Annotated in this window: 47 protein-coding genes, 2 tRNA genes and 5 pseudogenes (1 of these 54 running past the window's edge); 14 read left to right on the forward strand and 40 right to left on the reverse strand. The window is 54.8% G+C overall.

Annotation, left to right across the window (positions count from 1 at the left end):
* Nucleotides 1–128: 128 nt before the first annotated feature.
* The 18 genes and pseudogenes from GSD1FS_RS10430 to GSD1FS_RS10160 form a co-directional block, all read right to left on the reverse strand.
* On the reverse strand, nt 129–317 hold the full coding sequence (locus GSD1FS_RS10430) for a DUF4012 domain-containing protein (RefSeq protein WP_155588926.1): 189 nt from the start codon (nt 315–317) through the stop codon (nt 129–131).
* A gap of 21 nt (nt 318–338) precedes the next feature.
* A complete protein-coding gene (locus tag GSD1FS_RS06620; protein ID WP_155588927.1) occupies nt 339–935 on the reverse strand; it encodes a hypothetical protein in 597 nt (198 codons plus the stop codon).
* Nucleotides 936–1,000: 65 nt separating this feature from the next.
* Nucleotides 1,001–1,564, reverse strand: coding sequence for a CpsD/CapB family tyrosine-protein kinase (locus GSD1FS_RS09880; protein ID WP_343030240.1), 564 nt, complete (start codon nt 1,562–1,564; stop codon nt 1,001–1,003).
* A complete protein-coding gene (locus GSD1FS_RS09885; protein ID WP_246165995.1) occupies nt 1,537–2,202 on the reverse strand; it encodes a YveK family protein in 666 nt (221 codons plus the stop codon). The genes GSD1FS_RS09880 and GSD1FS_RS09885 overlap by 28 nt, the downstream gene beginning before the upstream one ends.
* Nucleotides 2,203–2,721: 519 nt before the next feature.
* Complete coding sequence (locus tag GSD1FS_RS09890) at nt 2,722–3,537, reverse strand: hypothetical protein (protein WP_246165998.1); 816 nt, start codon at nt 3,535–3,537, stop codon at nt 2,722–2,724.
* Nucleotides 3,491–5,008: a hypothetical protein gene (locus GSD1FS_RS09895; RefSeq protein WP_246166000.1), complete on the reverse strand. Its 1,518-nt coding sequence runs from the start codon at nt 5,006–5,008 to the stop codon at nt 3,491–3,493. The genes GSD1FS_RS09890 and GSD1FS_RS09895 overlap by 47 nt, the downstream gene beginning before the upstream one ends.
* Nucleotides 5,009–5,095: 87 nt before the next feature.
* Nucleotides 5,096–6,096: pseudogene (locus GSD1FS_RS06635) on the reverse strand (glycosyltransferase).
* Between the two features lie 684 nt (nt 6,097–6,780).
* Nucleotides 6,781–7,170, reverse strand: a complete 390-nt coding sequence (locus GSD1FS_RS06640; RefSeq protein WP_155588928.1) for a hypothetical protein — start codon at nt 7,168–7,170, stop codon at nt 6,781–6,783.
* A 26-nt stretch (nt 7,171–7,196) separates the two neighbouring features.
* Nucleotides 7,197–7,880, reverse strand: a complete 684-nt coding sequence (locus tag GSD1FS_RS06645; RefSeq protein WP_196425049.1) for an Abi family protein — start codon at nt 7,878–7,880, stop codon at nt 7,197–7,199.
* A gap of 133 nt (nt 7,881–8,013) precedes the next feature.
* Nucleotides 8,014–8,997, reverse strand: coding sequence for a homoserine kinase (thrB, locus tag GSD1FS_RS06650; RefSeq protein ID WP_155588930.1), 984 nt, complete (start codon nt 8,995–8,997; stop codon nt 8,014–8,016).
* A gap of 214 nt (nt 8,998–9,211) precedes the next feature.
* A complete protein-coding gene (locus GSD1FS_RS06655) occupies nt 9,212–10,519 on the reverse strand; it encodes a homoserine dehydrogenase (protein WP_343030241.1) in 1,308 nt (435 codons plus the stop codon).
* A gap of 364 nt (nt 10,520–10,883) precedes the next feature.
* Complete coding sequence (locus tag GSD1FS_RS06660) at nt 10,884–12,473, reverse strand: diaminopimelate decarboxylase family protein (protein ID WP_155588931.1); 1,590 nt, start codon at nt 12,471–12,473, stop codon at nt 10,884–10,886.
* Between the two features lie 33 nt (nt 12,474–12,506).
* The gene (gene argS, locus GSD1FS_RS06665; RefSeq protein WP_155588932.1) at nt 12,507–14,303 is read right to left on the reverse strand and encodes an arginine--tRNA ligase; all 1,797 of its coding nucleotides are present in this window, start codon (nt 14,301–14,303) and stop codon (nt 12,507–12,509) included.
* 726 nt (nt 14,304–15,029) lie between these two features.
* Complete coding sequence (locus tag GSD1FS_RS06670; RefSeq protein WP_196425050.1) at nt 15,030–15,425, reverse strand: Rid family detoxifying hydrolase; 396 nt, start codon at nt 15,423–15,425, stop codon at nt 15,030–15,032.
* Nucleotides 15,426–15,800: 375 nt separating this feature from the next.
* Complete coding sequence (locus GSD1FS_RS06675) at nt 15,801–16,748, reverse strand: carbohydrate ABC transporter permease (RefSeq protein ID WP_155588934.1); 948 nt, start codon at nt 16,746–16,748, stop codon at nt 15,801–15,803.
* Nucleotides 16,748–17,890 (reverse strand): carbohydrate ABC transporter permease, encoded by a 1,143-nt coding sequence (locus GSD1FS_RS06680; protein WP_155588935.1) that lies wholly within the window; start codon nt 17,888–17,890, stop codon nt 16,748–16,750. The genes GSD1FS_RS06675 and GSD1FS_RS06680 overlap by 1 nt, the downstream gene beginning before the upstream one ends.
* Nucleotides 17,891–18,121: 231 nt before the next feature.
* Nucleotides 18,122–18,919: an extracellular solute-binding protein gene (locus GSD1FS_RS10155; RefSeq protein WP_281349845.1), complete on the reverse strand. Its 798-nt coding sequence runs from the start codon at nt 18,917–18,919 to the stop codon at nt 18,122–18,124.
* Between the two features lie 152 nt (nt 18,920–19,071).
* Nucleotides 19,072–19,428: pseudogene (locus tag GSD1FS_RS10160) on the reverse strand (extracellular solute-binding protein); the annotation flags it as partial.
* A 439-nt stretch (nt 19,429–19,867) separates the two neighbouring features.
* Here GSD1FS_RS10160 and GSD1FS_RS06690 point away from each other — a divergent pair.
* Nucleotides 19,868–20,155 carry a hypothetical protein gene (locus GSD1FS_RS06690; RefSeq protein WP_155588936.1) on the forward strand — a complete coding sequence of 96 codons (288 nt, stop codon included), beginning with the start codon at nt 19,868–19,870 and terminating at the stop codon, nt 20,153–20,155.
* A gap of 24 nt (nt 20,156–20,179) precedes the next feature.
* Here GSD1FS_RS06690 and GSD1FS_RS06695 read toward each other — a convergent pair whose 3' ends face one another.
* Nucleotides 20,180–21,214: a LacI family DNA-binding transcriptional regulator gene (locus tag GSD1FS_RS06695; RefSeq protein WP_155588937.1), complete on the reverse strand. Its 1,035-nt coding sequence runs from the start codon at nt 21,212–21,214 to the stop codon at nt 20,180–20,182.
* 407 nt (nt 21,215–21,621) lie between these two features.
* On the opposite strand from GSD1FS_RS06695, the gene GSD1FS_RS09900 reads away from it, so the two are divergent.
* The gene (locus GSD1FS_RS09900) at nt 21,622–24,126 is read left to right on the forward strand and encodes a glycoside hydrolase family 94 protein (protein WP_343030242.1); all 2,505 of its coding nucleotides are present in this window, start codon (nt 21,622–21,624) and stop codon (nt 24,124–24,126) included.
* A 106-nt stretch (nt 24,127–24,232) separates the two neighbouring features.
* On the opposite strand, the gene GSD1FS_RS06705 is transcribed toward GSD1FS_RS09900, so the two are convergent.
* A tRNA-Arg gene (locus tag GSD1FS_RS06705) sits at nt 24,233–24,305 on the reverse strand.
* Nucleotides 24,306–24,477: 172 nt separating this feature from the next.
* Here GSD1FS_RS06705 and GSD1FS_RS06710 point away from each other — a divergent pair.
* Nucleotides 24,478–25,113: a CYTH domain-containing protein gene (locus GSD1FS_RS06710; protein WP_155588938.1), complete on the forward strand. Its 636-nt coding sequence runs from the start codon at nt 24,478–24,480 to the stop codon at nt 25,111–25,113.
* A 361-nt stretch (nt 25,114–25,474) separates the two neighbouring features.
* On the opposite strand, the gene GSD1FS_RS06715 is transcribed toward GSD1FS_RS06710, so the two are convergent.
* The 3 genes from GSD1FS_RS06715 to GSD1FS_RS06725 form a co-directional block, all read right to left on the reverse strand.
* Nucleotides 25,475–26,431 carry a tetratricopeptide repeat protein gene (locus tag GSD1FS_RS06715; RefSeq protein ID WP_155588939.1) on the reverse strand — a complete coding sequence of 319 codons (957 nt, stop codon included), beginning with the start codon at nt 26,429–26,431 and terminating at the stop codon, nt 25,475–25,477.
* 108 nt (nt 26,432–26,539) lie between these two features.
* Nucleotides 26,540–27,550 carry a DUF8094 domain-containing protein gene (locus GSD1FS_RS06720; protein WP_155588940.1) on the reverse strand — a complete coding sequence of 337 codons (1,011 nt, stop codon included), beginning with the start codon at nt 27,548–27,550 and terminating at the stop codon, nt 26,540–26,542.
* Nucleotides 27,551–28,801, reverse strand: a complete 1,251-nt coding sequence (locus GSD1FS_RS06725; protein WP_196425051.1) for a GTPase — start codon at nt 28,799–28,801, stop codon at nt 27,551–27,553.
* A 133-nt stretch (nt 28,802–28,934) separates the two neighbouring features.
* Between GSD1FS_RS06725 and GSD1FS_RS06730 the strand changes: the two genes are divergently transcribed.
* Entirely contained in the window at nt 28,935–29,867 is a 933-nt protein-coding gene (locus GSD1FS_RS06730) for an FKBP-type peptidyl-prolyl cis-trans isomerase (RefSeq protein WP_155589006.1), read from the forward strand.
* Nucleotides 29,868–30,286: 419 nt separating this feature from the next.
* Here GSD1FS_RS06730 and nucS read toward each other — a convergent pair.
* The 10 genes and pseudogenes from nucS to GSD1FS_RS06780 form a co-directional block, all read right to left on the reverse strand.
* A pseudogene (gene nucS, locus GSD1FS_RS06735) lies at nt 30,287–30,990 on the reverse strand (endonuclease NucS).
* 177 nt (nt 30,991–31,167) lie between these two features.
* A complete protein-coding gene (locus GSD1FS_RS06740) occupies nt 31,168–31,476 on the reverse strand; it encodes a F0F1 ATP synthase subunit epsilon (RefSeq protein WP_155588941.1) in 309 nt (102 codons plus the stop codon).
* Nucleotides 31,476–32,963, reverse strand: coding sequence for a F0F1 ATP synthase subunit beta (gene atpD / locus GSD1FS_RS06745; protein ID WP_155588942.1), 1,488 nt, complete (start codon nt 32,961–32,963; stop codon nt 31,476–31,478). The genes GSD1FS_RS06740 and atpD overlap by 1 nt, the downstream gene beginning before the upstream one ends.
* Nucleotides 32,900–33,891 (reverse strand): annotated as a pseudogene (locus GSD1FS_RS06750) (F0F1 ATP synthase subunit gamma). The gene atpD and the pseudogene GSD1FS_RS06750 overlap by 64 nt, the downstream one beginning before the upstream one ends.
* 3 nt (nt 33,892–33,894) lie before the next feature.
* Nucleotides 33,895–35,538 (reverse strand): F0F1 ATP synthase subunit alpha, encoded by a 1,644-nt coding sequence (atpA, locus tag GSD1FS_RS06755; RefSeq protein WP_155588943.1) that lies wholly within the window; start codon nt 35,536–35,538, stop codon nt 33,895–33,897.
* A gap of 55 nt (nt 35,539–35,593) precedes the next feature.
* Nucleotides 35,594–36,427, reverse strand: a complete 834-nt coding sequence (locus GSD1FS_RS06760; RefSeq protein ID WP_155588944.1) for a F0F1 ATP synthase subunit delta — start codon at nt 36,425–36,427, stop codon at nt 35,594–35,596.
* Between the two features lie 29 nt (nt 36,428–36,456).
* On the reverse strand, nt 36,457–36,984 hold the full coding sequence (locus GSD1FS_RS06765; protein WP_155588945.1) for a F0F1 ATP synthase subunit B: 528 nt from the start codon (nt 36,982–36,984) through the stop codon (nt 36,457–36,459).
* Nucleotides 36,985–37,037: 53 nt separating this feature from the next.
* Nucleotides 37,038–37,268, reverse strand: a complete 231-nt coding sequence (gene atpE, locus GSD1FS_RS06770) for an ATP synthase F0 subunit C (protein WP_004219171.1) — start codon at nt 37,266–37,268, stop codon at nt 37,038–37,040.
* 54 nt (nt 37,269–37,322) lie between these two features.
* On the reverse strand, nt 37,323–38,135 hold the full coding sequence (gene atpB / locus GSD1FS_RS06775) for a F0F1 ATP synthase subunit A (protein ID WP_155588946.1): 813 nt from the start codon (nt 38,133–38,135) through the stop codon (nt 37,323–37,325).
* A 420-nt stretch (nt 38,136–38,555) separates the two neighbouring features.
* The gene (locus tag GSD1FS_RS06780) at nt 38,556–39,596 is read right to left on the reverse strand and encodes a homoserine O-succinyltransferase (RefSeq protein WP_155588947.1); all 1,041 of its coding nucleotides are present in this window, start codon (nt 39,594–39,596) and stop codon (nt 38,556–38,558) included.
* A gap of 210 nt (nt 39,597–39,806) precedes the next feature.
* On the opposite strand from GSD1FS_RS06780, the gene GSD1FS_RS06785 reads away from it, so the two are divergent.
* Nucleotides 39,807–39,883: transfer RNA gene (locus tag GSD1FS_RS06785), tRNA-Met, on the forward strand.
* Nucleotides 39,884–40,445: 562 nt separating this feature from the next.
* On the opposite strand, the gene GSD1FS_RS06790 is transcribed toward GSD1FS_RS06785, so the two are convergent.
* Nucleotides 40,446–41,078 carry a helix-turn-helix domain-containing protein gene (locus GSD1FS_RS06790; RefSeq protein ID WP_155588948.1) on the reverse strand — a complete coding sequence of 211 codons (633 nt, stop codon included), beginning with the start codon at nt 41,076–41,078 and terminating at the stop codon, nt 40,446–40,448.
* A gap of 145 nt (nt 41,079–41,223) precedes the next feature.
* Here GSD1FS_RS06790 and GSD1FS_RS09530 point away from each other — a divergent pair, with 145 nt between their 5' ends.
* The 7 genes from GSD1FS_RS09530 (at nt 41,224) to GSD1FS_RS06820 (ending at nt 45,959) form a co-directional block, all read left to right on the forward strand.
* Nucleotides 41,224–41,391 (forward strand): hypothetical protein, encoded by a 168-nt coding sequence (locus GSD1FS_RS09530; RefSeq protein WP_012576732.1) that lies wholly within the window; start codon nt 41,224–41,226, stop codon nt 41,389–41,391.
* Nucleotides 41,392–41,472: 81 nt separating this feature from the next.
* Complete coding sequence (locus GSD1FS_RS06795) at nt 41,473–41,859, forward strand: hypothetical protein (RefSeq protein ID WP_155588949.1); 387 nt, start codon at nt 41,473–41,475, stop codon at nt 41,857–41,859.
* The gene (locus GSD1FS_RS06800; protein ID WP_155588950.1) at nt 41,859–42,707 is read left to right on the forward strand and encodes a type IV secretory system conjugative DNA transfer family protein; all 849 of its coding nucleotides are present in this window, start codon (nt 41,859–41,861) and stop codon (nt 42,705–42,707) included. The genes GSD1FS_RS06795 and GSD1FS_RS06800 overlap by 1 nt, the downstream gene beginning before the upstream one ends.
* A 15-nt stretch (nt 42,708–42,722) precedes the next feature.
* On the forward strand, nt 42,723–43,337 hold the full coding sequence (locus GSD1FS_RS06805) for a Rep family protein (protein ID WP_246166004.1): 615 nt from the start codon (nt 42,723–42,725) through the stop codon (nt 43,335–43,337).
* The gene (locus GSD1FS_RS06810) at nt 43,324–43,539 is read left to right on the forward strand and encodes a hypothetical protein (protein ID WP_155588952.1); all 216 of its coding nucleotides are present in this window, start codon (nt 43,324–43,326) and stop codon (nt 43,537–43,539) included. Before GSD1FS_RS06805 ends, GSD1FS_RS06810 begins: the two co-directional genes overlap by 14 nt.
* A gap of 87 nt (nt 43,540–43,626) precedes the next feature.
* A complete protein-coding gene (locus tag GSD1FS_RS06815) occupies nt 43,627–45,030 on the forward strand; it encodes an Eco57I restriction-modification methylase domain-containing protein (RefSeq protein WP_155588953.1) in 1,404 nt (467 codons plus the stop codon).
* Nucleotides 45,012–45,959, forward strand: a complete 948-nt coding sequence (locus GSD1FS_RS06820; protein ID WP_155588954.1) for a BsuBI/PstI family type II restriction endonuclease — start codon at nt 45,012–45,014, stop codon at nt 45,957–45,959. Before GSD1FS_RS06815 ends, GSD1FS_RS06820 begins: the two co-directional genes overlap by 19 nt.
* A 4-nt stretch (nt 45,960–45,963) precedes the next feature.
* Here the strand turns inward: GSD1FS_RS06820 and GSD1FS_RS06825 are convergent, their stop codons facing one another.
* A complete protein-coding gene (locus GSD1FS_RS06825; RefSeq protein ID WP_246166005.1) occupies nt 45,964–46,815 on the reverse strand; it encodes a tyrosine-type recombinase/integrase in 852 nt (283 codons plus the stop codon).
* A 47-nt stretch (nt 46,816–46,862) separates the two neighbouring features.
* A complete protein-coding gene (locus tag GSD1FS_RS09905; RefSeq protein WP_246166008.1) occupies nt 46,863–47,192 on the reverse strand; it encodes a hypothetical protein in 330 nt (109 codons plus the stop codon).
* 603 nt (nt 47,193–47,795) lie between these two features.
* Here GSD1FS_RS09905 and frc point away from each other — a divergent pair.
* Both frc and GSD1FS_RS06835 read left to right on the forward strand, forming a co-directional pair.
* Nucleotides 47,796–49,130: a formyl-CoA transferase gene (frc, locus tag GSD1FS_RS06830; protein ID WP_155588955.1), complete on the forward strand. Its 1,335-nt coding sequence runs from the start codon at nt 47,796–47,798 to the stop codon at nt 49,128–49,130.
* Between the two features lie 305 nt (nt 49,131–49,435).
* Entirely contained in the window at nt 49,436–50,044 is a 609-nt protein-coding gene (locus GSD1FS_RS06835; RefSeq protein WP_155588956.1) for a hypothetical protein, read from the forward strand.
* Between the two features lie 55 nt (nt 50,045–50,099).
* Here GSD1FS_RS06835 and GSD1FS_RS06840 read toward each other — a convergent pair.
* The 4 genes and pseudogenes from GSD1FS_RS06840 to oxc all read right to left on the reverse strand — a co-directional run.
* Nucleotides 50,100–52,765 (reverse strand): annotated as a pseudogene (locus GSD1FS_RS06840) (glycoside hydrolase family 31 protein).
* Nucleotides 52,766–52,892: 127 nt separating this feature from the next.
* Nucleotides 52,893–54,437: a cellulase family glycosylhydrolase gene (locus tag GSD1FS_RS06855; RefSeq protein WP_246166011.1), complete on the reverse strand. Its 1,545-nt coding sequence runs from the start codon at nt 54,435–54,437 to the stop codon at nt 52,893–52,895.
* A 383-nt stretch (nt 54,438–54,820) separates the two neighbouring features.
* Nucleotides 54,821–55,879 (reverse strand): AEC family transporter, encoded by a 1,059-nt coding sequence (locus GSD1FS_RS06860; protein ID WP_246166014.1) that lies wholly within the window; start codon nt 55,877–55,879, stop codon nt 54,821–54,823.
* Between the two features lie 147 nt (nt 55,880–56,026).
* A protein-coding gene (oxc, locus tag GSD1FS_RS06865) for an oxalyl-CoA decarboxylase (protein WP_155588958.1) crosses the window boundary here: on the reverse strand, nt 56,027–57,671 show its 3' portion. It continues 122 nt past the right edge of the window; the window shows 1,645 of its 1,767 coding nt (coding positions 123–1,767); the start codon falls outside the window, past its right edge; it ends in the stop codon at nt 56,027–56,029.

Genomic DNA, 57,671 nt, shown 5'->3' on the forward strand with positions numbered 1-57,671 from the left:
GAATTGATGTCGCTGCTTGCCCAGTATCTGGGAAGACTGCAAGATCACGAATATCAAATGCATATGTAATGGACCCTCATCGGCAAAGATTCTGCCCATATCCGCGGAACGATCACCGCTTCCATATGCTAAGTATGTTTGATTCGATTGAAATCCCCAATATGTATGACACCATTATCTGCTGTCATTTCTCCAATTGAGCCAATAAGACCGCCTGATGACCTCATTTCAGAAGTGGTCATAGCCATAACAGCATATGTGCGCGATTGCCCGACCCAAGAAGCTTGGAAGCATCTCAAAGGTATTGGACAATCCATTCACTTTTTCAGCGATATCATCTAGCTTATCTTTTCCTTGGGTATAAGCAGACTCGATCTGTTCAATATTCGGTTTTTCAAGGAATCATATGCTTTTACTTGCTCTTGCAAAGACTTATTTGCTGAAGAAAGTTTCGGCTGCACCTCTACTACAGGCTGTAGATTGATACCATCAGAGTTTGATAAATCCGCATTCTTTAATGAGTTAAGCACATCAACAAATTCAGGAATAGACTTGCTGGCCAGATTATGAACAACCTCCGTCATACCTTGAACCGTGCTGATATCTGTTCCAATAAAAGGGATTTTCGCAGCGAAATTCCACAGTGAGCCATGTGCAATGGTATTTGCAGCCTGCGTTTCCTGCTGGATCTTCGGAATATCTTTATTAAGATCATCCAATGACGCACTACCATTGACATTAGTTGATAGACCACTCAACAAAGTTAACGCTTGGGTCTCATGATCCTTAACCTGCTCTGCCTGTTTTACAAGTTTCATTCCACAGATGCCAGCCGCCGCAACAATTGCGGCAAGCACCGCGACGATGCCTACGATCCATGGCCAAACAACACGGCGTTTATGCACAGTGTGATGTGCTCTTGACCGACGAGTCATTGTAACTCCTTACACAGTAGGCGGATTCCTGAATGGAATCCGCCTATACACTGTCGTAATATCCCTTATTTCTTCAACCAGCGACGTTTCTTTGAGCGTTTCTCACTCTGAGTGGAATAGTAATAATAATTGCTGTTCTCAAGTGCTTTTTTATTCTCTTTGGCGCAATTTAGCACTATACCCGAAACCTGCATATCCAGAGTATCGAGTTCATCGGAAATTTCCCTGAGGTCACGCTTACGAGTCTGATTACGACGACTCACCATCACCAACGATCCACCCTTGCGCACAAATATCACCGCATCATTCGCAACGACCATCGGGGCGGTATCAATCAACACATAATCATACTGTTGCAAAGCGTTCATTAACAATTCAGACATGATCGGAGAATTAAGTAACGTTGACGCGTTCGGTGGTTTAGGACCAGCGGGCATAACGTGTAAATTCGGTTTCCAAAAACGCTGTACCACATCGCGAACTGAAGCTTGACCTGAAAGTACGTGAGTTAAACCTGCATCGCCATCGATATTCAATTTCTTAGCGACCGACGGATGTCTCAGATCAGCGTCGATCAAAAGAACTTTCGCGCCATTCTCCGCTAAAGCGGCAGCAATGTTACAGGACACAGTTGTTTTCCTTCAGATTCACCAGTCGAAGTGACGACAATAAGCCGACAACTAGTTTCTGAAACGGGGGCAATAAATGAAAGATTTGTACGAACACGACGGAAATCTTCCGCAATAGGGCTTCCTGGTTCACTAATCACCATTGGAGATGACCCCTCTAGCAGTTCATCTTCAGGAATTCGACCGATCGTTGGAGCATCGATATACTCACGTACATCATTGTCATCTTGAATCGTTGTAGAAAGGACATCCTTGAGCAGTGCAGCCATTATTCCAATAAACAAACCAACAATTACACCAACGAAAATATTCATTTTCCAATTTGGTGAACTTGGAGCATTCGGAACGGTGGCAGGTTGAACGATTGATAATTTTACAGTAGAACGCGCATCGTTAGTGTACAACGATTTTTCCACAACATTGCTTAGCGAACGCGCCACCGCATTGGCGATCTCTGCTGCTTGTTTCCCATCAGTACTTGTAACGGAAATATTTACAAATGCTGTGTTTTCTGGATTAACTACGGAAATCTCACTCGCCAGAGCTGAGACAGATATGTTAAGATTCAATTCATCAATTACTGGCTGCAATACAGATTGAGTGGTAGCCAAAGTCGGATATGACTTAATCTGACTCATGATATAGCTACTGCCATTATTTGGGCTGCAGAATTAGAATCTTGACTGGAATCATTATATGTTGCAAAAGCTTGGTACCAGTTGTGTATTTTACGGGAGACATTGCGCTAAAATACACGTTGCCGTTAAGATTGCAACGAATACAACGACAATTGTTGCAATGTGTTTGCGCAAAATACTGAATAGGTCGGCTAGCGTTACGCTACTTCCAGCAGATCGAGCTGAACCGTTTAACGTCCCTATTGCTTGTTGCTCTACAGCATTTTCAGCCATATAAGTACATTCCCATCCAACTTAAAGGACTGATCTGCATCAGATTTCCCTTCATTGTTTACAGAATCAATCCTTACCACTCTCTTCAAACAATTATCAATATTATGCTACATATTAATCTCGACCATGAAATAATCTCGGTCTAATATGAAAAGAAGTTAGTCGATAGATGTAGATATTTATACAAACTAATTATAGTTTGCTAAAGGCTCATACATTTTATCGATAAAACAAATCAGCACATTGCTAGACCGTTAATCCAATGAACCAGCTGCGCACAGTGGCATACAGATCCGGGCAGAGCAGCTTCCATTCGCAAATGCGGCCACTCACGAACATGCCAAACAGATTGATGAGAATCGTCAGGAAGACCAGTACCAGCAACACAATGCGGAAAATACGGAACGCGATCACTTGAGTGTTCTGCGCATCCTGCTGATTTGCCAACACGGTTGAACTCGAACCAGTGGTGTCAAGCGCGTCGTTTTGCGCGGGGATATTGTCTCGCAAAGCAGTATCACATGCGAATACCGTCAAAGCAGTGGTGAGCATCAGCAGATATCCGAAATCGCCGTAGTAGCGCATCGAGGTGCCGCACTTGTAGCAGTCGAACAGCACGACGATCAACGTGAACGTCACCATCATCACCGTCATACCCCATGCTTTGTGCGCACGGAGCTGCTTGCGCAACGCAATGAACAGCAACGCGAGGATGGCGACCGGATAGATGGCGAAGAATCCTCCGAGCGATCCTTCTTGCGGGGAGGATATCGCCGTGTCGACGGTAGTGAGGAACGGGAAGGCTGCCGTTGTGCTTAACGGCTGGAACAGCTGGTTGAACATTTCGGCAGGCAGAATGTACAGCGACGATTTACGCGTGGTCATGTCGAAGCTGGTGAGATTGTAGTTCGCACCAAAATCGAGGAATGATCCGAAACGAACGCGGTTGTAGATCAGCAATGGCACCGTCACTACGACGAATGGCACAAGTGCGCCGATGGTCGCGCCGAGTCCCTTACGCGAGAACAGTGTACGATGCTTGGTGATCTGCGGCCAGAACATTGGGAATGCAAGGAAGCAGGCGACCATGAACTGCGGTCGCGAACCGAGATTCAACGCCATGCACAATGAACCGATGGTCACCCATAGTGCCGAAACCGTGCCATTTGGCCGCTTGGAAATCTGCCAGAACCAGAAGTCCCATAAGTACCAAGGCGATCGAGCACGCCATAGGCACACCGTAGAACGACGTGCTATGCACATAGACGAACAGATTCGTGCCGATGTTGAACCCGATGATGGTCAGCCAGACGGAACCGAGGGTCGCCGATGGGAAGTAGTCACGCGCCAAGCGGCGAACAAGCAAGGTTCCGAAGGTCACGGCGAGAATGGAGAATACGCCAATAACAGCCCAGGTCGGCATCCATTTGCCGGTGATGAGCTGATATGGAACGAGCGTGAGCACCGCTGGCACCACGCCGAAATAGCTGTAGTAGTGCCCGTTATAGTAGGCGTGATCCCAGAAGTATTGGCGACTTCCCGAACCCATGAGGGCATAGCGGTCGTCGGCTGAATATGGGTTTGCCATCGTTTCAAGCGAGTGGTCGACTGGCAGGTCGAGCCATGTATGCCCATGCACCAATGCGTCCGCGAGTCTTTGATATGGTTCAGTATCTTCCCAATGCCAGTGAGAAGTGTTCAAGCCGTAATAGACTCGCCGCGTGGTGTATGCGATGAGTACGATGAGCACCGACCATGCAACGATATAGGCGGCTAAACATATATTCTGGCGAACGATCGAAGTGCCAGCTTGCTTTCGCCAAACGCGCGCTGACGGCCGGAACACCACAAAGAAACCGATAAGGATTATTTCCGCGAGAAGTCTGAATGGATTGATCGTGAAGGCTATATGCGGATTGACTTCCAGATGGTCGAAGCGTACGGCATTCCCCTTACCGTTCTGGAAGGTTATGCGCACAGCCGTGGACTCATAGGTCTTGAGCTTTTTACCGAATAACAGATACTGGGTGCGCGGGTTGCTGCTGTATTCCAGCGTGTTACGAAAGTCTCCCCAAACGCCATCACTAGATGTTGATTGGATCCATTCCTTATCGGAGTTCGCCGCAGCGATATCGTTAACGGAAATGACGGCATTCGAGAAATGGTTACGTGACGAAGGCTCCGAATCCTCACTTTCTGAAGTGGCGACGACTCTTACGCTCTTAACGTTTACCGCTCCATTCGCCGTACCTGGCCGATGCACCTGCACTGTGATCGTTGCTTTGTCTGGGTCGACAATCGTGTACTTGTCATTGCCCTGCGCTTCGAGCCCTTCACCGATTTGCACGGCACCGGTTTCGACTGGTTCCGCGCGTTGTGTGCGCCAGTGCCCGAGATTGAAGAAGCCGAGCTCGAACACCGCTACAACGATGACGGCGATGATGCACGCTCTCCAGAAACTCCAGTCTGGCATTTTCTTCACGGAAACACTGCGTTTCTTCACACTTGGAGCAGCAACACCTGTCTGACTCATAAGTATCCTCACATAAATAATACAGATCTATAGAATATAGATCTGTATTATTCGACAATAATATTAATTAAATAAATAAGTAAATATTTATTTCTTTTCGCTAGGTTTAGACTCGTGCTGAGAATAATTAGTAAAGGTTTCGCTGACACTCGGCTGATGGTGAGAAGTGGCGGCATACGTCTGCGCCATAAACGCGAAACGCGACCGATCTCTGCGCGCCATAACCGTCAAAATAAGCCCGGTAAAGAGGGAAATAACGCCGATGACCATCAGCATTGTCGCGCCAATCAGCAGTGGGAAACGGCGAACTTGCCCTGTCTGCGCGAATTCAATGCACACCCAGAGCGCCAGACCGAAGCCAACGCCGCCGATAATCACGCCGGCTGTGCCGAAGAACGGCAGCGGGCGGTTCTCGTAAACGAGCCGGAAATCATGTTGAGCACTTTCGCGCCGTCCGAGAACGTGCTCAACTTACTCTCACTACCCTCAATGCGATCGCGGTATTGCACCGGCACTTCGGTCACGCGTATCTTGTGATCAAGCGCGAAGATCGTCATTTCGGTTTCGATTTCGAAGCCGTTCGCCATGACGGCATACGATTTTGCGAACAGGTTGTTGAATGCGCGGTATCCGCTCATCACATCGCGAATCTGGGCATGGAACGTGTGATTGATCACCGAGCGAACAAGCCGGTTGCCTGAATTGTGGAACGGGCGTTTGTTTTCTGTGAAATAAGTGGAAGACAGCCTATCGCCGACCACCATGTCCCAACCATTGTCGAGCGAGTCCAGCAATGCGTGCACGTCTTGAGCGGGGTAAGTGTCGTCGCCGTCCACGAGCACATATCGGTCAGCATCTATATCGCGCAGCATTCTGCGCAAAACGTTGCCTTTACCGCGTTCTGGAGCCAAGCGCACAATAGCTCCGGCAGCCGCTGCGATTTCGGAAGTCCTGTCGTCGCTCGCGTTGTCGTACACATAAATCTGAGCGTCAGGAAGTTCCCGCCTAAAATCCTCGACGACCTTGCCGATAGTCTTCTCTTCATTGAGGCAAGGTATAAGAACTGCAGTAGTCTGATTGGCGGTCACACTGGGTTCCTTTCAATATATAGGGCTCCCCATCGCCCTATAATTCTCTCTTCTTCGTAGTGACGCGTAGGTATTGCGCATCGCAGTGTTGAACAGCAACAACAGTTCGCCGTTCGCACCCGAGTCTACTATGCCCAGTGGTCGGAACTTACACAGTTTTATGCTCAATGCCGATGGCGGAAATAGGTCTTCATCCGCACTCCTCCAAAAGTGTGCATGCTATTGCAAAGCCATAGACAACATGCGCAATAAGTAGGAGCTTATAGTCATATCATCTAACAGACATCGGCAATATGCACAGATTTAAGCGCCTCTATAGTCATGCTGTCTAAGGACTTTGGACAACATGCACAGATAGCGCTATCCTAGCGCGCATATTGTCGCAAGCGATTAGACAACATGCACGGAAACAGAGCTATTGATAGTCGAGTTGTCCCAAAAACACAAACAACATGACCGCAGAAGCTGCGCATTCATGCACGCGACATATATAAGAACAGCTAACGACTGCCGTAAGAACTCCAGCCTAACGCCCTGCACTCTCTATATATACGATCGGCGCACCACCCGAGATGCGACGCCAATAATGTGACCGCCTAAGAAGAGGTAAAACCATGCTTGAGACTGCAGAATAAAAGCATAGTAGTCAATAATGCCGTATAGCGTACAGCAAACAGTCTTTCCCTATTTCTTTGATTCGAACATCTGCTGCATAGGGTTTTTAGTTTTAATAGGCTGCGGGCGCGTATGAAGAATCTTGTTCTTCATAAAATCATCCTTATGCAGTTCAATGTATTCCACAGTTAGGTTGGAAACAAGCTCTATTGACTGCATCGTTTCAGTCAATATCGGGCATGCGCTCATCTCAGAGTAGCGATGATACCGCTCCATTCTTCCTACAAAAGTTTTAATTTTTTCTCCAACACTGTTGCGAATCCCAGTACTGTCCACCAAAATCAAGAACGCCATAAGTGTGCATGCATAATCATGCACCAAGGGGTATTTTCTCGCTGCTGAATACACAGAACGAAGTTCCATATCTGAACGACCAAGCAAACCGAAAAGATTCTTCAAGCAATTCTGCAGGTACTCAGTTAAGTTTATTTTTCACTAATGCCGATTAACAAGCAGTTATTATGCGCTGCTGCATTCCTCAAAAGACGTACCGATTTATTGAAATGGGTGACGTTATCCTTCAGATTAGAGCGTTTCAAATAGAAGCTATACAATTTACACAGGTCGTTAAAACTGACTACCTCCCATAAATTCCATATGGCTGGATCAGAGCAATACTTCTGAATCATCCCGTCAGTGTATGGCGAATAATGGTAGATGCTGCTGCTTTTGTAATCTCCGTTGAAAACATAGCGGCCATCAGTATCGAAAGCACGGACGACTTCATAGCCGTCCTCGTTTGGATCTTGCATAAGAAGATCATTGAACCGAATTTTTAGAGCATGCTCTATATTGAGGCAAATGGTTCGAAGGAGCTCACGAAGACGGCAGTCAATAGTAGACAAGTCAGCGAGATAAGCAAAATCCAGATCATTATACCTATCACCAGTTTTGGTGAAATTATTCTCAAATGCTTTGAGTTTGAAAAAGTATGTATTCGATTCAAGAAATGCTGCCGCTTTATCTTCACTATACTTTTCGAAAGCAACACCGTGCCTCTTCAACGAGGCGATCTGCTCAGCAACAGTCAATTTCTTTTTCATTGTTCCATAATAACCAACGGGGCGCATTCCGTAAGGAACCGCCCCGCCTGGTGTATCCTTACTCAATGAGTAAGGCCTTTTGTTCATGTAAAGGAAAACTTACACCTTCAAAAAGAAGTTGTCAATATTCACTTTTCAATAAAACGATGATTACTTATGCAACATATAGTTATCATCGGCGTGTCCTTATTTAAGGTCATTACAGCCGAGCGACTTGCACGCCCTGCGTATCGACGTTGAGGTGCAGCACCTTCCAGTGACCGGAAGCCAACTGCGCGGCGGCGATCTGGTTGAGTTCCTCGGTCGCGTCGCCGTTGTGCAGCACGCACACGCACGGGCCAGCGCCCGAGACGAATGCCGCGTAGCCGTTTGCGCGCAGCAGGTCGATGAGTTCGGCGGAAGGTTGCATCAGCGGAGCGCGGTAGCTCTGGTGCAGTTTGTCTTGAGTCGCGGTGAACAGCAGCGTGTTCGGATCCTGCTGCTGCGCAAGTGCGCTTGGATTCATAGCGCCGATGAGCAGTCCCACGCGCGACACGTCGAAAATCGCGTCCTTGTATGGCACAACGGTGGGCAGCGCCTCGCGAGCCTCGCGGGTGGAAAGCTCGAAGTCAGGTACGAACACGGAAGCGCGCACGCCCGGGTCGACCAAGTAATTCACCGATCTGAAGCCGGTGTTCACCACGTCGCCCTGAATAATCTGCTGCTGGCCTTCCTCAGTCCACGAGACTGTCATGCCGCCATACACCGCCGGCGCCACGTTGTCGGGGTGTCCTTCGAGATCAGCTGCATACTGGAAGATCACATCGCGGTCGAGCTCGCCGTCGTGCGCGAACGCGTATGCCGCCGAAATGCCGGCGACGATCGCCTCGGCCGAGGAACCCATGCCTCGCGCCTGCGGAATGTTGTTGTGAGCTTCCATGATGAACCCGCATTTGCTCAGTCCGAAACGTGAGCATGCGCGGCGGAACGTAGACACCACCAAGTGAGATTCGTCGCGCGGCAGTGTGTCTTCACCTTCGCCGGTGATCAGAATCTGCGCGGCCATGTTCAGCGGGTCAGTGCTGAGCGTGAACTCCAATTCGTCGTGATAGTCCAAAGCGAGCCCCACGGTGTCGAAACCGGAGCCAAGGTTGGCGCTGGTCGCCGGCACGCGAACGTGAACATTACGAGTCACCGGATCCATTCTTACATCCCTGTCTTCTCTGGTGATATCTTCTCTCGTGGTTGGTCAATATTTCCGTGGATTCTGCGGATTTCGCAGATACCGCGTGAACACTGACGCTCACTGTAAAAAATGTTTGACTCGCGCATATTTACGCGCGAGTCAAACACATAGTAGCAGACTATAGGTAATTACTGAGTAGTACTTACTGTTAGTCGAACTACTGATCGAACTACTAGTCGAGCACTCGAATGATCGACGGTTCGCCAGTCACCGAGTCGAGCTTGCACACCGCTTCCACGGCGTCGCGCAACGTCGTCTCGTCGGTCATATGCGTCACGAGACGCAGCTGCTGAATCTCGCCGTCGTAGCCAGGCTCGGTTGCGGTCGGCTTGAGATCTTGGTTCACACCGTTGATTGAGATGCCACGGTCGGCGAACTCTTTCGCCACCTGCAGCAGCACGCCCGGCTTGTCGTGAATCAGGAAGCGCACGGCGAAGCTCGCCTTCGCGGAGCTGAGCGGCGCGATCGGGTAGTCGTTATACATGCGGATTGCCGGGCCCGTGCAGCCCGCGGTGATGTGACGCGCGACGGTCACGATGTCTCCGACGACTGCGGAAGCGGTTGGCGCACCGCCGGCACCGCGGCCGTAGAACATGAGATCGTCCGCGTATTCGGCGCGCACGAAGACCGCGTTGAACGAGCCGTGCACCGAAGCGAGCGGGTGCTCCTGGCGAATAAGCGCAGGGTACACGCGCGCAGACACGCCATCGTCGGTGTGATCGACCACGGCGAGCAGCTTCACCACCTTGCCTTCGGCGGTGGCTGCGGCAATGTCGTCGGCGGTGATGTGCGTGATGCCTTCCACGGTCACGTCATCGATGCCCACGTTGGTGTGGAAACCAAGCGTCGCCATGATCGCGGCCTTGTTCGCGGCATCGTAGCCTTCGATGTCGCCGGTCGGGTCAGCTTCGGCATAACCCTTCTCCTGAGCTTCTTTGAGCGCGACGTCGAAATCGAGACCCTTCGTGGTCATCTCGTCAAGAATGTAGTTGGTCGTGCCGTTCACAATGCCGAGCATGCTCTTCACCTGATCGCCGACGAGTGACTCGCGCAGCGGGCGCACAATCGGAATCGCGCCGCCCACGGCAGCTTCGAAGTAAATGTCAACATTGTTATCTTCAGCTGCTTTATACAGTTCCGGACCATACTTGGCGAGCAGCGCCTTGTTTGCAGTGACCACCGATGCGCCGTTGTTCAGTGCTTCGAGCACGAATGTGCGCGCGACGCCGGTGCCGCCGATCAGCTCGACCACAATATCCGCGTTCTTCACCACAGACATCGTGTCGGTAGTGAGCAAAGATTTGTCAATCCACGGGAAATTCACTTCATCTGGATCGAGGCACGCGATGCCAGACAATTCGATCGGGCGGCCAATGCGCTGTGCGAGCTCATCTTGCTGCTCGACGAGCAAACGCGCGGTCTGCGAGCCAACGGTGCCTGCACCGAGGAGTCCTACTCGAATCGGTTTTTGTTCTGCCACATCCGTTCCTTTCCTTGCGGCGACGTTCACCCGCCATTGTACGTGTGCCGCTACCTTAGGTGGCACTGCGAGCTAGTAAATATGGACATGCTTGCTGCTGAGTTCGCGTTACGTTTTACTTCGCCTGCCAAATTACCCGCACCCAGCCTGTGGATTTACTCGCTACATTGCGAGCAGCTATCCGGGAGAATTATCTTCCCCGGAGAATTATTCTCCCAGATATCGGTGCTCCAGATAGAGAATAATTCCCCCGCGGAGAATAATTCCCCCAGATACAAGCTTCCAAACCGGAGAATAATTCTCACCGGAGAATTATTCTCCCGCAGACAGGCGTTCTAGATAGAGAATAATTCTCCGGAATGGATTATTCGCTGACGTCGAGATCGAGCAGATCATCTACAGTCTGGCGGCGCAACATCACGTGCGCGCCCGTCGAATCAACGCCGACGACCGCCGGAATAAGCGCCATGTTGTAGTTGCTCGCCATCGAACGGCCGTACGCGCCGGTCACCGGCACTGCGAGCACGTCGCCGCGGTGCACGTCAGCGGGCAGATTCACCTCGTTGACCACAATGTCGCCGGACTCGCAGTGCAAACCGACCACTCGCGCGAGCTTCTTCGGCTCGCTCGACTCGCGGTTCGCGAGCACGGCAGTGTATTGCGCACCGTAGAGCGCAGGGCGAATGTTGTCGCTCATGCCGCCGTCCACGGAGATGTACTGGCGTTCGCTTATCGGCTCGCCGGCGTTGTTCGTGAAGCCGTCGCCGAGCTGCACCTGCTTGACAGTGCCCACCGTGTACAGCGTGACTCCCGCCGGCGCAACGATCCAACGCCCCGGCTCGAACGAGATGACCGGCGCCGGCATACCAAGCAAGCGGTTCGTCTTCGCCACGGCATCGGCGAGACGGCCGAGTTCCTGGTCGACGTCCATGCGATCCTCGCCGTCGGTGTATGCCACCGAGTATCCGCCGCCGAGATCGACCTCCGGCATAGTGTATGCGTTCGTCGCGTAGAACGTCTTGCGCAGCAGCATCATGCGCTTTGCAGCCTTGATGAACGCGGTGGCATCGTGAATATTCGAGCCGATGTGCGAGTGAATACCCACGAGTTCGAGGTTCTTATATTTCGCAATCTCACGCAGCACGGCGATCGCCGGACCGTTCGCCACGAGTTCCATGGCGGCGGCGAGCATCTTGTCTCCGTCAGACACATCCGCGGCGTTGAGATCATACGGATATCTGATGTCGTAGCGCAGCTGGCGATCTGCCTGTGCTTTCGTCTCACCGCTTTCTTCCGCGCGGTTCTCGCGCACGAGCGCGTTCGTCGCAGCCGGCGACACGTTCTGCAGATCGTCGATGTTGTCGACGATCGTCGTATCCGCCCCCACCGGCAGCAGCGCGACGCCGAATTTCTGGTCTTCGTGCGCGGTGGAAATATATTCGTGACCGCCCGCGTGAATTCCGCTCGTCACGCGCAGCATCACGCGCGCGCGTTTGCCCAGTTTCTCGGCGATTGCAGCGATGCGCGCAGGCTCGTCCGGCGAGTCGATCACGATCTTCGAGAAGCCCTCTTCAATGGCGAGCGCGATCTCTTCGTCCGACTTATTGTTCCCGTGCAGCACGAGGCGGCGGCCGGGGACGCCGGCGGCGAGCGCGATTCGCATCTCCCCCATCGTGCAGGTGTCTACGAACATGCCCTCTTCGGTGACGATGCGCGCGATTTCCTTCGACAGGAACGCCTTCGCCGCGTAGCTCACGTGCGTCGTGTTGTTGGTGAACGCGTGCGCCGCCGCCTGCGTGAAGTGCTTGGCGCGTGCGCGTACTTCGTCGAGGTCGAGCACGTAGAGCGGCGAGCCGAACTTGCTCAGCAGTTCGCTTGCCGTGATGCCGTGGAACGTGATCTCGCCGTTCGCATTGCGCGCTGTGTCTTGCGGCCAAATTGGACTGATTGCCATATGTCCTCCCGAATTACTCGCTATATTCGCAACTTACATCTTGTCGGGGGCGGTGACGCCGAGGAGGTCGAGACCTTCGGCGATCACGGTCTGCACTGCATCGTTGAGCTTGAGTCGTGCGGCTGCGCGCGCTGGCTCAGGATTCTTCGCGATGCGCGTCTTCTCGCGAGTCTCCGCATCCGCACGTTCCTCCGCCTCGGTCAGCGGCATCGGCACGACGCGCTCCACGTTGTACCACTTGTGGTATGCGGCGGCGAGATCTTCGAGATAGTGCGCGACGCGGTGCGGGGCGCGCAGATCGCCGGCCATCGTCAGCAGAGCTGGCCACTGTGCGAGCGCGGCGATCACTTCGCCGTCTGCCTCGGTGTCAAGAAGCGAAAGATCGGCGTCGGTGGCATTAATATGCGCGGCTTCGGCGTTGCGGTCCACGTTGCAGGAGCGGGCGTGCGCGTACTGCACGTAATACACCGGATTGTCGTTCGAATGCGAGGCAAGCAAATTGAGATCAATGTCAACCGGCGAATTGTAATCAGTGCGAGCGAGCGAGTAACGCGACGCGTCAACACCGATCGCGTCGATCAAGTCGTCGATCGTGACGATGTTACCCGCGCGCTTGCTCATGCGCACCGGCTTGCCATCTTTCATCACGTTGACCATCTGGCCGATCAGAATCTGCATGTTTTCGCCCGGCTTGTCACCGAACGCGGCGCACATCGCCATCATGCGGCCGATGTAGCCGTGGTGGTCGGCGCCGAGCATGTAGATGGCAACGTCAGCCGGATGATCCGCGCGGTGGCGCTTGTTGCGGTAATACGCAATGTCGGCGGCGAAGTATGCGTATGTGCCGTCAGATTTGATGATCACGCGGTCTTTGTCATCGCCGTGCTTCGTCGACGCGAACCAAGTGGCGCCATCCTTCTCGTAGATGTCGCCGGCGGCGCGCAGGTCGGCGATGGCCTTCTCAACCTCGCCATCTTCATACAAGCTGTTTTCGTGGAACCACACGTCGAAGTGCACGCGGAATTCCTTCATCGACTCGCGAATCTCAGCGAACATCATCGGCACCGCGCGCTTACGGAACTCCTCGCGCTGTTCGGAATCGCCTTCACCAAGCGGTTTGCCGTCAGCGTCCACACCGCCGTCAACGCGTGGCAAATTCAGAATGTCAACTCCATCGGCATCGGCTTCGACGATCACGCGGCGGGCAATCTCGTCGATGTATGCGCCTTTGTAGCCGTCAGCCGGAGTCTCCTCGCCGTGGGCAGCGGCAACGAGCGACTTGGCGAAGCGGTTGATCTGCTCGCCATGATCGTTGAAGTAGTATTCGCTCACCACCTGCGCGCCGTTCGCCTTGAGAATGCGAGCCATCGAGTCGCCGACGGCAGCCCAACGCGTGCCACCAATGTGAATCGGGCCGGTCGGGTTCGCGGAGACGAACTCCAAGTTCAGCGTCTTGCCGCCGAGATGCTCGTTCTTGCCGAAGTTCGCGCCTTCAGCGAGCACTTGATCGACAACTGCGGCAGCGGAAGCAGAATCGAGCGTGATGTTAATGAAGCCTGGGCCAGCGACTTCAACGGATGCAATGCCCTCGGTACTTTGCAAAGCGTCTGCGAACAGCTGGGCGAGATCGCGCGGCTTCATACCCGCCTTCTTCGCGAGCTGCATGGCCGCGTTCGATGCCCAATCGCCGTGCGCGCGGTCTTTTGGACGCATGACGGCGAATTTAGCGGGTTCCGGCAGCTGGTCGGCGGTCAGCGAGCCGGCCTTGCCTTCGGAAACAAGGGTGTTAGCAATATTGAAAATCAGTTCCTGTAGCGCTTCTGGACTCATTCTGCCAAGTCTACTGTTATCACTTGTCAACATTTTTGCTATTGGTGCCCGGCGTGCGAGCGCTTTGCGTGCCTGCAGCAGAACAGTGCTGCTCAGTGTGCGCGAAGAGCCTCTTTTACGCACACCCAACAGAACACAGCTGCTCAGCGTGCATGAGGAAGCAGCTACAAGCACGCGTAGCAGAACGAACCTGCTCAGCGTGCGCGAAGAGAGCGCCTCACGCACTCCCAACAGGATGCATCTGTTCAACACACACAAGGAGGATGCTTCGCGCACATCCAACAGAACCGAGCTGCTGAACGCGCACGAACAGGACGCTTGGCCTGCAAATAACAGAACATACCTGCACGGTGCACGCAAGGAAAGCAGCTCACGCACACCCAACAGAACGCAGCTGCTCAGAGTGCATGAAGAGGATGCCCTGCGTGTCAAATAGCAGAACATACCTGTTATTTGCACATGAATAAGATGCTCTGCGCACAGTTATCAGAATCGAGCTGTTCAATGCACGCGAAGAGCCTCTTTTACGCATACCCAACAGAACAAAACTGTCCCGTGCACGCGAGGAACACGTCCCATGCACACCTAGCAGAACGAAAATGCCCGGTGCACGCGGAGAATATACTCAACGCACACTGGGCAGAACGCAACTGCTGAGTGTGCACAGCAGCTGCATTTAAGAAGACGAAAAGTCTAGGAAAGCTAAAAGCTAAGAAAATCTAGGAATCAGTTCTGCGAGGCGACGGCGATCACGTCGATTTCCACGAGCGCGCCCTTCGGAATCATATTGTTGCCGAATGCCACACGCGCTGGCTTCACATCGCCGGTGAATACCTTCGCATATTCGGCGTCTACCTCTTTGAAATCCTCGACGTTGCGCAAGTAGATGGTGGCGCGGCACACTTGCTCGACGCCGCAGCCAGCCGCAGCGAGAATATTCGTGATGTTCTTAAGCGCGCGAGCCGCCTGGCTTGCCGCGGTCACGCCGTCGAGTTCGCCGGTCGCGGGGTCGATGCCGAGCTGACCGGAGACGAATACGAAACCGTTCGCCTTGACCGCTTGGCTGTATGCGCCGAGAGCTGCCGGCGCTTCCGAGGTAGCTACTGCCTGAAGATTGCTCATGATGTTCCTTCCGTTTTGCCGTGGCAATCCGCGCGTCGCACAATATCGCGCACAATATCGCATTGCGCAGCAACCGCAGCGAGTTCGCCGCGCGCAACTCACTGCGAACACTGTGCAAAAGCGCGGAGTATTACCCAACACATAGCAGTTCGATTTCGCGAGCGCGCGCTGGTATTCACATTGCAGACGAATACCAGCAGATCAGCAAAATTACATAATCGCGCAATAAATAGCACATATTTACAGGCTTACTTTTGCGCATATATGCACACGCAATATCTAGGATGCGAAGTAATCATCTCTAACACAGTGTGGGGCGCGGCTCTTACGAACCGCGCCCCACATCAGCACACAACAGAGAACGAACCTGTGTTGTCAGCCTTTCACCGCACCTGCCATGATGCCGGAGACGAGCTGCTTGCCTGCGAAGAAGAACAGGATGATCAGCGGAGCGGTGGTGAGCACAACGCCAGACATCACGATCGTGTAGTCGGTGAAATATGCGCCCTTAAGCGTTGCGGCTGCCACGGTGAGCATCTTGTTCTTGTTCGGGCCGAGAATGAGCATCGGCCAGAAGTAGTTGGTCCACTGAGCGATGAACGTGAAGAGGAACAGCATGGCCGCAGCCGGACGCGCGGCCGGCAGAGCCACGTGCAGGAAGGTGCGGAACATTGAGCAACCGTCGACGCGAGCCGCCTCAATCAGTTCGTATGGAAGTGCATCTTGAATGTATTGTGTCATCCAGAACACGCCGAATGCGCTCACGAGGCCAGGAATGATGACGGCCCACAGAGACCCGAAAAGGCCGGCCTTGTTCGCCATGATATAGAGCGGAACCACGCTCAACTGCTGCGGAATCGTCATCGTGGCGACGACGAGCATGAAGAGCAGGCCACGACCGCGGAAACGCAGCTTCGAGAACGAGTAACCTGCCAGCGTGCTGAAGAACACGGTGGAGATCGACACGACGGTCGCCACCAGGAAGGTGCCGGAAAGCGCTTCCCAGAACTTCATTGCGCCGAATGCACGACCTAGATTACGCAACAGGCTTTGCCCTGGAATCATCGCCTGCAAGCCGTATTGCGTGGCCGAGCTGTTCTGCGAAGCAATCGACACCGCCACGTAGAGCGGAATCAGGAAGATCAGAATGCACACGATCAGCGCCGCATACGTGCCTACGCCTGCGCGACGCCCTTCGCTGGTCACTTCAAGGCGTTTTGCGCGTTTGCGCGAGGCGGCCTTTCCCACGCTTTTGCCATACAGTTGCGAGATCGTCGGCGTGCCCAGTTCGCGCACATCGGCTTCATTGGTAATGTCGCTCATCACATTTCCCCTTCCATTGCTTCCATCGTCTCCATGGCTTCCATGGATTCCATGCGTTCGCGTGCGGTCACGCCGCTACGGCGAGCGAGTTCGTATTCACGGTCTGCTTTGGCTGCGAATTTCGCCGCCTGCTCTTTGCTGATTTTTCCTGAACTGCCCGATGCCATCAGTTTGGTCAGGAAGTAGTTCAGAACGGCGATGGCCACGATGATGAGGAACAGCAGCCATGCGACGGCGGCCGCGCGACCCATGTTTGGCTGCCCTATCGTCACCTTGTTGAAGCCCATGTCCCACAGATACACCGAGAGTGTCAGGTACTGGTGATTAGGCCCGCCGTAACCAGACGTGCCGTTGTGGAACATCTGCGGTTCGTCGAAGATCTGCAGACCGCCGATAGTCGACGTGATGATCACGAAGATGAGCGTCGGCTTGAGCATTGGCAGAATAACCGAGCGGAACGTGCGCCATTTGCCCGCGCCGTCGACCACGGCAGCTTCGAGCACGTCGTTGGGAATCGCTTGCATTGCGGCGAGGAAGATGAGCGCGTTGTAGCCGGCCCAGCGGAAGTTGACGATGGTTGCGATCGCCACGTGAGACCAGAACGCGCTGCCGTGCCACGCGATCGGGTTCAGTCCGATATTCGTGAGCAGCGTGTTGATCACGCCCATTTTGTCGGAGAAAATCTGCGAGAAGATAATGCCCGCGGCAGATGGCGCGACCACGTATGGCAGTAACACACCCATGCGCCAGAACGTCTTCGCCTTGAGATTCGCGTTGAGCATCCACGCCAGGAAAAGCGCGAGAATAATCTGCGGCACCGAGCTCAAAATGAAGATGGAGAACGAGTTGCGCAGTGCATACCAGAACGACTGTTGGTGCAGCACCCACTGGAAGTTCGCCCAAATGCTAGGCGTATCGCTTCCGCAGGTTGCGCCGCAGATGGCCACGCCGCTGTCGCCGGTCAGTGTGTTGTATTGCCGCGTTGCAATATACATCGTGTACAGCAACGGGAACAACCCGACGATGGCGAACAGAATAAAGAACGGCGCGACATACAGATACGGCGACGCCTTCCACTCAAACTGGCCGAGACGCGTGCGCCATTTACTCGCGCGATCCGGCTCCACTGGAATTGCAGACATGATTCTCCTCTTTCACTGCCGCGCCGGCTTCCCCTGCCCAGCGCATTGTGCGGGCACAGCACTGTGCGCACTGATGGAACGCTTATATTGCGAATGATTGATAATAATTAATTACTTACAATAATTAATTATTTGTAGTATGTGACTGCGGCAACATTGCGCACAGCGCGCATACATAGCGTGCATAGCGTGAGCGGCCGCGGCGATCGGCACCGCGGCCGCTCACTACTGTCAAGACAGTGCCTTGACGTCTTCGGTCCACTGCTTGTATGCGGCGTCGGCGTCTTGCTCCTGCGTCACGTCGACTCGATTCAGAGCGTCCGTCATCTTGGTCTGAATATCGAAGTACTGATTGCCCTTGTATGGCACCACATCGTAGGCATTCGCGCGGTTGGCGAAGATCTCGCCCACCTTGGCGTCGTTGAGGTATGGGTCAGTCTTCGACGAGACTTCCTTGCTTTCCTGGCTCTTCTTCGAGCTCGGGTAGTTGCTCGCCGTGGTGAACACCGCGGTCTGCTGTTCGGGAGCGGTCAGCCAAGCGACGAGTTCGGTAGCGAGTTCCTTGTTTTGCGAAGACTCCGGCACGACCAGGTAGGAGCCACCCCAGTTGCCGCCGCCTCCCGGGAACACGTCGGCGATCTGCCAGCCCTTGAAATCTTCGCCGGTGTTGCCCTTGATGTTATTGATGAGCCACGGCGGGCACTGGATCGTCGCGAAGCCGTCGTCGGCCTTGAACGCGGCGTTCCAGTCGTCGGACCACTGCTGCAGATGCGCCGACATGTCTTTCGTGGCGGTCAGCTGATCGTAGAGATCCTTCACGTCTTTGTTGTCAGTGGCGATGATCTTACCGTCTTTAGAGACGTAGGATTCCTCGAGCTGATTGATCATCGACTGCCAGTTGCTCGCCATCGAGTCATACCAAGGCAGGCCGGTCTTCTTTGTGTATTCCTCGCCTGCCTTGAAGAACGTCTCCCACGTGGCGTTGTCGCCACCGACCCATTCTGCGAATTTGGCAGGATCGCTTGGCATGCCTGCTTTGTCGAGCAGATCTGCGCGGTAGCAGATGGCCTCAGGGCCGATGTCGTGCCGGCACCGATCAGCTTGCCGTTCACGGTGGCGCCTTGGGTCTTCCAATCCACCCAATCGTTGCCTTTGGTGGCTTCGGTCAGGTCCGCGAACTTGTCGGGCATCGCCATGAGCGACGGCATCCAGTCGACTTCGGTCAAGTAGACGTCGTATGCGTTGGAACCAGTGGAAATAGCGGTGTTGAACGCGGCACGCGCATCGTCGGACGACGCTGCTGCGGTTTCCTCAACCTTGACCCCGGGGTGTGCTTCCTCGAATTTCTTCCACAGATCCGCACCCGGGCGCTCCGACGTTGCCGCACCGAATCCCGGGTTGTTGAACGTCTGCACTTTGATGACCGTTCCCTCTCCGGAATTGCCGGAGGACGCACCGTTGCTTCCTCCACAGGCTCCCATACTTACCAGCATCGCAACGGTGAGAGCGGATGCAAGCAGCGGCTTGAAATGCTTCATGTCTTCCTCATTTCTCCGTTTCCGCGCACCTCGTCATGCACGGATTCCACTACCCTGCCAACAGAAGTTTTCAGGAGACGACCTCCATTGGCCGCCACGTGGACACAAACATTGCAATGGAATCGTTTCCATTACGTAATCATTACCATACAACTCAGCTGTGGAATGTCTAGCATCGGCGTGTTGCAAATAATGGCGATCTGTTGGAAACTATGGAAGATATATAGTTAAATGAAATTATTTAATAGCGTTATAAGTAATTTATTAAATGATATTACTAATCAGTTTTGGCGATTTTACGCCAGTCTGAGATTGTTGTTATCGGCAAGTTTATCGAATGCGCCGGTGCTGATGTGAGATTTTTTGCAGCGCGAAACTGTGCTTCGTCTCTTCCCCCAGCTCTTACATTTCCCAGCCTTGCATATGCCTAACCTTGCGCATGCCCAACCGCGTTTTCGCCGTTTCCACCAACGGATTTGCCGTTATCACCTATATTGCAGCCAAAACAGTGTATAAAACAGCAAATCCAAGTGACAAAACAGCAAAATCAGCTACTTTTGCCGTTCTGACAGATGGATTCGCCGTTATTACACATAATCCAGCTGAAATAGCGTACAAAACGGCAAAACCAGTTGGTAAAACGGCAAAAGACAGCAATAGAGAGTTGGGACGTCAAGTGGATTTGACAGCGATTCCGGCTGGGGATGCCCTATGGATTCGCGGGTGAGGTCAGGCGAATCTGCGGGTGGCGTCAGGCGGATTCGCGGACTACCAAGCGCACAGGGAAGCGCTGCGACATGACCTTCCACTCGCCAGTGTTCAGACGGTGGTGCAGCATTTCGGCGGCAGCATCGGCGAGATCAGCGACCGGCTGGGCCAGCGTCGTCAGCTGCGGGTTCAGCAACGTAGCCACCTGTAGGTCGTCGAAGCCAACAACGGCAACGTCTTCTGGCACACGCTTGTTATTGCGCGCCAACACGTGAATCACGCCGGCGGCGATGCGATCGGAGTGCGCGAATACACCATCCACCTCGGGATGTTCCTTGATGATGCGTTCCATCGACGCAATACCATTTTGCATCTCGTAGCTGCCCGAATAGGTTGCAACCGGCTCCAATCCAGCCTCTTGCAACGCTGCGCGGAATCCGGCAGTGCGCTCTCGCGGCGTCGGCATATCGCGAGGTCCTTCGATCACCGCCAAGCGCGTGCAACCCCGTTCCAGTAAGCGGTGACCTGCCTGGAATCCTCCATCGAAATTGTCGACGTCGACGAACGGGCATTTGAAGCTTTCCGGCGGCTTTCCCACGAAAACCGCCGGCTTGTCGAACTTCTTCAGATTATCGATGAGCGCACGTCCCTCATGAATCGAAGCGACGATCACCCCTTCGCACCCCGAGCGCATCAGCAGATCGTTAAATCCTTCGGAATCCTCCGGTGACGCGAGTACCAAAAACGGCAGTAATCCGCGCGAAGTCAACGAAAGTGAAAGCTGCCCGAGCATGCCGGAAATGAAATCGTCTTGGAACAAGAACGTGGTCGGTTCGTTCACGACGAGCGCCACGACGTTGCTTCTTCCACTGGGCAGACGCTTTGCGGCGGCGTTTGGCACGAAATTGAGTTCCATCGCCGCACGCCGCACTTTCTCGCGCGTTGCCTCGGAAGCGGAACCGTTACCAAGCGCGCGCGAGGCGGTCGACACGGCGACGCCTGCGCGTTCCGCCACGTCGCGAATAGTCACAGCGGCATTCTGTGCGCCGCGACGGGCCTCATCATTTGTGTTGGCCATGTCACCACCTCGCAAATAATCTTGCGTAATCCTTGCAATTGCAACGTTCTAAGTCTTGCGTCACAGTATCTAGCAGTAAATCTGCATCACCACATATCAGCGAAATTTGCGTGTCAAACCTGCTATATCCAGCTCGCAAACGCGTCGTTACGCAACGGCAGTCCAAAATAATCGGCAGTATGCGAATGCATAACTGCAATACTGTGCTCTTAGTTTCACTATGATACACATTTCAACGCGACACGCTGTGGAAACGTTTCCGCTATCTTGTTTTATCATAAAACTAAGCGGTTCGCACAGGCGCGAAACGAGCAGCCAACCGGCCGCATACGCAATAATCCAACACAACACAGCACACGCGGGCAACATCTTCTGCTGATGCCAGCCCTACGAAAGGATCAGACGAAGTGAAATTCGGTCATTTTGACGACGAAGCAAGAGAATATGTGATCGAGACGCCCGCGACTCCCCTGCCGTGGATCAACTACTTGGGCAGCGAAGATTTCTTCTCGCTGATCTCGAACACCGCGGGCGGTTACTCGTTCTACAAGGACGCGAAGCTGCGCCGCATCACCCGCTACCGTTACAACGGCGTGCCCGCAGACGAAGGCGCGCGCAACTTCTATTTGACACTGATGAGCGACGCGAGCGACAACGCGAAGCCGCTCGCCAGCTGGTCGCCCACGTTCCTGCCGCTCAAAACGCCGCTTGATTTCTATGAGTGCCGTCACGGTATGGGCTACTCGATTTTCAAAGCGGAATATGCGGGTGTCGCCTCGGAACTGACGGCGTTCGTGCCGCTGCACACTGCCGCGGAAATCAATAAGCTGACGCTTACGAACACTACTGATGAAGCCAAAGTGGTCGACGCCACCGCTTGCGTGGAATGGTGCCTGTGGAACGCGGTCGACGATGCGAGCAACTTCCAGCGCAACCTCTCCACCGGCGAAGTGGAAGTCGAGCAGACCGATCAGGCGACGCTGCTCTACCACAAGACAGAGTTCAAGGAACGCCGCAATCACTATGCGTTCTACTCGGTGAATGAGCCGACAATCGGCTTCGACACGAGCCGCGACGAATTCCTCGGCAAATTCAACGGCTGGGACTCCCCACAAGTGATCACCGAGGGACGCGCGCACGACTCGATCGCCTACGGTTGGTCGCCGATCGCCGCGCCGCGAGTGCGCGTCGAGCTGATGCCAGGCGAATCGCGCACGCTCGTGTTCATGCTCGGCTACATCGAGGTGCCGAACGACGAGAAGTGGGAGGATCCGAACGATCCGCTCAAGGTGGGCATCATCAACAAGAAGCCGGCACATGCGCTGTTCGAGAAGTTCAACACCGTTGAGAAGGTTGACGCGGCGCTTGCCGATCTGCGCACCTACTGGGACGGACTGCTCGGCGGATTCCAGGTGAAGACCGGCGATGAGAAGCTCGACCGCATGGTGAACATCTGGAATCAGTACCAGTGCATGGTCACGTTCAACCTCTCCCGCTCCGCTTCCTACTTCGAATCGGGCATGGGACGCGGCATGGGCTTCCGCGATTCGAACCAAGACCTGCTCGGCTTCGTGCACATGATTCCTGAACGTGCCCGCGAGCGCATTCTCGACATCGCCGCCACGCAGCTGCCCGACGGCTCGGCCTGGCACCAGTACCAGCCGCTCACGAAGAAGGGCAACGCCGATATCGGCGGCGGCTTCAACGACGACCCACTCTGGCTCGTTGCCTCCGTGTTCGCATACCTGAACGAAACCGGCGATGATTCGATTCTGCGCGAACCCACGCAGTTCGACAACGAGTCCGGCTCCGAGAAGCCGCTGCTCGAGCATCTGCGCCGCTCGGTGAACTTCACGATGACGCATCGCGGCCCACACGGCTTGCCACTCATCGGCCGCGCGGATTGGAACGACTGCCTGAACCTCAACTGCTTCTCGTCCACCCCTAGCGAAAGCTTCCAGACCGTTGAGAACAACGACACCGGCATCGCCGAATCCGTGTTCATCGCAGGCATGTTCGTGCTCTACGGCGAGCAGTACGCGCAGATTCTTGAGGAATACGGCAAAGCTTGCGGCTTGACCGACGAGCAGATCGCTTCCGAAACCGCTGACGCGCGCAAGGCCGTTGACGAGGTGCGCGCGGCGACGCTTGACGCCGGCTGGGACGGCGCATGGTTCCGCCGCGCATACGACGCGAACGGCAACCCGGTCGGCACTGGCGAAGACACCGAAGGCCGCATCTACATCGAACCGCAGGGCATGTGCGTCATGGCTGGCATCGGCGTGGATGACGGCAAGGCAGCCCAGGCGTTGCAGTCCACGAAGGATCTGCTCACCTGCGACTGGGGCACCGCCATTCTCGCTCCCGCATACTCGACCTATCGCATCGAACTCGGCGAGATTTCCTCCTACCCGCGCGGATACAAGGAGAACGGCGGCATCTTCTGCCACAACAATCCGTGGATTTCGATTGCGAACGCGGAGATCAATAACAACGATGAGGCATTCAACGTCTACACGCGTACCTGCCCGGCATACACCGAGGAGTATTCGGAGATTCACCGCACCGAACCATACGTGTACTGCCAGATGGTCGCCGGCCCCGAGGCTCCGACCACCGGCGAAGGCAAGAACTCTTGGCTGACCGGCACTGCCGCTTGGACGTTCGTCGACGTGTCGCAGCACCTGCTCGGCGTGCAGCCAACCGTTCAGGGCCTGAAGGTCGAGCCGCACCTCCCGCAGAAGTTCACCGACCTGCACATCGAGCGCGTCTGGCGTGGCACCCGCTACATCGTTGACGTGAAGCGCACCGGCGCTTCGTCGCTCACCGTCGATGGCCAGCCGGTCTCCGGCACCACCATCCCGACCGCCGCTGCCGGCACCAAGGAGGTTCACGCTCAACTGACTATCTAACGACTTATTTTCTTCCTTCTTCATTGGTTGTGGGGCGTGCGCTATTAGTGCACGCCCCACAACCATATTCACTGATATATATGAAAATGATTACAAGAAGAAAAAGTGGGCTCGATGGGTTTCGAACCCACGACCTTTCGCTCCGGAGGCGAACGCTCTATCCGCTGAGCTACGAGCCCATACTTGATCTACTGTACCCCTAACCTCATATTTTCGCGTGTTCCACCAATCACCTATGCCCCGATCCCAGCACATCACATTCATTCTCCAATATGCACGAAATTGCACAATAATCAGCACAATATTGCGGAATTTCGCACATATTGCCAATGGTGTTACTACACTGAGAATATGTCCATTGATATCAAGGGAATTGACGATTTCGAATACGAGCGCAGCTTCTTCGTGCGTGAGATTCCCGAAGAGCTCGTTGAAGACAGCGAGTCGAGTCTTATCATCTCGAGCTACTTCGTGCACGATGACAACTACGCACTGCGCGTGCGCCTGCAATCATCGAGTCTGCATATCGATTTGACTTCGGCAACCGACCCGAAACAAGTACTTGACGAATACCGCGACTCGTTCACTTCCGGCGAGATGGCAGTGAAAGGCCCATCATACGGCGGCACACGCTACGAGGCGAGCCGCGCGATCGACACACGCATCGCCGGCGAGCTGATCGCACGCGGCGGTGACTTGGTGATCAAAAATCGGTACAGCGTGTGGACTGGCGAAGATGGCTGGGTGTTCGACGTGTATGGCGGCGCGAACGCTCCGCTGATTATTGCGAAGGCTGCGCGCAGCATGCCCGTTACGAATCTTGTGATTCCCAAGTTCTGCGTGACTGAGATCACCGATCAGAGCAGATTCAGCAACGACGAGCTCTCTTGGAAGCCATACAACACATGGCAGGAGGATTTCGAACGCGAACTCGCCACTGAAGGCCCGCGTTTCGAGCAGATCTTCGGCCACAATATGCTCAGCTGACCGTCGCTCTGTTCTTCTATTTTGCTGGTGGGGATACAAAACTCGATTACACGCATGTGGACCGATTACAAAAACCGCTATTTTCCAACAAAAATGGCTTCCGACTACCCAGCGCTATAACGGTTTTATATCCCCACCAGCAAATGAGGGCAAAGACAGGTAGGGATGAAGCGATTGCGTACCGAATGTTGGTGCGGGGGTATTTCGCTTACGAGGAGACATTACTGAGCATATACGCACATATCGGTGACGGTTTTCCAACGTTTTTCGATGATTGTACTTGCCAAATGCGTCCTTAATGTCTCCTCGTAAGCGAAATACCCTGCAGCAACGCTCGAAAATTCAGTAGCTGTGGTAGCTGTCAGTACATAAGGGTGGCGAGACGGCGACGGGCACGCATCAGGCGCTCATCGTTCGGCTCAGGGATCAGGAAGTATTCGAGCATGCGCTGACGCACCGGCTCGAGCTGATCGGGATGCGATGCGAGGAAGTCGAGCAGGCGGTCGAATGCGTCTTGAATCTGGCCACCGATCATGTCGACGTCTGCGACGGCGAGCTGTGCGTCGAGATCGTCTGGATTCGCTGCAGCTTTCTCGCGCACCGCACGCACATCGGCCTTGGCAGAACGAGCCAACAGTAGCGCCTTGGCACGCTCACGCTGAGCCAACGTGTCATCAGGCTCGCGCTCGAGCACCTGCTCGTAGGCTGCAGCAGCACCAGCGTAATCGCCCTCTTGCGCCAAACGATGCGCTTCGGCGTGCTCCGGTGGAATCTGCGGCTCGGCAGACTTCTCGCTGCTGTCAGAAGAATCCGAAGAACCGTTCATATATGGCGCAGTGCCGGTCACGCCAGCCTGAGCCGCCACCTGCACAAGTTGCGGAAGCACCTGCTCGGTGATCTGCGTCATCTCTTCGTCGGATGGCATGCCTTGCAGAATCGGCATCGGGCGTCCGCCGATCAACGCGAACAGCGCCGGAGCGCCCTGCACGCCGAACGCCTGGGCGATCTCCGGTTCCGAAGCCACGTCGATGCGAGCCAGTTGCAGCTTGCCGTCCATGCCGTTGATGGCATCGCCAAGCTTCTGAGCCATATCAAACAAGCGGTTGTCGGTCGGCACCCACATGAAGACCACGATCGGATATGTGGCTGAAGATTGCGCCACAGCCTGGAAGTTCTGCTGCGTGACGTCAATAACGTAGCCGCCAGCCGCAGGCGCTCCGCCCTGCTGCCCAGGTTCGGCCTTGACCTGATGCTTCAGCGCTTCAAGATCAACGGCGCCTGCCAACGAAATACCCGGCTTGAAATCACCTTCTGGCATGATGCCCCTTTCCGCATGCAATGCTGCATGCAATCACAATCACAACAAACGAGAAACTAACACATGTGCTCAAGCACCGCCGTCAGCTAGCCAGCCGTGCCGGACAGGTCAGATCGCCTCGACCTTCACAGCCTGTCTCTCAGCGCCAACAGCCGTCACCTTCGCGTTCGACTTCGCAGACGGCACATACAGCGCCACGACGTTCACATAGGTGACGCGCATCGTGCTCGTAGCCTTGCCATCTCCGAACAACGCCTTTTCGGAATCGGAAGCCGGCTGCGATTCACGGCCTTCACCGGCGGTGCGAGTCCACTCGGAATTGATCTGCGCCACCACCAGGTCGCCACCATCGGCGGAACGCATGATGCGAATCTGACCATCCACAGGCGTGAAGGTCTGCGATTGCGTACCCTTGTTGCGCTCCATGCCCTGCTGCACGGTCTGCGACAGCGTGGCGAGTTCCTGACGCAAATAATCGTCGGCGAAATCATTCGCATACTTGCTGTTCGTGCCGTTCTGCAGCACGTCAGCGTATTGTGCGACAGCCTCTTTCGGCGTCATCTTCAAATTCGAGTCGTTGTCGGCACCCATCTGCGCGCCGATCTCCGGCACAGTGAACTTCGGCATCTGCACACCTTGGAACAAGCGTGCGACTCCCCACAGCTTGTAGTTCTGCCGTGCGCTCTCCTGATCGAACACGAGCAAACGCTTCGACTGCTGATCCTCGGTGGTCGTGGTAATCGTGAACACACTGCGTGGCCAGCCGCTATCGGTCGGAATAATAGTCTGCGTAATATCAGTCGGAATCGTCGTCTTCGCATCGAGATTGCCGGTTTTCTGAGCCACGGTAATCTCACTCGTGCGAACGGCGAGCTCGGGGCCCGACATCACTTTGTCAAGTCCGTCGGTCGTCTTCGCATCGTTGCACTTCTGAATGGCCTCCAGAATCTGCGTGCGCATCTTCTTCTCTTGATCCGTCGTCAAATTCGGCGACGCAGACGCCGAAGCCGTCGCCTTCGCTGGTTGCGGCAGCTGACCTTCGCACGCGCCGAGCGTCACGCACATGCACAGCGAAAGAGCTGCGGCACCAAGGGAGACAATCTTTTTACGTGTGTTCATTTAGTCGTTCTCCTTACCGTCAGTGTCGGAAGAAGTGCCAGAAGAAGCATCAGATGAAGTAGTGGAGTTGTTGGCGGAGTCATCCGCGGAATCAGCGGCAGTCTGCGCGGAGTCATCAACACCGACTTCTTGTGCGAAGCGGGCGAAGTAGCTCTGCAGTTCTTCAGGCGAGATCACCGAAGTTGCGGCGGTATCTTGCGTGTTCTGCGCAGAAGTCTCGGTTTCGTTCGCGTTCACGGCGTCGCCCGTGCCCAAGCCAGCGCCAGTATCAGCACCAGCTGCCGAAGTTCTCTCCGCGAGCATATTGCGCGAATGCGGATCGACGATCGTCGGCGTCGACTCGCCCGCTTGCACGCGACCAGTCGCGCCTGCGGAACCGGAGTGACGGCCATGGCGCGCCGCTCCCCTCTTCTTCGACTTGCCGCGCGGCTTCAAAGCGGCCAGCGAACCGGCGAGCGCCTCGCTGATCTTCGGCTCTTCCTTGCGGCGTTCGTGCCGTTCGGCGCGTGCCTTTTCAGCGCGTGCGGATATGCGCTTGCGGCGCGCGCTCATATCCATCGCGAACACCGATGCGCACAGTACCGCGAGAATGGCGCAAAGTCCGCCGCCGAAATACCACGGCAGAGCGAAGTTCGGAATATTGTGACGGGTCCAGTGCAGGTCAATCGTGCCGTCGGAAATTTTCTGACCGAAGTCGACGAGAATAACGGAGGTGTCGGTCGCCTCTTTCAAGTTCAGACTCGCACGGCCCGCGTCACAGCTGACCTGCGACCACATATCGGAGTCTTTGAACGCGACGTCGGCATCGGAGGTCTTCGCCTCACCCTGCGCCTCCTGCATGGAGTGCGAGAGTTCGGTCCAGCTGCTCAGTCCGGTAATGCGTTCGTATGACTGCCCTGCCAGCCAACCAGCCGCGTCTTTTGAAGTGGTCAGTGCCATGCACACGCCGTCGTTGGCGGTGGCACTTGCGCTCGTTGCGGTGACCGTCACCGTTGAGTCAACAAGATCGGCCACACCTTGGTCAATAAGAAGATATTGTGTATTTTCCACCGGCGCAGAGGCCGAGATACTTGGGTTCGGCTTCCAGATAGTCTGGTTGAGCACACCCAACACGATGCATGCGACCGCAAGAAGGCCGAAAATCGGCGTGACAATCCCGCGCATGATCTTCGCATGGCGCGTGGGTTCCTTCTTAACGGGAGCGTCCTTCTTCACAGGAGACTGTTCTCGTTCTTCGTGTACATCTGTCATAACATTTCTTATTCTACAGCGAAAGGCCGATTCACCTAGTTCTCAACGCAGATCTCACACAGATAAATACATGCGCACAGTTACTCTGTGATGTATGCGAAATCTTAAGACAACAGCAATCGGCAAGAAAATTATGCGAGGTGCGGCCGCAGTGTGCGCTGCTGCAACTTGTCTCGCGTTCGCCGCTTGCGGAAACGGCAACTCCTCGTCTACTTCGTCGGCGTCGGCCTCGTCTTCGAGCAGTTCGTCGACCTCTGCGCCCGCGCTCACGGGTGTCAAAGACACTGCCAAAGTCGGAGAGAAACCAGTTATTGAGTTCAAGAAACCGCTCACTGTGACTGACGGCAGCTACGCAGTGCTGCAAAAGGGCGACGGCGCGACGGTGGAAGTTGGCAATCGCGTCTGCGCACAGGGCATGTATGTGAACGCGAAAACCGGCGACGTCACCGGCAGCACGTGGGAGTCCAATAAGATGGACTGCTCCATTGTGATTCCGAAGGAAGGCGAAGAGACCACCGCTCTGATGGGTGCGATGCGCGGGCTCAAGCTCAACTCCACGATTGCGTACGGCGTGAACGATTCCTCTTCGAACTCGTCGTATCTCGTAGTGATGACGCTGAAAACCCAGTCGAAAGACCTGACCAAGGCAACCGGCACGAAAGTGAAGAACATTCCGTCTGATCTGCCGAAGGTGACGAACGCAGCTGACGGCAAACCGTCGATCGACATGAACGGTTACAAAGGCAGCGACAAACTCGTGGCTCAGACGCTCATTGAGGGCACCGGCGAAAAGCTGACTTCTTCGGATTACGCCGTGGTGAAATACACCGGCTGGCTGCTCGACGGCAAGCAGTTCGACTCGTCGTGGGACCGCAACTCCACGTTCGACGTGAACATGCAGGGCGGCGTGATCGAAGGATGGCTCGAAGGACTCAAAGGTCAGAAGGTCGGCTCCGAAGTACTGCTGATTGTGCCGCCGTCGCTCGGCTACGGCAGCACCGAGCAGAACGGAATCCCAGCGAACTCGACGCTCGTCTTCGTAGTCGACATTCTCGCCAAGTACTAATCCGCACATCTGCTACAAAGGGTGATCTGAGATTTCAGATCACCCTTTTGTTATGCGTTTGTTATGCGCAAATGTGTTATATGCAAGTTGCCGTAGCACCGTAAACAACATGCATAAAATCAGTTTCCTAGCAATACACGTTGCCGAAGAACCTTATACAACATGACCAGATTAGAGTTTGCAAACAGACATGTTGTCTAAAGAAGCTAGACAACATGCACATTTCAGTACTCCCCTTGTGCAGGTTGCCGCAAGTTCTTAGACAACATGCCCATATCTGGCACCCTATCTATGCAAGTTGTATAACCAGAACAGACAATATGCACACAAAGCAAGCAGATTCTGCGCATATTGCCGCAAGTTCTTAGACAACATGCACAAAAAGCTCCGCATAATTTGCAAACTGGTAGCTGGGCAAGTTAGAAGAGGCGGAGGGAGCCGTCGTCGGTGCCCTTCATATCGTCATAGTCGAGCAGCAACGTGGTGAAACCGCGGTCTTTGGCGAGCACTTGCGCCTGCGGGGTGATTGTCTGCGCGGCGAAGATGCCTCGCACCGGCGCGAGATGCGGGTCGCGGTTGAGCAGTTCGCAGTAGCGGGTCAGCTGCTCAACGCCGTCGATGCCGCCGTGTCGCTTGATTTCTATCGCCACGTGCGTGCCGTCGGCGTCGATTGCCATGATGTCTACCGGACCAATGGCGGTCGGGTACTCGCGGCGCACGAGTTTCGCACCTTCGCCGATGCGTTCGATCTGCTCTGCGAGGTAGCGCTGCAGGTGATCTTCCACGCCGTCTTTTTCAATCCCGGGTCTTCGCCGAGATCGTAGGATTCGTCACTGTAGATATGCTGCATTGTGATCTCAAGCACATCATTAGTTTTTGTTGCAGTGACGCGCAGAATCTTCTCCGGAACTTCGGTTGCGGGGTCATCGTCCGCGTTATTTGGAGTGATGTCTTTGATTGTGCACGGCGAGAGCATCCAGTTGAGTGGCTTATATGAACCGATTTCAGAGAAGATCAGCACGCTGTTATCTGCTTTGATGAGCAGCACGCGCTTTGCCAGCGGAAGTGTGGCCTGAAGTCGGCCGGTGTATTCGGCACTGCAGTCTGCAACAATGATTCGCATGCCGTTAAGGTTAACTACTCTTCCCGACCTGCGTGCACATGCGACAGTTCGGCTACGCCAAACGACCAATATATATTGATCGGAAAGAGAAAAGAAAAGGGGCGGAAGAATCCGCCCCTTGAAGGTTTTCAGCTCTGCCAGCTGAGGATGACCTAGCTTAGCTAGTTCTCAGCGTGGTCAGCCGACTATGCCGCTTTGCTCAGCCGCTTCCGATTGGTAGGCGATGCTGCGAGCATTCTCAACAACCACGGTGAGCTTGTTCGAATCAAAGGAAATGAAGCCGCCCGTCACTTCGAACGAGCACTTCTTGCCCTCTGGATCGGTGATATCCAGACGACCTTCCTTGATAACCGACAACACCGGCTCATGGCCTGGAAGAATGCCCATGCCACCTGAATAGGCCGGAACGACGACCTGCTTCGCCTGACCGCTCCACACCGGACGTTCGGTGGAAACGATGTTCACTGCAATTGTTGCGCCAGCCATCAGTCACCGTATTCCTTCTGCATCGCGTGCCACTTCTTCTCGAGGTCTTCGATGCCGCCGATGCCGGAGAACGCCTGTTCTGGCACGTTGTCGTACACGCCATCGCAGATGCGGGTGAAGGCTTCGATGGTCTCTTCAGCCGGCACATAGGAGCCCGGAACGCCGGTGAACTTTTCAGCGACGTAGAAGTTCTGACCGAGGAACTGCTCGATCTTACGAGCGCGGTTGACGATGGTCTTATCTTCCTCACCAAGCTCGTCGATACCGATCAGGGCGATGATGTCTTGCAGCTCCTTGTTACGCTGCAGAATCGCCTTGACGCGGTTCGCGCAGTCGTAGTGAGCCTGGCCGACGTAACGCGGATCGAGGATTCGCGAAGTGGAAGCCAGAGGATCCACAGCCGGGTAAATACCACGGGATGCGATGTCACGGGACAGCTCGGTGGTTGCATCCAAGTGGGCGAACGTCGTTGCCGGGGCCGGGTCGGTGTAATCATCAGCAGGCACGTAGATGGCCTGCAGCGAGGTGATCGAATGGCCACGGGTGGAGGTGATGCGCTCCTGCAGAGCACCCATCTCATCGGCGAGGTTCGGCTGGTAGCCCACTGCGGAAGGCATACGACCTAGCAGTGTGGACACCTCGGAACCTGCCTGCGTGAAGCGGAAGATGTTGTCGATGAACAGAAGCACGTCCTGGTTCTGCACGTCACGGAAGTACTCTGCCATCGTCAGAGCGGTCAGCGGCACACGAAGACGGGTGCCAGGCTGCTCATCCATCTGGCCGAAGACCAGTGCGGTCTTCTCGAGCACGCCGGCTTCGTCCATTTCGCCGATCAGATCGTTGCCCTCACGGGTACGCTCACCAACGCCTGCGAACACCGACACGCCGCCGTGGTTCTGTGCCACGCGCTGAATCATTTCCTGAATCAGAACCGTCTTGCCGACGCCTGCACCGCCGAACAGACCGATCTTGCCGCCCTGCACGTATGGCGTGAGCAGATCGATGACCTTGATGCCCGTTTCGAACATCTGGGTCTTTGATTCGAGCTGATCGAATGCCGGTGGGTTGCGGTGGATTGGCCAACGTTCCTTGATCTCGATGTGCTCGCCCGGCTTCTTGTTGAGAATATGACCGGAGACGTCGAACACGTGACCCTTGGTCACATCGCCGACCGGCACCTCGATCGGGCCGCCGGTGTCGTGCACAACAGCGCCACGCACGAGGCCATCGGTAGACTTCAAAGCCACGCAACGAGCGGTGGAATCGCCCAAATGCTGCTCGACTTCGAGGGTGATGATGGCGTCTTTGACTTCGCCTTCCTCTTGCTGACCCATCTGCTTGATTTCAACGGTCAGCGCGTTATAGATATCTGGCATGTGGCCGACAGGGAATTCGACGTCGATAACCGATCCCTGAATACGCGTCACATGACCGACGATTGGCTCCGCGGCCTCATCAGTAGCCGCTGCAGTCTGGTTCTCAGCCATTTCGCGTTCCTACTCTTCCTTTTGTTCAACGCATCGGCGCTGCCGATGATTTCGGTAAGTTCCTGAGTGATCGACGCCTGACGCGAAGCATTGAGCTTGCGGGTCAGATCGTTGATCAGATCTCGCGCGTTCTCGGTGGCGGTATGCATGGCGTTCTGACGGCATGCCACTTCCGAAGCCGCCGCCTCGAACAGGCATTCGTGGATACGCGAACGCACGTATCTCGGCAGCACTGTATTGAGCACTTCATCCAAGCTCGGCTCGAAGGAATACAACGGCCGTACATCTGGAGCGGTGGTCGTGTCGGGAACATTGAGATGAGACTTGTCTTCCTCAATGACTTCCACCGGAAGCATGCGCAGCACGCGCACCTTCTGCACCACCATGTTGATGAACTCGGTGTAGACGATGTAGAGCTCCGAGACGCCACCTTTGTCTGACGGTTTCATATATGCGTCCAACAGTGCGCGAGAGATCGCATCTGCGACTTCGACGCCAGGCTTCTCGGTATCGCCTTCCCAAGACTGCTCGAGCGGACGGTTGCGATAGTGGTAATACGACACACCACGACGACCATACACGAACAGCTGCGGCTTCTTGCCGTCGTTTTCAAGACGGGCAAGCAGATCTTCGGTTTCACGAATAATCGACGAAGTATATGCACCGGCCATACCTCGATCCGCCGTCAGCGCGAGCACGGCGACGTTCGGGTTGCCGTCTCCGCGCTTGACGATCGGATGCGAGATATGGGTGTGCGATACCAAGGTCTGGACGGCATCGAAATCGCATCAGTGTATGGCTTCGAATTCTGCGCCAACTGACGCGCCTGCGCGATGTGCGAAGCTGCGATCATCTCTTGAGCGTTGAAGATCTTCTCCAACGAACTCGTGGAGGCGATCCTGCCTTTTAATGCGAGTTGCGATGCCATAGATTACTTCTTTTCTTGCGCGTTTTCGCCGGCCTTGATCTGCTCCTGATCAACAGGAGTCACGCTCTTCGGCGTCGGCTTCTTGTCGACCAGCGGCTTACCCGCCTTGGTCACATAGGTTTCGCGGAACGCATCCACGGCCTTGTCGAGCGCGGCTTCGGTCTCCGACGTGAAATCGCCGGTGTCGCGAATCGTCTTCAAGATGTCGGTGTTGCGGTCCACATATTCGAGCAGACCGTGCTCGAATGGCAGCACGTCGGCGATTGCGAGATCGTCGAACTTGCCGTGAGTACCTGCCCAGACAGACACGACTTCCTGCTCCATCGAATACGGCGAGAACTGAGGCTGCTTGAGCAGCTCGGTCAGGCGCGCACCACGGTTGAGCTGAGCCTTCGATGCGGCATCCAAATCGGACGCGAACATGGCGAAGGATTCCAGCGAACGGTAGCGTGCCAACGAGATCTTCAGCGTGCCGGAGACCTTCTTCAACGCCTTCGTCTGCGCTGCGCCGCCGACTCGAGACACCGAGATGCCGACGTCGACTGCCGGGCGCTGACCTGCGTTGAACAGGTCGGACTGCAGGAAGATCTGGCCATCGGTGATGGAGATCACGTTCGTAGGAATGTATGCGGAAACGTCGTTTGCCTTGGTTTCAACGATCGGCAGGCCGGTCATCGAGCCGCCGCCCAGATCGTCGGACACTCGCGCACAGCGTTCAAGCAGACGCGAATGCAGGTAGAAAACGTCACCAGGGTACGCTTCACGTCCCGGCGGGCGACGCAGCAGCAGCGAAATCGAACGATACGCCTCTGCCTGCTTCGACAAATCGTCGAACACGATCAGCACATCTTTGCCGTTGTACATCCAGTGCTGGCCGATGGCCGAACCGGTGTATGGCGCGATGTATTTAAAGCCTGCGGAATCGGAAGCCGGGGATGCGACGATGGTCGTGTATTCCATCGCGCCCGCCTCTTCAAGGCTCTGCTTGACGGAGGCGATGGTGGAACCCTTCTGGCCGATTGCCACGTAGATGCAGCGAACCTGCTTCTTCGGGTCGCCGGATTCCCAATTCGTCTTCTGATTGATGATCGTATCGATGGCGATTGCGGTCTTGCCCGTCTGACGATCGCCAATGATCAGCTGACGCTGACCACGACCGATTGGGGTCATTGCGTCAATGGCCTTCAAGCCGGTAGACATTGGCTGGTCGACCGGGTGACGGTGCATCACGTCTGGGGCCTGAGCCTCAAGAATGCGCCTTCCCTCGCTCTTGATCTCTCCAAGACCGTCGATAGGCCTGCCCAGTGGGTCAACCACACGGCCAAGGAACCCGTCGCCGACCGGCACGGAAAGCACTTCGCCAGTACGACGAACTTCCTGACCTTCCTCAATGCCAACGAAATCGCCGAGAATAACCACGCCGATTTCACGAGCGTCAAGGTTGAAGGCCAGGCCAAGAGTGCCATCCTCGAAGGTCAGCAATTCGTTGGCCATGCAACCAGGCAGTCCCGTCACATGCGCGATACCGTCGCCGGCAGTCGCCACATGGCCCACTTCCTGGGTCGGCGTCTCCGACGGCGTATAGGCGTCGACGAAATCATCGAGCGCCTTACGTATCGTGGCGGGATCAATGGTCAATTCTGCCATGATCACTCCTTATTGTTGTGTATACATTCATATGCGCGTAGGGCGAGCTGAACGCTCAGTCTCCCACGCTCGTTTTCACCTTGCGCTGCAGGGTCTCCAGCTGAGCGACAACCGTGTTGTCGGTAACCTCATCGCCAACCTGAATGCGCATTCCGCCGATCACGGTCGGATCGACCACCGAGTGAATATGCACAGGGTGCCCGGTCTTCTTCGCGTAGATCTGGTTGAGCTTCTTGATCTGCTCTTCCGACAGCGGCGAAGCGGTGGTCACGGTGACCATCGACTCACCCATGTGGCGAGAGAACTTGTTGATCAACCACTGCACCGATTCGAGGTAGCGGCGATTACGCGGGTTACGCGTGCAATGCTCGGCAAGGCGCACCGTGATGCGGTCGAAATTCGCCGAATCGATCAGGGCATGCAACAGCTCATAGCGCACGTTCAGCGGGCCTTGATCGTCAGACAGATCCGCACGCACCACCGGCAGGTTCAGCAATGCGGACTGCAACTGTGCCAGCTGAATGGCTACTTCCAACGTCTTACCATCGCAGTCAGCCTGATACATCATGGCGTCAACGGCGAAATCTTCAATGGCGTTGTCGATGTCGCGCGCACGGCTCCAACTGCGGCCGACCAAATCGGTCAGAATATCCATAGTCAGAGGCATCGCCTGATTGCCGATCAACTCGTTGAGCAGTGCCACCTTGTCTTTGGTTGGACGGCCGGGATCGGTGAGTGCACGTTGGATACGGGGGTTGTGATCGAACACATACGTGATGGTGAACAGCTCATTGCCGATCTCCCACGCGTTACTGCCCGACTCACGCAGCTTATTAGCGAACGAATTGCGCGACTCGCGATCCGCTACTCGTGAAGCTTCTCCTCGCATCTGTCACCTCCCTTTCTTGTGCAATGGCACTACTTCTTGCTTTCGTCGCGTTCCATATCGGCAAGCATGTTGTCGATCATCTGCGACTGCACGTCGGTATCTTTGAGCTCGGAACCCAGAATCTTGGTCGCGAGAGTCGTGGCCAGCGAGCCGACCTCTCCCCTCAAATTCACCATGGCCTTCTGCTGCTGGGATTCCAGCGAGCGTTCGGCGTTTGCGGTGATCTGCGCGGCCTCGGATTCGGCGCGGGAGCGAGCGTCCGCAATAATATGCGAAGCCTCTGCGCGCGCGTCATCGCGAATCTTCGAAGCCTCAACGCGCGCCGTGCTCAGCTGCGCCTGATACTTCTTCTTCGCTTCTTCGGCGTCTTTCTGAGCCTGCTCCGCCTTGGCGAGGCCTCCCTCGATCTTGGCGGTGCGCTCATCGAATATGGACTGGAACCTCGGCAGGAAGAACTTGTAGAAGAACGCGGCCACAATAATCAGAATGATCAGTGACCACACGATGTCATAGGTCTCCGGCAGGAACAATTGCACGCCGTCGGCAGCTATGGTCATTTCGCCCTCCTCCTTTCTTGTCCTTGAATGATGTGCTTAGTTCGGCTACGCGATCACTGGAAGATGAACGCAGCGACGAAGCCGAGCAGTGCAAGGACCTCGACGAATGCCAAACCGAGGAACATCAGCGTCTGCAGACGACCACCCAGTTCAGGCTGGCGCGCGGTGCTCTCGATCGTCTTGCCGATCAGGATGCCCAGGCCGATGCCAGGACCAATGGCTGCAAGACCGTAGCCGACGACGTTCAGGTTGCCTGCAACCTCAGCGAGGGTAACGATATCCATTGTTGTTTCCTTTCTGATTATTGCTGGTTCAGCAACAAATATATTTGCCGGCGGTCAGTCGATCTCCGGGTAGCTCATATTGATATATGCCGTGGTGAGAATGGCGAAAATGTATGCCTGCAAGCAGGCAACCAGTACCTCGAACAGATACATGAAGATGCCGGCTGCGAACGTCACGACACCGAACGGCATCATGAACTTGTTCACCACGTCAATCAGGAAATACTGCGTGGCCGAAAGGCACAGCGCAAGAATCAAGTGGCCCGAGACCATGTTCGCAAAAAGTCGAATGGTCAGTGAGAACGGGCGAATAACCAGCAGCTCAAGCAGCTGGATCGGGGAAAGAAGAATGTAGATCGGCCACGGCACACCCTTCGGGAAGAGCTCGTCGCGCAGGAAGTGCCCGAGCCCCTTCTCGCGAATGCCCGCGATCCAATATTGTGCGAAGCACCACATGGCGAACACGAGCGGCAACGTGATCGTTGCGCTGGCCGCAATGTTCATGCCAGGAATCTCACCACACAGATTGAACACGAGCAGTGTGAGGAACACCGTTGTGATCATCGGCACGTAGCGCTTGCCGCGCACCTCGCCCATCACTTGGTAGACGATGTCTTTCTTGACGAACTCGATAACCCATTCAACGGCACCCTGCCAACGCCCCGGAATCAACTTCGCGCGCGCCGCGGTGATGCCGAGCACGAGCAGCATGATGATCGTTGCGAGAATACGCACGAAAATAATGCGGTTGATTGCGAAAGGCGTTCCCTGAAACAGGATCTCGGGAGGAAGGAAGTCATCGATGCTTGGCATTTCCATCGATGACTCGGCAAGCGTCACAGCGCCCGCGGTGAACACATCAACCATTCATGCCTCCTGTATTTCTTCTCTGTTGCCAGTGTAAGCCTTCTCGATGTGACCAATGTGACCGGCGAGTTACCTCACCGACACATCTTGGCACATCCCTTCTTCAAGCGTATGGCCTGTGCACATACAGGATTGTATGGTAGATGGTCGCGCTTTCGCCCAGCGAACAGCCAGTATGTGACCATTCGACTGAGTTCTCGAATTAACTGAACAGTGATTATTAGCCCGATATTGGACAACGTGACCGCGCGCGTACGCGGTTGGCGTTTCGTTTGTGGAGGAAACTTCACAGACGTTGCAAATATTGGGTTTTACAAGCTTCCGCCAAACTGTTTGTCAAATGTTCTGACAAACAGTTTGGCAGCTATGTATTACTTTTTACTGACTTATCTGCGAGCTCATTACTGAACTATTTGCACACTATTTCGCTTCGTAATGCAACCCGTATTCCGCCGTGTCGAACGGCAGGAATCCATCTTCGCGGGGAGCGACCGGCTCGTGCCGAATCGATCGGTCGGTGCCGAGTTTTCCTTCCGCACGAAGTTGCGGAACTTCGGACAAATCATATGGAGTTGTCTGATATACCCAGTTCAGCCAGTTGCGCCACAGCAAGTTCGCGTGCGCGCGCCACGAGAACAGCGGGCTCAACTCGGGATCGTCGTGAGGGAAATAATTTTTCGGGAACGGCACGTTCGTCATTCCCTTCGCCATATCGCGGCGATATTCTTCTGCGAGCGTATTTTTCCCGTATTCCCAGTGACCGAGCGCGAAGACTTCGCTGAAGTCGCGCGTCGCGATGAACCCCGGGCCCGCCTGCGGACCCCACGTGAGCACTTGCAGCGCGGGATTCGCGGCGATGTCGTCTTCGTCCACGCCGGCCAAGCGCGAGTGCGGCTGCAGGCAGATCTCGTCGAAACCGTTCGTCAGGAAGCAGTATTCGTCTTGCAGGAACTGCGGGAACACGCCGAACAGCTTCTGCGGCAAGTCAATTTTATGCACACCGTAGCGGTAATAGAGCGCGCCCATTGCACCCCAGCACATATACATCGTCGAGAACACATGCGTCGACGCCCAGTCGAGAATTCGCTTGAACTCGGGCCAGTAATCCACATCTTCGAATTTGAGATGCTCGACGGGCGCACCGGTGACGATCAAACCGTCGTAATAATTGTTTTCGAACGACTCAAGCGGTTCATAGAACTTGACTAAGTGATCCGCACTCACATGCTTCGACTCGTGCGTCGACGTTTTCATGAAGTCGATTTCCACCTGCAACGGGGACTTCGAGATCAGGCGCAGCAGCTGAGTCTCCGTCTCGATTTTCTTCGGCATGAGATTGAGAATCACCATTTTGAGCGGACGAACGCGCTGGCGCTCAGCCTCGGGCTTCTCAAGTGCGAAGATGCGCTCGGAATCGAGGATCGCGCGCGCGGGCAGGCCGCCTGGAATCTTGATAGGCATGGCACTAGTATGCGCGCCCGGATTGACCTCGGGAGCTGTGGCGCGGCGAGCACTGACTGGCGATCTCGTGACTCCTATATAAGTGTCGCGGGATTACCTCTATCGACACGTATATATATGTGTCATGTGCGAGTGGCGTTAGGCGCGACACGCCGAGTTGACTTTCTTGCTGAGAAGAGTAATTTAGTGAGAGCTGTGCAAAACAGCCGACGCGGGGTGGAGCAGCTCGGTAGCTCGCTGGGCTCATAACCCAGAGGTCCATGGTTCAAATCCATGCCCCGCTACCAATTGAAAGGCTAGGAATCATGTGGTTCCTAGCCTTTTCTCGTTTTCCATTACGTCTTCGCGAGTCGTGGATCTGGACAAATTCTGGACAAATCCACCAAGTGCAATCACACGGAATCAACACGTCAACCTATTGTCCACTGCTTTGAAGGTTGCTGTATCTCTCCCAATCATCTTGCGTAGGATTAGCTAAATGCCCACGCCGATCATTCACCGCAAGTATGGGATCGATCAACACTGAGTACCGATAATGACTACCGTCCTCAGACATAATTCGTTTGTATCGTCGTTCCACATCTTGATCAATATCGATTTTTCTTCTTTCAACTCATCGTAGATACCGCACATCCCAAGAACATTGGTTTCTAGATAATCAAACTTGCTTTGATACATAGCCTTAACCGATATGCCATATCTGTCAGCAGTTTCGGGCAACTTATATCGTGGCCAATTCTCAACAATGTTTCAACTTCGTCAACGTAGTGTTCTAGTTGGGCGGCACGATCGACTTCAATTTCTTGGATAGCGGAGCCGCTAACAGATTGACGAAAGTCACCATCTAGCTCAAAACCGTTTTTTCGTCCAAAATGAATGCACGCAACTGTTTTTCACAATTGCTTGAGGCTTTTTGTCCGGTCGCCCCTCCATTGATTTTTCCCAATCAGCATGCACTGATTGACCATTGCGATAAATCCACCCCATCTTCTTCATTGCCCGTACAGCCGTCACAAAGTCCGGTGCGATTGGAGCAAAGCTAATCAGAGCTCCTTTAATCTCTGCCGAACATATCCAGCCATTCCTTAGCACCCACCATTCCTTATCATCCATAACATCTCGAGCAAGTTCACTCAACGGTTCATGGTCATTCGTCTGCATAGCAGATCCTTGAATACGACGAGGAAACATCATCACACTCTCATTGACAGCATCAATGATGTCACTACTTCTGTCGACGTCTACTATTGCTCGACGCAATCTCCAGTATGGGAGATATTTCTTCAATCGCGGTAAGTCGTATTGCGGATCCCCAAGAATACGCAACACATCATCACCACTTAGCCGAGTTCGACCGGTAAACACATTCTTGGCTTTATCCGCACTGAAGCCCAGTCGGCGTCCAAGTTGTTTGTATGTCATTCCCTGTTTCAGGGCAGATTTCTTTAATGCTTCTACAAGCATTTCAGAATCAATTTGCATAATTCTCCAAATCCTCAAAACGTTGCTATTCCAACAGAAAGCAAAACCTAAAGTGTAAATTCTACACCTTTCTGAATGCATGCTTTCAGACATGCGATTGGATGGAATTACACACGCAAACGCAACGCGGAAAGGAGGTGATGAAATGGCAGACGAACAGACACCACGGCTGCACGCGGAAATCGTGCAGGGTATCAGCAAAGCCGGTAACCGCTACGAGTGTATCGAAGTCCTGCTCGACGGAATGTCGATCGGCAGAATCTTCCCCAGCAAGCTCGAAATGGCCATGATCAAGCAGACCCTCGGCATCTGACATATAGCGCTGGAGGACGTCCGACAACGTCCTCCAGCCACATCCACAATCCAAAACCTTAAGTCCAACCAAGGAGGACAAATGGACGCACTCATCACCTTAGTACATCAACATCCGGCTGCCATTCTTGCAATCGCTTGCGCTATTGCAGTTATCGGGGTCGCAGCATACGTGGTATTCGCTCTACGCAATAGTCTCATGGCATCCGCACTATCTGCTAAGCCGATGTCCCTCACGAAAGAACAGATCAAATGCTGCTCCGTGGAATGGCGCTGGAACCCCTCACGAATCACTTTCACAATTCCAGCCGCTTACACGAGCGACGAGGGAATCAACAAGTGGGCGGACGAAGTAGCTCCACGATTGGGAATGAGATTCCAGCCCACCGAGGTCCGGATCATTCCACGCAAGCTCTTCCAATCAGCGCAATACAAGGTCACCTTCGCAAAACTGAAGGAGCTCCGATAATGCTTCTTAAGAGACAAAATGCCGTTCAACGGTATGAGCTAGGTGCAGAGGTATCGAGGCCAAAGCAAATGGCCTCGATACCCCGCACCGCCCACCTCGCCATCATCGGTGAATCTAATTCCGGCAAGGGCAGTGTCATCGCAAACATCATCAGGCAAGAAGTGGAGGCTGGCGGGGAAGTCTGGTTCATTGATTTGAAATCCGGCATGGAGGCTGAAAACTACGTCTCCGTGCTCGACAACAAAGCGTACTCCCTGCAAGAAGCGAAAGAGCTCCTTTCTGCTTTCAACACGGACGTGGACGCACGAGCCGAACGTTGGCGTGGGCAAGTCCGCACCGTCGATGATCGGCACGAGCGGCACCGCCTGCTCATCATTGATGAGGCCGCCGACCTCATCCGTTCCGGTTCTGACAAGAAGACTTCGGACGCATGCGTGGAGTCCATCAGATCGGCACTGTCTCGATCTAGAGCGTTGAACTGTACCGTGGTCGTAGCCACGCAAAACCCGCGCGTGAGCACTAGTCTGCCCTACCGAAGTCTACTGCTTACCACGTTAGCGTTGCGTCTGAATTCCAAGAGCGAGGCTGTGATGGCCCTTGGCGAGGACGCCGTACAGCGTGGTGCCCGTCCATGGCAGATCAGCTATAACCGCCCAGGCGATGGCTACCTTTGGGATAGCGAATCCAACACGGTGAAGTATATCCACGCGCCGTTCATGACGGATCAGGACATCCACTCACTGCGACGCCCCAGCACCGACGACGAAGCGGGCGAAGCGACAGCGAGAGCCCGCTCACACCCAACGGACAATTTGTGGGGGCTACTACGACGCCCCCACAAGGGATGAGGGATGAGGGACAACATGACTCATCAACGAAAAACAACCAATGAAAAAGGACGATACTGGTGCGGTCTGATCTATCCGGGCGATAGTTGTCCCGACGATTGGGAAAACCGAATGAAGATCAGCGGTCTGGAAATCCTCGTCTCTCCCGTACACGATCAGGACATTGCCGACATCGCCACCGGCGAGTTAAAGAAACCACACAGACATGTGATCGCCATGTGGGCCAACACGACCACGCGTCAGAACGCCGAGCGTTTCTTTGAGCAATTCGGCGGCCCAAAGGTAATCCTGCGACTGGAGAACCCCCGTGGCATGGCTCGATACCTGATCCACATGGATGATCCGGACAAAGCTCCATACAGTCCCGAAGACGTGCTCGAGTTCAACGGTGCGGACTGGAAAAAGATCGCACTGGTTGAAGGCAATCAATCCGACGCCATGTCCATTGTCAAACTGGTGGAGGAAGAGCGCATTCACGGGTATTTCGATCTTCTGAAGGCCTGTGAGGCTGACCACCCCGACCTTCTCGAGTTCGCGACTAAACAAGTCACTTTCTGTCGAGAAGTCATCTGGAGCTACTGGAACTCGTATTTCGCATTGCCTAAGGAGGCACGCCATGGAAAAGCTTGAGCCAGACGTACAGCTCAAATTCCTCGATGTCGCAGCCCTCCAAGCCATATTTGGCGTAGGTCGTTCCAAGGCCCGTCTAATGATGGATGCACTGCCATCAATCCGAGTGGGAAACAAGGACTACATCAGTCAGAAGGCCCTGAACGACTACCTCACCGTCAATGGCGGTATCCCCATCAGCTGGCCCAAACGCCAACGTTAAAAATATCGGCCCGGTTCTTCTCATAGGCAACTAGAAGAGAACTGGGCCTTTCCGTACACGACGATGGGACCAGTTATCCTTAACCACATGAGTGAAACCATCGCCGAGATACGCAACAAAGCTGCTGCCTCCCTCTCTCCGAAACGGCAACAGCAATGGGAACAGTTTCTTACTCCTATGCCAGTTGCCGAACAAGCCGCGAGTCTCTTCACTCACTCTGACAACCCCGTTCACATACTTGATCTTGGCTCCGGTACCGGCATATTAGGAGCCGTAACTGCACGCCAAGCAGCTCCCGGTAGCAGCGTCTTAGCCATCGAACAGGATGCCCAGCTCGCTTCTGCTTCTGAGCTCTCCCTTGCTCAAGTTTGCGATAGAGCAAAAGTTATCAATGCGTCAGTGTTTGATGTTTTACTCGATACCAAATTTGACCGAGTCATCCTCAACCCTCCATACAAAAAGATTCGTCCGATCACCATTCCTACTAGTAGAGGTGATTTGAAAATTACCAACCTCTATGCGGCTTTTCTAGTGATTGCAATTCAGGCGCTTTCCGAAGGCGGAGAATGCGTTGCGATTATTCCCCGTTCGTGGATGAATGGCGCATACTTCAAGGACTTCCGAGGATGGCTCTTCGATGAATGCAGCATTGATGTGATCGCAGTATACGGTTCTCGTCAAGAGCACTTCAAGGACATGTCCATTCTTCAGGAGATCATGCTGCTCAAGGTATCGAAACGTCCGCAAACAAACAGTGTCACTATTTATGGTGATATTACGCCGGCTCATTCATTGGGGTCACAATCATCAGTACAGGCTTCTTTGAATTCGATCACCCTCGGGAAAGACCTCATTCTCTGCATACAACAGCAAGATTCCCGCTTATCCGAATTCAAGTCTTTGGAAGCTCGAGGACTATGGGTTTCGACTGGTAAGTTGGTGTGGTTTCGGAACCGTGATTTATTGTCGGAAGACAAGCCCGTGGACGGATATCCCCTATACTGGTCCGATAATCAAAATGGGCTGAGGACCCAACATCCTATCGAATGTGACCGAAAGCAATGGGTAACCAGTAGCGCAACCGATCGCAATGTCTTGCTTCCGGCTGGCAACTATTGTCTTGTCAATCGGTTCTCAGCCAAAGAGCAGCTTCATCGCATTAATGCTTCGTACCTCAGCAGTGACGTAGAATTTGCAGCCGACAATAAGTTGAATTACATTCATCAGGGCACATCGCGTAGGACAATGCCTCTGGATAGTGATGTCGCACGCGGGTTAACGCTCTGGCTATCCACAACTATCATCGACAACTGGTACCGCCAGATTTCCGGTAGCACCCAAGTCAACGCAACCGATCTACGGCAGCTCCCCTGTCCATCCAAGGAACAGCTTATCCAGCTTTCGCGTCTGCTACCTACTGATATTTACGCAAGCCAAAGCCTGATTGATCAAACGGTTGGAGGTTTATTTTCATGGACAAAAGCCGGCTAATCGCTGATGCCATTGACACATTGCGCGAACTTGGAGTTGGCAAGGACCAACAAAATGAGCGTAGCGCAATGACATTGCTCGCCTTACTTCAGCTCAAGCCCGGAGACAACTGGCAGCAGGCTACCAATCCCATGTTGGGAACCCGCGCCATCATGGATTGGATTAGAGACTACTATGAAGTGGACTACAAACCAAATACCCGTGAAACCATCCGCAGGTTTACGCTCCATCAATTCGTAATCGCCGAATTAGTGGAGGAGAATGCCGATCGACCCGATCGCCCAATCAATTCTCCAAAATGGAACTACCGTATAACAAATGACACGTTGAATATGCTGCTGCATCGCGGCGAGTCCGAATTCGAATTGATTCTTAAGAAATTCCTCGAGCAGTATGAATCCTATCAATCTCTTGCAGAGGAACGGAAGAACATGCCAAAAACACCTGTGATTCTTCCTTCAGGTACTGCTCTGAATCTGTCTCCAAGTGGTCAGTCTCTTCTGATCAAAGCAATGGTGGAGGAAATGCTGCCACGCTTTGCTCCCGGATGCCAAGTCGCTTATATCGACGATACTGACCATAAGCATGGTGCCGTAGACCCCGCATTGCTGGATGAACTCGGAATCAGTCTTAAGGCTCGCGAGAAAGCGCCAGACGTCATCGCTTGGGACGCAAAACGGGGGTGGCTATTCCTCATGGAGGCTGCAAGTACTCACGGCCCGGTTGACGTGACCAGAAAGAATGAACTGCACGAACTGTTCTCCGATCAGTGGGACAAAACCGTATTGGTCTCATGCTTCCCTGATCGCAAGACCATGCAAAAGTACCTCGCCCTACTAGCATGGGAAACCGAAGCATGGTGCGCCGACACACCAGATCATATGATGCACTTCAACGGATCCCGTTTCATGGGACCATACGGAGAGTAGGTCACTAACATTGGCTGCGAAGCAGCTCTCCCATAAAGTCAGCTGCCTTGCGGTCGTTTTCTCCTACCTCCTCAGCATAGATATTCAACGTCGTGTTCAGGCTCTCGTGACCAAGACGGGCTTGTACCGTTTTAGGATCCACGCCTCCGGCAACAAGTAGTGTAGCCTGAGCACGACGAAGCGCATGGAAATTAGGACCGACGTAGCCAGTCTGTTTCACCCTTTCGACTCCGCGCTTATCAACATATCGAGTCTCATTGGCATAGTGCGCCAAACCTTCTTTGACGTAAAATTTTCGACGCCAACGGCTGAAGTTGTCAGGATCCAAGAAGCCGCATAATTCGTTGCTGCATACCGGTGAATCATCTTGCTGTTCAACACTTGCTGCGCTGAACATGTCATGTTGGCGAGCTTTCCACTGTTTCAGAAATTCAACTGTCTGTTTATCGATGGAAATGGTACGTCGAGACTTGGCAGTCTTGGGATCCTTCAGAATCTTCTCCTTGCCGAGCTGTTTGCGTATACGCAGTCGTGCGTTGTCTAGATCCACGTCTTCCCACACCAGCGCCAATGCTTCGCCACGGCGAAGACCTGTGGCCACGCCCAACCAGACAGCCACGATTCGTCCATCCTGCGGCTCTTGCTTGATCTTGTGAACGAACGCTAAGGCTTGCTCCTTGGTGATTCGCGTTTCCCTACGCTTCTGTTGGCTCACCTTTGGACGTTTGATACCTTCCACCGCATCACATGGGTTGCGGTTAATCAGTTCATCCAAGAAAGCCTTGCGCATGATCTGGGATAATTTCATATGGACCTTGTGAATGGCGTCTGGCGAAGCTCCATCCTGTTCCGACATGCGTAAATAGGCATTCTCAATCTGCTGCGAGGTAAGGTCGATTACTCTTATCTCTCCAAGATATTTTTGATTCGGTCAATCTCATGTTGTTCCCGCTCAATAGTGAGTACAGAAACCGTACCGAGAGCCTTGCGATTGGACTGGAACATGTCAGCGTATTCCGCTACCGTCACGTTCTTGCCGGAACGCTCATCCTCGAGTTCCTGCTTGTAGGCAACCATCGCTGCTGTGGCCTCGGCTTTGTTCCCATAGACCTTACGCGACTTTGACCAGTGCCAAGACTTATGTTCATTGTCTGGAGCGAGACGGACACGAATCGAATACTTCCGTCCTCGCTCCAATTCGGTGATCTGTCCGGATGTTTCCCGCTTCGTCATATCGCCTACTCCTTCAACAGTTGGTTCTATGCTACCAAATTTGGACAAATCTGGACACAAATAATCTGGACAAAAGTTGGACAAACTCGCCAATCACAACCAACACGGAACAAACAAAATGCCGTGTTTTAAGCCATTGTCGCACTATATAATAGACAATAACAAACTAGAACAATATGAGAGAACGTGGGCTCATAACCCAGAGGTCCATGGTTCAAATCCATGCCCCGCTACTAATCAGCCAGAAATCCTAACGATTTCTGGCTTTTCTCGTTCTCAGCGCCCCCTCATTTTGCTGGCGGGGATATAAAACTCCCGAGCGGGCATGTACGCGCTTCGCAGAAACCACTATTTTTCAACGAAAACTAATTTCAAATACTTGGCATTACAAGAGTTTTATATCCCTTCCAGCAAAATGAGGGAAAATAATGATGGCGCGACTTACCTCACAGCATATTTTCGTGGTTTCATGGCGGAAGCCAAGCAGATTGCGGGTGTCAACATATGCGCACGTTGTTTCCAGTAGCTAAAATGCACCGATTTGCCGAATATTCGGGTGTATATTGGGTGGCAATTGGCTATATATCTATTCAAGGAGGTCATATGGCTCAGGCTACGAACAACGCACCGTTGGCAGGCATCAAGGTTATTGATTGGACTCAGGTGCAGTCTGGTCCATCGTGCACCCAGATTCTCGCATGGTTGGGCGCTGAAGTGATTAAGCTCGAGAAGGTTCACGGCGGCGATCCGACACGTAACGAAATGAACGATGTCGACGGCTCGTATTCGCTGTACTTCCTGCAGCTCAACGCTAACAAGAAGTCCATCACGCTCGACATGAAGGATCCTGAAGGCAAGAAGATTCTCACCGATCTGCTCAAGGATGCGGATGTGTTCGTTGAGAACATCGGCCCTGGCGACGTTGAAAAGCTCGGCTTCGGCTGGGATGAAGTGCATAAGATCAACCCGAAGCTGATCATGGCATCGCTGAAGGGCTTCAACCAGGGCAGCCGCTTCGAGCATGTGAAGGCATTCGAACCTGTTGCACAGTGCGCAGGCGGCGCAGCCTCCACCACCGGCTGGTGGGATGGCGATAAGAACATTCCTACCCAGTCTGGCGCAGCACTCGGCGATTCCAACACCGGCATGCACCTGACCATCGCTATTCTCGCTGCTCTGATGCAGCGCGAGCACACCGGCGAAGGCGTGTTCGTCTATCAGTCGATGCAGAACGCAGTGCTGAACCTCTGCCGCATCAAGCTTCGTGATCAGCTGATCCTCGATCATCTGCATCAGCTCTCCTACTACGACTGCTACCCGGGCTACAAGTTCGGCAAGGCCATTCCGCGTGCAGCCAACGCCGAAGGTGGCTTGGTGCTCGGCTGGTGCTACCGCGCCAAGGGCTGGGAGACCGATCCGAACGCATACGTGTACATCGTTATTCAGCAGTCTCAGAAGGGCTTCGAGAACTTCTGCAACGCCATGGGCTTCCAAGATTGGCTCACCGACCCGAAGTTCAGCACGCCGAACGCTCGCGATGAGCACAAGGCCGAGGTGTACAAGCGCGTCGAGGAATACACGATGCAGTACGACAAGTACACGCTCACCAAGGAACTCGGTGCCAAGGGCGTTCCGGTTGGCCCAGTGCTCGACTGGAACGAGCTCGAGAACGATCCTGATCTGAACGAAGACGGCACGCTCGTCACCATCGATCAGGGCGACGCTCGCGGCAAGTTCAAGACCATTGGCCTGCCGTTCACGATGAGCAACTACGCTCCGGATTATCAGCGCGCTCCAAAGCTCGGCGAGAACAACGAAGAGATTCTGAAGTCGCTCGGCTACACCGACGACCAGATCGCTGCTCTTAATGCCAAGGGCGTTATCGGCAGCAACGACGGCGTGAAGGCAGACCTCACCGCTGCCGCTCCGCAGGCGTGATAATCGCTTAAGTTGAACCCCTCCTAACAAGGTGTGGGTGACAGTTAGATTACTGTCACCCACACCTTTTCTTTACTTATTCCCGCGCTGTATTCTGCAGATCCGTTCTGTTAACTGTGCACGAAGAGATAGCTTCGACTACACACAGCAGAACGAATCTGTTAACTGCACGCGAAGAGACAACTTCGGCTGCACGCAACAGAAGCAACCTGCTGAATGTGCACAAAGAAACAGTTACGACTGCACTTAACAGCGAGATTCTGTTGAGTGCACACAAGGAAGCGGCTACGGCTGCACCCTGCAGAATGAATCTGTTAACTGCGCGCGAAGAGAGCTCCTTGTGTGCATGCAACAGAAATATTCTGCTGATTGCACGCGAGCAAGTCTGCTGCACTGCACTGAGCAGAATAATCCTGCTGCGCGTGCATAGAGAAACTCACACCGCTACATTCAACAGAGTCATTCTGCTGAATGCACGCGAAGAGATGGCTTCAACTGCACTTAACAGAGTGAATCTGTTAACTGCACGTGAGGAAGCCTGCCCCGCTGCATGGAGCAGAGTAATCCTGCTGAGTGTGCATGAAGAAGCCGACTGTGCTGCATGCAACAGAAACAATCTGCTAAATGCACACGAGGAAAGCCACTCGCACGCACGCAACAGAAACAATCTGCTGACAGTGCACGAAGAGGCAGCTACAACTGCATTCAGCGGAACGAACCTGTTAACTGCACGCGAAGAGAATCTCCCGCGTGCACGCAACAGAAACAATCTGCTAGCTGTGCACGAAGAAACGGCTACAACTGCATTCAACAGAACGAATCTGTTAACTGCACGCGAAGAGGATCCCTCGCGTGCACGCAACAGAAATGATCTGTTAACTGCACGCGAGCACGGCAGCAGATTTGCTTGGTGACTCATCTATATATGAGTCACCAAGCGCACTCCAAGCGACACTTATATATTGGTCGCTAGGAGCGAGGGAGAGGCTCGGTGAGGGCTGCGATAACCGATTGAGGAACATGCGATGTGAGGATCGGATCGTGGGCACCCGGCTGCACATCCAAAGCCGGCATGGACGCCAGCGCAGCAGCCCCTTGCCGATTGATCGCCTCCCATGCGAGGTCTTTGCCGACATTGCTCATCTGGGATTCGAGCAGAATCTGTCGGCAGTCCTCGAGCGCACGATTGCTGGCGATGCCCAGCGGCTTGGCGAAACGGATCTCCACAGGCGCGCTTGCGGAAACGGCTGCAACTGTGACGGATAGCGACAACGTGGACTCATCATAGTGCATGGTCGCCACCGCGCTATGCCCATCAACGAACACCTGAAGCGATTGCGCTTGCTCGGCATCAGGCCGTGCCACACCGCGGAACACGATTGTCCAATCGCGTACTGCCGGCACTGCCGCGGCATCTCCTTCCACCGCTGACACCGTGAACACCGTTGCATCCTCGCCCCACTGCTGGCTCAGACGCGTGCGCGCAGTCGCCGGCAGTGCCGCAGACCATTCGCCGGAGTCCTCGATCATCTCGAACTCGCCGCTGCCAGGGAACGCGAGCACACGTAAGCGCGCAGGATTATCCACCGAATTCACGGCAGCGCCATCCTCCAGTATCTGCAAAGGAACAATCGCGCCAGACTGAGCGAACACTGGCGTGCGGTCAAGTCCGCGCCATACTGTCAGGCGTCGCCCGCCAGCGTCGGCGCTCACGTAGCGGCGGCCTTCGAAGAAGTCGTAATACTCCCCCTGCGGCAGCCACAAATCGGCACGCGCGCGTAGCGTATGCGGATCGACGGCGCGCGTGATCGGCGCGACGATCAGCTGCGTGCCGAAATAATATTCGTTCGGATACCAGTACGCAGTAGGCTCGTGTGGCGAGCGCCAATACATCGGCTCGATAAGCGGGCGGTTGCCGAACGCGGCGCGATAATTCATCGTATATACATACGGCAGCAGCTCGTGGCGAAGTCGCAGTGCGCGAATCATCTGCGAGCGCATAGGCTCGGGGAAATTCCACGGTTCTTTGCCGGAGAATGGCGAGTTACTTGAATGCAGACGATTGATCGGGCTGAACACACCGTACTGATACCAGCGCAGCTCGAGCTCGTTATCTCGGTAGCCGAGCATGTGCCCGCCGATGTCGTGACTCCACCAGCCGTAGCCAATATTCGAAGCTGTTGCGGTGAAGCGCGGCTGGAAATCGAGCGATTCCCACGTCATCACCGTGTCTCCCGAGAAACCGATCGGATATCGGTGCGAGCCGGGGCCCGCGTAACGGCTGAATGTGAGCGGCCACGGGCGCGGCTGCTCAGTGTTCGCGGGCACTGTGCTGTGCGCGCTATTCTGCACATTATTTTGCGAGTTATTCTGCGTATTATTGTGCGCACTGACATACGCGTTATTCTGCGCATTCTGCGCGCTGCTTTGCGCGCAATCGCGCGAGTCGAGGTAATGCGTGTGATTGAGCATCCACAGCGGGTCGAGTCCCTTCTGCCGTGTGACGCCGCCCTGCTGCCAGTCCACCCACCAGAAGTCCACGCCCTCGCGCGCCATGCGATGATGCAGGTCAAGGTACGCGTCCATGAAGCGCGGGCTCGACGGGTCGAACATAATCGGTGCCTGCGAATCCGGATCGACGCCCATATTGCGCGCGACGTGCGCGTAGTCGTCTTCGAACGCGCGGATGCCGTCGCGCGGGTGCTCGTTGAGTGTGACGCGCAGTCCCTCGCGGTGCAGTTCGCGCAGGAACTGCCGGTGGTCGGGGAAGAGCTCGCGGTTCCAGCTGTAGCCGGTCCAGCCGGAGCCGAACTTCGGGTCAACATCGGTGATGTGCCAGTCCATGTCGATCACCGACACACTGAACGGGATGCCCACGTTTTTGAAGCGGCGCATGAGTTCGAGATATTCGTTTTGTGAGTAACGGTAGAAGCGGCTCCACCAGTTGCCGAGTGCCCAGCGCGGAATGAGCGGCGTCGGGCCGGTGAGACGGTAGAAGTCGTCGATCGCTTCGGTGAAGCGCAGTCCGTAGCCGAAGAAATAGAGATCTTGGTAGCTGGGGTCGCCGTCACGCTCGCCGACGTGACGTATTCGCGCGCGATCGGCCACGTGCCGAACGGGTTGGGTTCGCCGTTGACTTCGCTGACTTGCGCGAGAATATTACTGCGCGTGTCATCGAGCACAGCCCAGCCGTCGCGCGAAAGGATGCCGTCGCCGAGCGGCACGTCGCCGTCTGCTTCGTCAAGCGTCTGTGTCGTGCCCTTCAAGTTTCCACGTGAAACATCGCCGTAGTGCCACGTGTTGAACTGGCTCGCGGGCACACCTTTCACCACGATGGACAATCCTTCTCTGCTGAGCGGCTGGCCGTCATAGTCGAGCGTGAGCGCGGGCGTTTCGATGCGCACGCCGGAGTTCGCGCCGGCGTGCGCGACCGTCATCTGCACATCGCGGCCGAGGTCGCGGTTGAGTACTGTTTGCGTCGGGCGATCTTCGAATATGCCGCGCTCCGACCACTCGATGCGAATAAGCGAGTCGGTGAGCACGCTGATGCGCCACTGCTCCCCCTGCACGACCTGCGCGCGCGGAGCAACCGGCTTGAGGTGTTCGGTCAGGTGCTGAAAAGACTGATGTTCCATAATCTGCAACTATAGAATGCGACGCGCGCGATCAAATTATATAGATATATAGAACGCGGGTCTGCGTGCGCTTCGGCACAGCAGACCCGCGGATTTTCAATACTTATTAATTATTGAGTATTACTCACTAGCGAACTTTGCAGCTCTGGTTATTTTCCCAGCCCCAGCCGTCACCGTCAGGATCGACGGAAGACGAGGAGCAGTATGGGTAACCGTCTGGGCTCGTGGTGGAACCGGAATTGCCCGAATTACCGGAGTTGCTTGCGACTTTGCAGCTCTGGTTGTTCTCCCAACCCCAGCCGTCACCGTCAGGATCGACCGAAGACGAGGAGCAGATCGGGTAATTGCCATCGCCGGTATTGCCAGTATTGCCGGAGTCACTGCCCGAGTTTCCGGAGTCGCTACCGGTGTTGCCGGAGTTGCTCACGACTTTGCAGGACTGGTTGTTCTCCCAACCCCAGCCATCACCATCGGGGTCAACCGAGGAAGACGAGCACACTGGGTAGCCATCATCGGTTGTGCCAGTATTGCCGGTATTGCCAGTGCCACCAGTGGTATTCACAACCTTGCAGCTCTGGTTGTTCTCCCAACCCCAGCCGTCACCGTCAGGATCGACCGAGGAAGAGGAGCAGATCGGGTAGCCATCGTCAGTCGTATCGCCGCCACCAACGTTTGAGCCGCCGCCGTAAATACCAGCCTTCTCAACGCCGCGCTGCTTCAAGCCATTGGTGCCGTTGATGAACATGTTGCCCCAGCTGGAAAGCGAGCCGGCGTTCCAGTTGTTCACGAGGTCGAGGTATTCCACGCCGTCCGTGTTGCCGCACCACGACCAGGCAAGCAAGCCCACGCCTTTCTCTTTGGTGTAGCTCATGATCGTCGCGGCGTCTGGAATGCCGTCGGAGTGCTTGTTGCCGAACTCGCCCACCATGAGAGGCAGTCCTTGGTTGACGAACGAGTCGATGTACGATTTCACCGTGCTCGCCGAGCTATACACGCCATACATGTGCACGTCGAACAGCACGTTGGAGTCTTGCTGGTAGACACTCTTCGCGTTGTTTTTCATAACGCCCTGCCAGTCCTGCCCCCAGTTCGGGGCGGTGACTACGAGCGTGTGCTTGAAGCCGGCGTCTCGCATCTGCTTGATGGCACTCTTCGTGCCCGCCGTCCACTGCGCAGCGGTGTTGTTGCCGTAGGGCTCATTGCCGAGGTTGATCATGACGTAGTCTTCTTGACCCTTGATGGCACTGCCCACGGACTTCCAGAACTGCACGGCGTCGTCGAGGCTCTTCGCGTCTGCCGCATATTCGGTGTCTCCGTAGCCAGTGGTGTCATGATCTTCAAGGATGCAGACGAGATTGTTCTGCTTACACTGGTTCACGATATTGCTGACTTCGCTCGCGGAGGTCGTGCCATACCGACCTCCCGAGAGCACGACGCGCACGGTGTTCGCGCCGGCGTTCGCGATGTCTGCGATCGAGCTGGTGTGCTCCGGGTACCACTGGTAAGCATGGTTGATTCCCTGTGGAATGAACTGCTTGCCCGCGGAATAGAGCTTGCCTCCCGAAACGTGAAGCGAGTTGTCTGCCGCCTGTGCCGCAGTCGCTGGAACAACGGCAGCCAGTGCCGCTGCGCCAACTATTGCAGCCAGTGTTTTCTTGATATTGATATGCATGAGCCTACTTTCTTCCTTCACTGCATCATTGCAGATGTGCTTCATTGCATGTAATCGGAAATATACTGCTCCGCCATAGAGCATTCCTGATTACATACACAAAATACCACTAAACTTAACCGCTTAACAACTTGGAAATCATAGGATATTGTTAATTTGTAAAACTTAAAGTTTTACTGTATTATGCGCACGGATTTCGAGCAGGCAAGTTGTGTGACCAATCTATATTTGGGCGCAAAAAAGAAAGCTCCGTCGACGAATCGACGGAGCTTATGAAGACTCATGCACGGCAGTCACTGCGCAATATCATTGCGCTAGCGCCTCCGCACGGCAGCGCCTATTTGAGATATCAACCAGACACTGCCGCTACGCTGAGCGGAAACTCAGTGGCAGACGAGCGGGACGAGCCAGATCCACAGCAGGCAGGTGACGGCGAACGCAACCGTGGAGACCGCGGTGGTCGAAGCGCCTTCCTTGACGTAGATGTTGTAGCGGCTCGAGATGATGATGCCGGAGAAGGCCGGAGGCAGTGCCACAGCCATGACGAGCATCGAGAGCTTGTTGACATCGCTGCCCATGCCGAGCAGCAAGCCAACGCCAAGGAACACGGCAGGCGTGAGAATCAAGCGATAGAACGTGTTCCACAGCGTTTCCTTGCCGATCGAGAACTTGACGGTGGAGAGTGCGAGGCCAGCAGCCAGCACTGCGACGCCGGAGTTTGCCTTAGCGATCAGGTCGAAGGTCGGGGCGACGGCGGACGGCACGCGCACACCGAGCAGCACCAGCACGATGGCGAGCAGCGGAGCCCAGCACACAGGCTGCTTGAGCGCGTTGATGAGTGCCTCAAGGTTGCTGTTCTTCTTCTTGCCCATGTTCGAAGACTTCGACACCATGACCTCGGCGTTCTTGTCTTGCTTCGCATCCTTGGCAGGATCAACGGCTTTGTCGTCCTTCGGGTTGACGATGCTCACCTGACCCTTGGAATTGGCGACCGCCTGCTTCGAGAGACGTTCGCGATCCTTGGCCTGACCGACGTTGATGAGGTACATGCCGATTGGAATGGTGACGGCGTTCACCACGATGGAGATGATTGCGATCACGAGGTTCGTGCTCACCGAATCACCATAGATCGGGTCGAGCACGGCGAAACCGAGGAAGCCGATCGTTGGCGAGCCAGCGATCAACGCGCACACTGCAGCTTCCTGAATGCTGCGGTGGAACATCAGGCGGCACAAGTAATAGCTCAGCATGAACATGACGATGATGCCCACGAAACCGAGCACAGTGAGCATGGCGTCTTGCGCGAGCATGGAGCGCGTCGCCTTGACGATGGAGATGAACAGTGCTGCCGGCAATGCGATGTTCAGCACGAGCTTGTTCAAGCCCTGACGCTGGTCGTCGTCGAAGTAGCTAAGTTTTCCACAGATATATCCCAATGCCATGATGACGATGATCGGGACGATATCGTTTACCAAAATTTTGTCATTTTCTTCTCTTACTCAGAAGTATTGAAATAAATCTTCGGATTGGTAGCCGGCAGATTGCGCCGGCTACCAATCTTGCGTAGTGAGTTGATCTCGCGGATCAACTCACATGTGCGCACCCTTGAGGTACGGGTTCGACGTCATCTCAGACGTGGCGAGCGGGCCTACGACTGGCTTCGGGTTGAGGTTGCCGATGTGACCGGATTCCTTGCCTGCATAGTCAGCGAGCTGCACGTGCACGAAGCTCGGCTTGCCGGAGTTGACCGCTTCGCCGACCATCTGCTCGACTTCGGCAGGCGTCGTGGCGTAGTAGCCCTTGCCACCGAAGGCCTCGATCATGCGCTCGTAGTGAGCATCGTGGCTGAGCGTGAGCGGGGACGGATCGCCGTCATTGCCGAGGTTCTCGAAGTCGCCGCGGTAGATGCCGCCGTTGTTGAGCACCACGAACGTGATCGGCAGGTTGTAGCGGCATGCCACTTCGATTTCCATGCCGTCGAAACCGAAGCCGGAATCACCGCCGATGTAGAGCACCTGCTTGCCGGTCGCCACAGCAGCGCCGATCGCATAGCCGACCGCGCAGCCCATGACGCCCCACGTGCCGCAATCGAGGCGGTGGCGAGGCTGGTAGATGTCGATAATGTTGCGGGCATCATCGAGCGTGTTGGCGCCTTCGTTGGCCAGATACATGTCTTTGTGCTGGTCGTAGACCTTCTTGATCGCACCGAGGGCATCGTAGTGGCCCATTGGCACGGTGTTGGAGTTGACGCGGGCGGCGAACTTGGCGTCGTTCTCGGCGGCGTTGGCCTTGAGTGCGTTCAGCCACTCATCGGATGCCTTGACCGACGTCTTGGCGAGGCCGGCGTTGAGCATGGCCATTGCGGACTTGATGTCGCCGACCACCGGGCAGGCGATCGGGCGAGCGTTTTCGATCTCGTTCGGGTCGATTTCAATCTGGATGAACTTGACGTTCGGGTTCCATTCCTTGCCTTCGCCGAAGTTCAGCATCCAGTTGAGGCGTGCGCCCACGAGCAGCACGACGTCGGCGGTGCGAAGCGCAAGGCCACGGCAGCTGGCGGTGCAATGCGGGTCGTCGTCTGGAATGACGCCCTTGGCCATCGACATCGGCTGGAACGGGATGTCGGTCTTCTGCACGAATTCACGCAGTTCGTCTTCGGCCTGCGCGAGAGCAGCACCCTTGCCGACGAGCATCAGCGGGTTCTTGGCTTCAGAGAGGAGCTTGAGCGCTTCATCGATGGAGGCCTGCGCCGGCGGCATAGCCGGAGCCGGCTGGTTGGCGATCCAGAGCTTCTGCTCGGCTTCGTCTTTGTCCATCGTCTGAGCAACGGCATCATCAGGGAAGTCGATGTAGACGGCACCTGGGCGGCCGGAGCACGCCACATGCATCGCACGGGCTACAGCCAGCGGAATGTCTTCGATCTTGTCGATGCGGAACGATTCCTTGCAGAAGTCCTTCGCATAGTTCATCTGGTCAAGGCCCTCGTATTCGCCTTCGTGCATATCGACAACGTGGCGAGACGAGGAGCCACCGATCATGATGACCGGGAAGCCGTTCGTGGTGGCTTCGAGCATCGCGGCAAGGCCGTTGAGGAAGCCAGGGGCAGAAACGGTGAGTGCGACGGCAGGCTTGCCGGTGATGAAGCCTTCGGCGGCTGCGGCGTTGACCGCATCCTCTTCATGGCGCATGCCGATATAGCGAATGCCCATGCCCTGCGCAATACGAGCGAAGTCA

Source organism: Bifidobacterium canis (assembly GCF_009727065.1).
Lineage (GTDB): Bacteria > Actinomycetota > Actinomycetes > Actinomycetales > Bifidobacteriaceae > Bifidobacterium > Bifidobacterium canis.

Bases quoted from the DNA above. Each gene is read 5' to 3' on its own strand.
- atpA (WP_155588943.1), bottom strand. From the start codon at position 35,538: ATGGCAGAATTGACCATTGATCCCGCCACGATACGTAAGGCGCTCGAT.
- GSD1FS_RS06710 (WP_155588938.1), top strand. From the start codon at position 24,478: ATGTCCATTGATATCAAGGGAATTGACGATTTCGAATACGAGCGCAGC.
- GSD1FS_RS06820 (WP_155588954.1), top strand. From the start codon at position 45,012: ATGGACAAAAGCCGGCTAATCGCTGATGCCATTGACACATTGCGCGAA.
- GSD1FS_RS10155 (WP_281349845.1), bottom strand. From the start codon at position 18,919: ATGCCAAGCGATCCTGCCAAATTCGCAGAATGGGTCGGTGGCGACAAC.
- GSD1FS_RS06860 (WP_246166014.1), bottom strand. From the start codon at position 55,879: ATGGCATTGGGATATATCTGTGGAAAACTTAGCTACTTCGACGACGAC.
- GSD1FS_RS06715 (WP_155588939.1), bottom strand. From the start codon at position 26,431: ATGCCAGAAGGTGATTTCAAGCCGGGTATTTCGTTGGCAGGCGCCGTT.
- GSD1FS_RS09530 (WP_012576732.1), top strand. From the start codon at position 41,224: ATGGCAGACGAACAGACACCACGGCTGCACGCGGAAATCGTGCAGGGT.
- GSD1FS_RS09885 (WP_246165995.1), bottom strand. From the start codon at position 2,202: ATGAGTCAGATTAAGTCATATCCGACTTTGGCTACCACTCAATCTGTA.
- frc (WP_155588955.1), top strand. From the start codon at position 47,796: ATGGCTCAGGCTACGAACAACGCACCGTTGGCAGGCATCAAGGTTATT.
- GSD1FS_RS06815 (WP_155588953.1), top strand. From the start codon at position 43,627: ATGAGTGAAACCATCGCCGAGATACGCAACAAAGCTGCTGCCTCCCTC.
- GSD1FS_RS10430 (WP_155588926.1), bottom strand. From the start codon at position 317: ATGGATTGTCCAATACCTTTGAGATGCTTCCAAGCTTCTTGGGTCGGG.
- GSD1FS_RS06730 (WP_155589006.1), top strand. From the start codon at position 28,935: ATGCGAGGTGCGGCCGCAGTGTGCGCTGCTGCAACTTGTCTCGCGTTC.
- thrB (WP_155588930.1), bottom strand. From the start codon at position 8,997: ATGGATCCGGTGACTCGTAATGTTCACGTTCGCGTGCCGGCGACCAGC.
- atpD (WP_155588942.1), bottom strand. From the start codon at position 32,963: ATGGCTGAGAACCAGACTGCAGCGGCTACTGATGAGGCCGCGGAGCCA.
- GSD1FS_RS06790 (WP_155588948.1), bottom strand. From the start codon at position 41,078: ATGCAAATTGATTCTGAAATGCTTGTAGAAGCATTAAAGAAATCTGCC.
- GSD1FS_RS06795 (WP_155588949.1), top strand. From the start codon at position 41,473: ATGGACGCACTCATCACCTTAGTACATCAACATCCGGCTGCCATTCTT.
- GSD1FS_RS06720 (WP_155588940.1), bottom strand. From the start codon at position 27,550: ATGAACACACGTAAAAAGATTGTCTCCCTTGGTGCCGCAGCTCTTTCG.
- GSD1FS_RS09890 (WP_246165998.1), bottom strand. From the start codon at position 3,537: ATGTTCTGGCCGCAGATCACCAAGCATCGTACACTGTTCTCGCGTAAG.
- GSD1FS_RS06765 (WP_155588945.1), bottom strand. From the start codon at position 36,984: ATGACCATAGCTGCCGACGGCGTGCAATTGTTCCTGCCGGAGACCTAT.
- atpB (WP_155588946.1), bottom strand. From the start codon at position 38,135: ATGGTTGATGTGTTCACCGCGGGCGCTGTGACGCTTGCCGAGTCATCG.
- GSD1FS_RS06695 (WP_155588937.1), bottom strand. From the start codon at position 21,214: ATGGCCAACACAAATGATGAGGCCCGTCGCGGCGCACAGAATGCCGCT.
- GSD1FS_RS06810 (WP_155588952.1), top strand. From the start codon at position 43,324: ATGGAAAAGCTTGAGCCAGACGTACAGCTCAAATTCCTCGATGTCGCA.
- GSD1FS_RS06680 (WP_155588935.1), bottom strand. From the start codon at position 17,890: ATGTCTGCAATTCCAGTGGAGCCGGATCGCGCGAGTAAATGGCGCACG.
- GSD1FS_RS06740 (WP_155588941.1), bottom strand. From the start codon at position 31,476: ATGGCTGGCGCAACAATTGCAGTGAACATCGTTTCCACCGAACGTCCG.
- GSD1FS_RS09905 (WP_246166008.1), bottom strand. From the start codon at position 47,192: ATGACGAAGCGGGAAACATCCGGACAGATCACCGAATTGGAGCGAGGA.
- GSD1FS_RS06760 (WP_155588944.1), bottom strand. From the start codon at position 36,427: ATGCGAGGAGAAGCTTCACGAGTAGCGGATCGCGAGTCGCGCAATTCG.
- GSD1FS_RS06800 (WP_155588950.1), top strand. From the start codon at position 41,859: ATGCTTCTTAAGAGACAAAATGCCGTTCAACGGTATGAGCTAGGTGCA.
- GSD1FS_RS06855 (WP_246166011.1), bottom strand. From the start codon at position 54,437: ATGCATATCAATATCAAGAAAACACTGGCTGCAATAGTTGGCGCAGCG.
- GSD1FS_RS06825 (WP_246166005.1), bottom strand. From the start codon at position 46,815: ATGTCGGAACAGGATGGAGCTTCGCCAGACGCCATTCACAAGGTCCAT.
- GSD1FS_RS06670 (WP_196425050.1), bottom strand. From the start codon at position 15,425: ATGAGCAATCTTCAGGCAGTAGCTACCTCGGAAGCGCCGGCAGCTCTC.
- GSD1FS_RS06675 (WP_155588934.1), bottom strand. From the start codon at position 16,748: ATGAGCGACATTACCAATGAAGCCGATGTGCGCGAACTGGGCACGCCG.
- GSD1FS_RS06660 (WP_155588931.1), bottom strand. From the start codon at position 12,473: ATGGCAATCAGTCCAATTTGGCCGCAAGACACAGCGCGCAATGCGAAC.
- atpE (WP_004219171.1), bottom strand. From the start codon at position 37,268: ATGGATATCGTTACCCTCGCTGAGGTTGCAGGCAACCTGAACGTCGTC.
- GSD1FS_RS06725 (WP_196425051.1), bottom strand. From the start codon at position 28,801: ATGACAGATGTACACGAAGAACGAGAACAGTCTCCTGTGAAGAAGGAC.
- GSD1FS_RS06690 (WP_155588936.1), top strand. From the start codon at position 19,868: ATGCCCAACCGCGTTTTCGCCGTTTCCACCAACGGATTTGCCGTTATC.
- GSD1FS_RS06835 (WP_155588956.1), top strand. From the start codon at position 49,436: ATGAATCTGTTAACTGCGCGCGAAGAGAGCTCCTTGTGTGCATGCAAC.
- GSD1FS_RS06805 (WP_246166004.1), top strand. From the start codon at position 42,723: ATGACTCATCAACGAAAAACAACCAATGAAAAAGGACGATACTGGTGC.
- GSD1FS_RS09895 (WP_246166000.1), bottom strand. From the start codon at position 5,008: ATGAGTCAGACAGGTGTTGCTGCTCCAAGTGTGAAGAAACGCAGTGTT.
- GSD1FS_RS06780 (WP_155588947.1), bottom strand. From the start codon at position 39,596: ATGCCTATCAAGATTCCAGGCGGCCTGCCCGCGCGCGCGATCCTCGAT.
- argS (WP_155588932.1), bottom strand. From the start codon at position 14,303: ATGAGTCCAGAAGCGCTACAGGAACTGATTTTCAATATTGCTAACACC.
- GSD1FS_RS06620 (WP_155588927.1), bottom strand. From the start codon at position 935: ATGACTCGTCGGTCAAGAGCACATCACACTGTGCATAAACGCCGTGTT.